Raw genomic sequence first — 57,671 nt, forward strand, 5'->3', positions numbered from 1 at the left:
CACTCGGGCGGCAGGCGCATGTGGCCGATGCGCTGATCGCACAAGGCGCACGCCCCACCACCCCGCTGACCGCGCTGCTGCTGGCGCAGATGCGCGAGCCGCTGCCAGACCTGGCCACCGCACCCTAGTCCATGCTGACAGCCTCTTTGCCTGGTGACGCCCCGCATCCCGCGGGGCTTGTCGTTTCTGGGGACCCCCTTGCTCCCGGGGGGCTGGTGGCCGTCGTCCTCACTGCGCATCCCGTTGCATGGGCCGTTCGGATCAGCGGGCGCAGACGCGGTACGCGCCCTGGTGCCGACCCTTGTGCCGCTTGGCTCATGCATGGGCCGATCGGCGCGGCGCCATGTGCATTCCGGCTCATGGTGCTCCCCATCGCGGTGTCACGCCCGCTCCGAATACTGCGCTGGCGCTGAAGGTGCTGCAGATGTGGGCAGCGTCTTCGACGACGTTCACCTTCCCGATCAACGGGAACCACCCTTTCACGGAGCAAGCACATGAAACTCAAACTGATCGCCCTGGCCGCACTGGCCCTGTCGGGTGCCGCACAGGCCTCGCTGGACTCTGGCAAAGCCCCCACCTACAACAGCTCGGTCCTGTTCGTCGCGTTCGACAACACCGGTGCGTCGAAGAGCTCGGCCTTCGTGGACCTGGGCTTCAACCTGTACGACTTCACGCCGGGCTACACCACGGCCGGTGGTCAGACGATCGCCGAAGGTGCCCTGTCGCGCACCAACGTCTCGGTGGTCTGGAACTTCAACGCCAACACCATCACCTTCAACGGCAAGACCGTTGCCGCCAAGAATGACTTCTCGGCCGTGTCGACCTTCCTGTCCAACACCCAGCAGAGCGAATCCCGCTGGGGCATCGCTGCAACCGGCATTCGCCATCAAGAAGGCGAAACCCTCATTGCACCGGACCTGGCCCTGACGTCGGGCACCCCGACTGCCACCCAGTTGCGTGGTCAGGATGCTGGCTTCAACAGCGCTGCCGCCTTTGTGGGCACCGACATGACCGTGAAGGCCCAGGAGCTGATCGGTGGCCTGCCCGTTGACAACGGCTCTTACTACGCCCCCAACGGTTCCGACGCCGGCTTTTTCCCCAACATGGGCGCGTTCGGCACCAAGTGGCAAGCCAACCTGAAGTGGGAGATGGGGACCGTCTTCGGCAAGAAGACCAACCTGTGGCTGCTGGACGGTGAAGGCGACGAATTGGCCATCGCCAACCAGGTCGATGCTGAAAACAAGGCGGATCTGCTGAACGACAAGGGCACCTTCTACTTCGACGCGGTGAACAACACCCTGAGCTGGACCACGCCGACCGTCACGGCCGCCGTGCCCGAGCCCGAAACCTATGCCCTGGCCCTGATCGGCATGCTGGCCGTCGGCGTGGCCCGTCGCCGCGCCGCCCGCTGATCGGCCTGTCTGATCGCGCTCACACAAGAACCTGAAAGCAGTCGACCGGGCGGTCTGTCCGCCCGGTCTTGTCAAGCCCGCTTCTTCCTGAAACCGAGAACCATCATGAACCTGTCCAAGCTGATGATCGCCACGCTGGCCGTGTGCGGCGTGTCCCAGGCCCTGGCGGCCGGCCCGGCCCGTCTGACCGGCGCCTCTGCTTCCTCCATCAACGTGGCGCGTGCCGCCAAGGTGCTGTGCGAGAACGCCGGCGGCACCTACACCCTCTACAAGATCGGTGAGTCCACGGGCTCGCTGGGCAACGTGTTCACCGGCAAGTGCGATGTCGACTTCGAAGGCATCAGCGAAGACGAGGTTCGGGTGAACGTGTCGGGCGGCTCCGAGAACGCCGTCATCAACGCCACCGCGGGCGGCAACGTCAAGGTCGGCTTCATCAATGCCGCCACCGCGTCGTGCACCACCATTGCCGGTGCGGGCACCGGCTCGCTGTCCTTCATGGGCGCGGGCCGCATGCGCAACTGCACCGGCACCAACGAGTCGGCCACGTCCGACGGTGGCTACCTGGACGTCGAAGGCAACCACTTCAACGCCAACTACAACGCGGGTGACTTCACGCCGGCTGGCTTCAGCCAGGTCTTTGGCGTGGCCGTGAACAAGCGCCTGTACGAAGCACTGCAGACGCACCAGAAGACGACCGGCCAGGTGCCCGCTTCGTGTGCCATCGGTGATGCCACGGCGGCTTGCCAGCCGTCGGTGAGCAAGGCCGACATCGCCACCCTCATCAACAACGGCACGTCTGCCAGCGGTGCCAAGTCGCTGGGCGGTGGCCTGCTGATCCCGGGCAACACCACGAAGATCAGCTACTGCATGCGCCCCCAAACCTCGGGCACCCAGCAGGCTGCCCAGCTCTACTTCCTGAACTATGAAGCCACGGCCGCTGTGGGTGGCAAGGTGCCCGTCGTCGCTGAAGGTGCTTCCGTCGGCTCGCGTTACTCCTCGATCCTGAACTCCGGTTCGAGCAACGTGCGCGCCTGCCTGAACGACACCGCCCCGGCCACCTCGACCGACTTCCGCTTTGGCGTGCTGTCGGCCGAGAACAACCCGCTGGGCAGCAGCACCGACACCTATCGTTTCGTGAAGCTGAACGACGTGGCCTTCGCCGAAGGCGTCGCCGGCTCGTCGCAGACCGCCAGCGCCATCGCCGGCCGCTACGACTTCGTCTACGAGACCGTGGCGTACTGCCCCGAAGGCACCTGCGCCCCGATCGTCGACGCCATGAACGGTGCCTTGCCCGCTGGCGCTTCGACCCCCGGCCTGTTCCTGACCGGTGTCGAGTCGAAGTACGGCCGCGGTGGCAACTCGGCGGTGCCTTACACCCGTCGCTGATCGACGGAGAGGCCTGACGCCTGGCGCCTGCGGGGGCCAGGCACCTTGCGTGACGACAGTCCCCTCGCCAGGGGACTGTCGCTTTCTGTTGTTGGTGGAAATGAAAAATCTGTCCTCCGCGTGGGCCCCTGTGTTGTTGAGTCTGGGCGTGATCGCCCATGTGCCTGTTGCATGGGCGCAGAGCGCGACCCAGGACGCCGGGAGCGGGCCGGTCTTCGACGTCATGGAGTACGTGGTTGAAGGCAATTCGGCGCTGTCCGACGGGGTGGTGAGCCAGATCCTGACGCCCTACCTCGGCCCGGGCCGCCGCTTCACGGACATCGAAGCCGCCCGTGAGGCGCTCGAGAAGGCTTACCAGGATGCCGGCTTCCTGTCGGTGGTGGTGAGTTTGCCGGACCAGCGTGTGGACACCGGCGAGGTCAGGCTCGAGGTGACCGAAGCCCGCGTGGAGCAGGTGCGCGTCACGGGGGCGAAGCACCACCTGCCGAGCCGCATCCGTGATGGCGTGCCCAGTCTGGCGGCGGGACAACTGCCTTACTTCCCGGCCGTGCAGGATGAGCTGGCCGAATTGCAGACCCCGGCGCGCCAGATCACGCCGGTGATCGGGGCCAGCGATCAACCCGATCGCATCGACGTCGAGCTGAAGGTCGAAGACAAGCGGCCGGCTCAGGGCTCGGTGGAGCTGAACTCCCGCCAGGCCTACAACACGGAGCGCGGGCGGCTGGAAGCCGTGGCGTCGTACAGCAACCTCTTTCAACGCGGCCACAGCCTCGGCCTGAGCTGGCAGGTGGCGCCGACCCGGCCGAGCGATGCCAACGTTGTCTCGGCGGTGTATGACCTGCCGCTGGGCCGCGCCGACAGCCTCAGCCTGGCCGTGACCAACAGCGCCAGTGACACGCGTGCCGGCACCTCGGTGGGCGGCGTCACGATCACGCGCGGTACCTTCTACAGCCTGCGTTGGCGGCATGAACTGCCGGCGTGGCAATGGCCCGTCAGCCACAGCTGGTCGCTCGGGCTGGACCGCAAGCACAACCGGGATCGCTCGGTGACCGGCTCCGGCTTCTCCACCCAGAAGCCGGCGCTGAAGTACCCGGTGCTCAACCTGGCGTACGACGTGGCCTGGGATCACGGCGGGGGCGACCAGAGCACCGTGCGCACCGCGCTGGCCGGCTCGAGCCGCAGCTGGGCCGGGCGTGAAGTCGACTGCGATGGCCGCCGGCTCGACCAGTTCGAATGCAAGCGCGCGGGCGCCAACCCGGACTTTCTGGTCTGGCGATTCGGCATGACGCACCGCCGCGCGGTGGGTGGCGGCTGGCAGGTCGATCTGAGTGCCGACGCCCAGCTGGCTTCCGGCCCGGTGGCCTCGGGTGAGCAGTTCGCGCTGGGTGGCATCGACAGTGTGCGCGGCTACTACGACTACGAACAGGCCGGTGATCAGGGCTGGAGCCTGCGGGTCGAAGGGGCCAGCCCGCCCTTGTGGCAGTCGGGCAGCTGGCGCCTGGGCTCGCTGGTCTTTGTGGACCGCGGCAGCCTGATGTTGAAGAACGCGCTGGAGGGGCAGCGCGCCCGCGTGCACATGGGCAGCTATGGCCTGGGCTGGCGGCTGAGCAACGGCGAGGGCCTGAATGCCTCGCTGGATGTCGCCATGCCCTTCTACGAAACGGTGCGTGCTGCCTCCAGCGGCGGCGATGAACGCGCCACGCGCCGTGAGCCGCGCTGGGAACTCAGCGTTCGCCAGGCTTTCTGAACGTCTCTCCACAGGTTCCTGCCATGAACAAGCACGTCCATCGTCTGGTGTTCGACCGTCGCCGCAGCATGTGTGTGCCCGCCGCCGAACACGCCCGCAGCGCAGGCAAGTCGGCCAGTGGCCAGTGTCGCGCGCGCCGCGGCGCCCCGTGTCTGGGCGGCGCGGCCGCCGTGGTGCTGGCCGCTTGCGCCTGGGACCCGTTCGGCGCGCATGCGGCGGGGGGCATGCCCCTGTCGACGCTGATCCCCCGCAGCCCCACCGTGATGGCCGACAAGGCGGCAGCGGGGCGCCCGATGGCCAACCTGCCCCAGCGGTTCAGGGACTTCAGCGGCAAGACCCCCGGCAATCCAGTGGACGTCAACCGTTTCCGCATCGACACCACCGACCCCCGCACGATGCGCATCGACCAGTTCGATGACCGCGTCATCATCAACTGGGACACCTTCGACATCGGCCCGGGCTACACCGTGCGCTTCGTTCAGCCCACGGGGGGCTCGGCGCTCAACAACATCTGGGACAACCAGGCCAGCGTGATCCTGGGCCGTATCCAGGCCAATGGCGAGGTGCTGCTGCAGAACCAGAACGGCATCCTGTTCGGCCCGACCGCCCGGGTCGACACCCAGCGCTTTGTGGCCACCGCACTCAAGCTGGCTGACGAAACCTTCCTGAAAGGCATCCGTTCGGCGCAAGGTGGCAGCACGCCCACCTTTGGCGGCACCGACCAGCAGGACCAGGGGTTTGTGTCGGTGGAGCGCGGCGCCGAGATCAAGGCGCTGGCCGGTGGCGACGTGATCCTCGTGGCCCCCCGCGTGTACAACGAGGGCCGCATCGAGACGCCGTCCGGGCAGACCGTGATGGCAGCCGGCCAGAAGGTCTATCTCTTCAGCTCGACCGATGCGGCGCAGCGTGGCCTGTGGGTCACGGTCGATGCGTTCGACCCGCTGGTGACGCCGACCCGCGCCGGCGTGAACACCGTGGAGCAGGCGGCCACGGGCACGTACACCGTGCGCGATGGCGAGACGGTGACCAACGAGACCGGCACCACCGGGCTGGAACAGCGCATCAACGAGGTGGTGGCGGACAAGGGCCGCATCAACCTGGTCGGCATGGTGGTGCGCCAGATGGGCAAGCTGTCGGCCACGACCGCGGTGAAGGGCCAGAACGGCGCCATCCTGCTGCACGCGGTGCAGTCGACCACGGCGAGTGCCGACAACGTCGTCAACGGCAACCTGGGCCAACTGGAGATCGGCGCAGGCAGCGTGACCCGCGTGACACCGAGCGAGGACAGCGCCACGCAGAAAGACGCCGAGACCTTCTACCGGTCCACGGTCGAGCTCTTCGGCAAGGACATCCGCATCGGCGCGGGTGCGCTGGTGGAAGCCGTGTCGGGCAACCTGTCCATCATGGCCGCCGCCACGCAGCAGAACCCGCTGTTCAATGGTGAAGGCACGGCCACGCAGGAAGCCAGCCTCTTCATCGACCGGGATGTGCGGCTCAGTGTGGCCGGCCTGCGGGACGTGGCGTTGCCCATGAGCCGCAACCAGCTCATGCTGAGCCTCTACCAGAACGAGCTGGCCGACACGCCCGTGCAGCGTGGTGGGGTGCTGTATCGCAACCAGGTGTACTTCGATGCCCGCAAGCCGGTCGCCGTGGCCAACGTGAAAGGCGCCTACAACCTGATCGAGCGCACCGCACGTGAGCTGTCCGTTCGCGGCGGCAACCTCCGAGTGGAGGCCGATGGCGCGTTGGTGGTGGCCGATGGCGTGAAGTTCGATGTGTCCGGGGGCAGCAAGCGTTATGACGCGGGGCAACTGTTGACCTCGGTGCTGGGCCGCGGGGCCGGCACGTCGGTGTCGCTGGATCAGGCCCGACCGGATGTGCGCTATGACCGACTCATCAGCCCGGGCCAGCTGAGTGGCGAGGCCGCCCCTTTGTCGCTGGCGTCGACGGCGATACAGCCACGCGAGACCAGCTATGTGGAAGGCGCAGATGCCGGCTGGCTCAGCCTGAAGGGCAGCACGCTTTACATCGGCGCCGAGATCCAGGCCGACGCCGTGGTGGGGCCGCTGCAACTGTGGGGCAACCCCAGCGGAACGACGGTCTCGGCCGCGGACACGACGGTGCGCCTCAACACCAAGGTGTCGACCGAGCTGGGGCGGCTCGCCACCCTGATCGACAAGCCGCACCTGTATGCCGCTGTGCGGCCGCTGGGCGGCCGCGTCGACATCGAGAACACCCAGGGATCGGTGCGCCTGCAGGCAGACACCGCGGGTGGCATGCCCAATCTGCCCGATGAAGACGCGGGTGCAGCGTCGAACTGGTTGGCCGGCTTGGCGACCGAGACCCGCGTGTCGGCCAAGATGCTGCAGAACAGCGGGGCGTCGGCCGTGGCCCTGAAGGCGACCCACACCAGCGACGCGGTGCCGCATGACGTGAACGTGGATGCCGACGTGAAACTGGATCTGGGTGCGTCGGGTTCGTTCCTGGCGGCAAGCCAGGGCGGCGGCACGGTGACGATGGCGGGGCAGGTGCGCGCTGCAGGCGGCACCATCGCGCTGGAAGCCGGTCAGGCGCGCGCCAGTGGCACTGGCGAAGGCAATGCCACTGGCGCCGGCCCGGGGGATGTCGTCGTTGCGTCGACGGCCGTGCTCGATGTGTCGGGCGGGGCGAGCGCCCGCGGCGCGGAGGGCGATGGCGGGCAGATCGCGATCAAGGCCGGCCACAGCGCCTCGGTGGCCGAGGGCGCGCTGCTTGACGTGTCGGCCGCGCTGCTGCGTGGCGCACCGTCGGGCACGGTGAAAGGCGATGCCGGCGGCATCAACCTGCAGGTCAACACCGCCGTGCCGGCAGGCGTGCCAGAAGACACCGTCTCTGGAAAGCTGATCCTGGCTGGCACCCTGCGTGGCTTCGATTTCCGCCGGGGCGGCAAGCTGGCGATTGGTGGTTTGCGGAGCCTCTGGATCGGTGAGCCGACGGCCCAGGTGCCGCAGGCACTGCAAAGCGGACTGCAGATCGCGCCGGCCTTCTTCTCCGAAGGCGGCTTCGGCACGTTCACGCTTCAGACCAAGGGCGACATCGTGGTGGCGGACCACACCCGCATCGCGCCCAGGCTCGTCAACCTGAGCGAGCCGGTGAGCTGGTCGCAGATCAATGTGGGCCGCGCCGGCCCGACGGGCGTGGCCATGGCCGCAGAAACCGAGCGCGTGGTGCTGGACGATGCGCTGCGGCAGCCGGTTTCCATCACGCTGGATGCGTCGGCGTTGAAGGCCGATGTGGCGATGTCGAATCAGCCAACCGGGTTGAACCGGGGCGGCAGCGTCACGCTGGGCGAGGGCGCGGTGATGGACGCCGGGCTTGGCGGCAGCCTCACGCTGCGCGGCAGCTACCGGGTGGACGTGCACGGTGCGCTGGTGGCGCACGGCGGCGACGTGACGGTGGGACTGGGCACCGACACGGTGTTGCACCGCGTGGGCTCGTCGCCCACCAACGCGCTCGAGCTCGACCCGGTGGGCTACCTGCCTGACCAGGCCGTGCAACTGCACGACACCAGCCTGATCGACGTATCGGGCGCGGCCCGGGTGCGCGCCGCCACGGTGGCCGGCCAGACGCGACTTGTCGGCGACGTGCTGGGCGGCGGCACGGTCAGCCTCAACCCGGACGCCCAACGCGGCTGGGTGCTGATGGACGAAGGGGCGGTCATCAACCTGAGCGGTGCACAGGCCGCGTTGCATACGGGGGTGTCGCGTCAGGCCACGACCGTGAGCGCTGCAGCGGGCACGCTCAATGTGTCCTCTCTGTATGGCTTCTACCTGGGCGGCACCTTGATCGCCCACCGCCCGGACGCCAGCGTGGCCGGCGGGCAGTTCAACGCGCGCTCGGTGGCAGGCAGCATCCGCGATTTCCAGCTGCAGCCGGACTCGGTGCCGGGCTCGGCCTTTCCGGAGCAGAGCGTGTCCGAGGTGGGCCGCATCCGGGTGGTGGGCGAAGGGCAGACGGTGTCGACGGACGCCGCCGCGCGCACCTTTGGTGAGAGCCAGGTCTCGGCCTCGGGGCTGCTGGACAGCGGCTTTGATCGCCTGTCCTTCACGGCCAGCGAGCGGGTCGTGCTGGGCCGCGATGCCAACCTGGTCGCGAGACCGGCCGACCGTGCGGGCCATGTGCCATTGCGCTCGGTGGTGCTGGACGCGCCCGTCATCGCCGCAGAGGCCAGTGCTTCCGGCACGCCGAACGCCGTGACGGTACAGGCACACCATGTCAGCATCGGCTCGGCCCGATCGGCCGACCCGGCGTTGGGCATGCAGCCGCCGGGCGCGGCCACGACGGGCACGGCCGCGCTGACGGTGAACGCAGGGCTGATCGACTGGTATGGCACACACGCCTTCCAAGGGTTCGCCAACGTCGCGTTGCGGGCCACGTTGTCTGCCAAGCACGAGGTGGGCGCGCGCCGCAATGGCGAGATCCGGCTCAACGGCCTGGGCGCTGGCACGACGCGGCCGACCGCGGCCCTGTTGTTCGATGGCCACCTCGAACTGCAGGCCGGCAACCTGTACGCCAGCACGCTGACCGATGCCCGCATCGAGGGCACGGCAACGTCCACCCTGCAGACCCTGAATCCCCAGAAGGGCGCCAGCAGCGCGTCGCCGCTGTCTGCCCTGGGGCGCCTCACCCTGGACGCCGGCACGGTGAACCACGCCGGCACGATCGACCAGCCGTTCGGCGACATCCGGATCACCGGAACCCAGGTGGCGCTGCAGGACGGCAGCCGGCTTTCCGTCAGCGGTGAGGGGCTGGTGGTGCCGGTGGGCTTCATGCTGAACGGTCAGCGCTGGCTGTATGGCACCAGCGAGGCCGGCGTTGCCTCTTCTGCGGATGCGAAGGCCGTGCTGGATCTGGTGGACCTGCACAAGGACGTCACGGTCGACTCGCCCAACCTGACGGTGGCATCGAGTTCGCGTATCCAGGCCCAGGCCGGTGGTGACCTGCTGGCGTGGGAGTTCGTCGAAGGCGTGGGCGGCACGAAGGACACCTTCAACCGCGCCGGCGTCTATGCCATTGTTCCGGGCCACACGTACGAGTTTGCCCCCTATGACACGCAGACGGCGCTGACTGCAGCAGCCAACGGGCAGCCCCTGTCTGTCGGTGCGCAGGTGCGGATCACGAGTGCCAACGGGGCCCTGCCACCGGGCACCTACACGCTGTTGCCTGCACGCTATGGGATCCTGCCGGGCGCCGTGCTGGTGTCGACCCGAACGCTGGTGTCGGACCAGCCGCTGGCGACCGGGCTGACACGGCCCGATGGCAGCGTGCTGGTCTCAGGCTTCGAGACGGCCGTGGGCACCAACATCAACGGCGCCAACCGCCGCAACCTCGCGCTGCTGTTGGAACCGGCTGCGACGGCGGCCGCACAGTCACGGGTCGACCGCGTGTCGATCAACGATTTCCTGAGCGCGCAGGAGGGCACGCGACCTGCTTCGGGCGGGCGCGTTTCCCTGCTCTCGACCCAGGCGTTCGACTGGACCGCCAGCTACCAGCTCAAGGGCGGCGAGCTCGACCTCAGCATGGGCCGTTCCCTGGTGGTCGGCCTGGCCGGCACCACCCGGCTGGAGGACGGCGAAGTGCTGGTGTCGGCAGAAGCCTTGTCCCGTACGGAAGCCGACAGCATTCTGCTGGGGGGGCAGCGCGAGGAGGTGAAGGGCGAAACCGTCGTCACCGCCAAGGCCGAGCACATCCGGTTCGATGGCGACGTGTCCACCGGCGAGTTGATCGCGGTGGCCCGGCACAGCATCGATGTGGCTCAAGGGGTGAGCCTCACCGTCGACGAAGGCCAGCACGCCGACACGGATGTGCAACGCGTGGTCCGTGTTCAGGGTGACGGGGCCACGCTGGCCGTCAGCCACAACAAGGGCCTGGACGTGCAGCGTGACCTTGCCTCGGTGGCTGCGGGGGCGCGGCTGGAAGGCCGGCTGAGCATCGCCTCGTCGGTGGCCGCACCCAGCGCGCTGAAGGCAGCGCATGTGGTGATGGACGCGGCGGGCGCGCTGTCGGTGAACCCGGGCACGGCCATCCAGGCCAGGGCCATGAGCGTCGCCGCCGGGCAGATCGCCATTGGCGACGCCACCGCAGACCCCGGTCTGGTGCTGGCCGGCGGCCTGCTTGAGAGCGTCAACGCCGCCGAACGCGCGCAGATGCGCAGCTACGGTGCCATGCAGTTCGCGGCGAATGCGAGCCTGGGCAGCGCGAAGACGGCCCGGTTGACACTCGACGCCCCGGCCCTCGTCGGCCAGGGGGGCGACATCACCGTGCGCGCCGGCGAGGTGGTGCTCCGCAACACCACCGGGCGCGCGGCGCCGGCCGACCTGACCGGCGCCGGGCGACTGCGCCTCGAGGCCACCCCGGCCTTGTCGGATGTCCGCACGGGCGGACTCATCGTCGGGGCCGGGCCGGTGCGCCTGGCGGCCGAGTCGGTCACGCTGGCGAGCCAGGGCGATCTGGTGTTCGACGGCCGCGGCAAGCAGACCAACAGCCTGTCCTCCCAGGGCGACCTGACGCTGAGCGCGGCCCGGGTGACGGCGCTCTCGGGCGGAACGCATCAGGCCCGGGCCGATGGCGTTCTGCGCGTGGAGAAGGCAGCGGGCTCGCGCACGCTGGGTGAGACCACGGGCCTGGGCGCGGCGCTCACCCTGTCCGGCACGCGGGTTGAACAGCACGGCCGCGTGGAGGTGGCTTCGGGCAAACTGGAGATCGAAGGCCGCGGCGCGACCGACAGCGCCCGGACCGTGGTGCTGGGCAAGGGCTCGGTGACCCGTGCCGCGGGGACCGTCGTCCAGGCGGGCCGCACGTGGGCGGCCAGCTCGGCCGGCGGCGATGTGCGCATCCGCGCGGCTTCGGGCGACATCGAGGTGTTGGGTCAGATCGATGTGTCCGCCGGCGGGATCCCCGTGCACGACGGCACCGGCAAGGTGGTGGGCTGGAAGACGGCCTCCGCGTCCGACAGCGCGAAGGCCGCCGGCACGATCGAACTCAGCGCACCCACCGAGACCGGTCGCGTGGTGTTCGGCGCTGACGCCGCCCTGCTGGGCCGTGCCAGCACCGACACGCTCAGTGGCCAGCTGATCGTCGACGCAGGCCGTGTTGCCGAAGCGGCCCAGGCCAGCGCCGCGGCCGGTGTGCGCGGCACGCTGGACCGCCTGGCCGAACTGAGCAACGAAGGGGGAATGCACGGTGCGGTCACGGCCCGCCTGCGCGGTACCGAGGATCAGAGCCTGCACACGGCCATGAAGGCCGTTCGCACGCGCATTTCGGTGGATCAGCGCAGCCTCACGCTGGGCGGCGACGCCCTCATCGACGCCCGGGCGCCGCAAGGCGGGATGGTGCAGTTGTCGGCGCGTGGCCTGACGCTGGAAGAGGGCGCGCGCATCCAGGCCGCGTCGAGCCGAGCCGGCGCACAAGGCGGCGACGTGCTGCTGTCGGCAACCACCGGCACGCGCGTGATCTCGACCGTCGACCCCGACACGGGTGAAACGACCCTGAGCACCGTGACGGACCCCGGTGTGCTGGATCTGCGCGCAGGCGCCACCGTGGACGCTGGGACAGGGCGCATCGTGCTGCGCGCCGAGCGGGACGACAACGAACTGGCCGCCGCAGTGGCGCTCGCCACCGACGCGGCGGCGCAGGCTGGCGAGGGCAGCGATCCGGTGCTGGATGCCGAAGCCATGGCCCGCGCGCTCCGCATGGCGCCGGTGCAAGCCACATTGAAAGCGGGCGAAGTGCTGGTCGAGTCGGCCCGCGTGTACGAACGCAACGACAGCGGCGAGGCCTACACCGGCATCCGCGCGGCAGCCAGCAGCGGCACGCTGCTGGGCCAGCGTGACCTCAGCACGCATGCGGCCGAGTTCCTGGGTTCACGCGATGTGGTGATGCGCTCGCTGGGCCTGTTGGGCCAGGCGCAACTGCGTGCAGGCGTCGAAGTGCGTGCGGCCGGCGATCTGACCGTGTCCAGCGACTGGAACATGTGGCGCGCCGACCGCGCGGACGACCCCACCCTGGCGCCCCTCATGCTGACCCTCCGCGCTGGCGGACACCTGCGCATCCATGGCAGCCTGAGTGACGGCTTCACGACCGCCGCTGCCACGGGCAGCGTCGCATCGGGCGATGCGGCGTCCTTCCGGCTCACGGCCGGCGCGGATCTGAATGCGTCCGACCTGTTGGCCGTGCAGCACGCAGCGACCGAGGCCGACCTCACTGTGGCGGCCGGCAAGGTGGTGCGCACGACGACCGGTTCCATCGAGATGGCCGCTGCGCACGACGTCGTGCTGGCGCCGGGAACCGGCACCACGCCCGTGCAGGGGCTGGTGTATGTCGCGGGGCGCCCAGTCGATCTGCCGGCCGACCAGGTGGCGGCCGCGCCAGACGTGACAGCCATGGGCTACACCCACCGCGGGGGTCGACTGGAGGTCCACGCAGGCCGGAACATCGCGTCTGCCGCCCCGGTTCAGCTGCCGAGCAACTGGCTGCTGCACGCGGGGGTGATGGCCGACGACGGCAGCGTGGGCCTGGGCGCATGGGCCAGCTACCTTCCTGCCTTCCGCCAGGGGCTGGGCTCGTTTGGCGGGGGCAACGTGCACGTCTCTGCGGGCGGCGACATCGTCAACCTCGGCGTCGTGGCGCCCACGTCGGCACGTCATGTGCAGACCTGGGGCACCAGCGCAGAGGGAGAGGCCGTGCCTGGCACCCCCACGCTCGACCTGCGCAATGGCGGTGACGTGACGGTGCAGGCCGGGGGCGACATCCGGGGCGGCATCTACCTGCTGGGCCGGGGTGAAGGCCGGCTGGAAGCAGGCGGCGCCTTCACGACCGGCACCAACGTGAAGCCCGACGTGCCCGGGCAGGGCGCCATCCTCGCCCTGATGGATGGCCACTGGTCGCTGCAGGCACGCACCGGGCTGGAAGTCGCCGCGGTCTACAACCCCACGGCCCTGTCATCGCCCTCGGCCACGCGGATGCCCACCGAAAGTGCGGCCTCCTTCTTCACGTACGGCAGCGACAGCGGCGTGCGGCTGTCCAGCGCCGCGGGTGATGTCGTGTGGAATGCGGAAGGCGCCTTCTCGTCGTTCGAGACGCTGGTGGGCACGGCCACCCGGCCCACCACGGTACAGGGCTACTTCAACTACCTGCATGGCAGTGGCCAACTCATGCCGGCCGCAGACCGCGTGACCCGGTCGCTGGCGGTGAGCAACCGCCTGGCGCAAGTGGCGCCGCCCACCGTGCAGGTCAGCGCCCTGGACGGTGCAGTCAAACTGCTGACATCGGAGCTGTACGCGCTGTGGCTCTTCCCATCCGCCACGGGCAACCTGAGCGTCTATGCGGGCCACGACCTCGCCATCACTGGCGGCAGCCGAGGCGTCATCATGCTGGACGGCGACCCGGCACGCTGGCCGAGCGTCAGCCGCCCTGCCCTGGAAACCGGTTGGACGGACGGTGCCTACGCCACCTTGCGCCCGGCTGAACTCGGCCTGGCGGGTGACAACCGCAAGCTCTCGGTCGACACCCTTTACAGCAGCACCCTGCACCAGAACGATGCCCTGCCCGCCACGCTGTACGCGGGGGGCAGCATCACCACCGACACGCGGCTGACCGTGCCCAAGGCTGCGGTGGTGGAAGCCGGTGGGGACATCGTGGACCTCAGCTTTGCCGGTCAGCATTTCCACGAGACCGACGTCACGCTGATCAAGGCGGGCGGCCGCATCGTGGGACGCGACAACACGCCCAGCGACCGCGACAGCGGCATGATCCAGCTTGCCGGGCCGGGTGAACTGCAGGTCGAAGCCGGGACCGACCTCGACCTGCGCACGGCGGGCGGCATCCAGACCATTGGCAACCTGCCGGGCAGCTACTACGGCATCTCGGCCTTCAACGTCGGCAACGCCGCCTTGCCGGACACCGGGGCCAGCGTGCGCGTCAGCGCGGGCATGAACCGGCGTGTCGACGTGGACGCCCTGATGCAACGCTACCTTGCCTCCGACCCGCAAGCACAGGTGGCGCTGGTGAACCATGTGCGTGGCGTGCTGGCCCTGCCCGCGAGCCAGCTTCCAGATCTAAGCGGCCTCGTGGGCACCGAGTTGCGGACGGCATTGGCATCGGCCTTCCCGGCGGCGCTGCAGTACTACAGGCAGTTCAGTCAGGCTCATCAACTGAGCTTCGCCGAGGCGCTGGTCGACCGCGCATTTGTGGCCCGCTACGTGGCCCCGGGCCAGGCGTACGCCGACGCGTGGGCAGTCCGTGCCAGCGCGCTCGGGCTGGACCCGGCCCGCACCGAAGGCACGGCCTTCCAGCAGTTCAAGGACGAGATCCTGATGGGCGAGGTACGCCGGCTGGGCCAGCAGGCGGTCGAACTGGCCGACTCGACCGATCCGGCCGAGAACCAGCGCCGCAAGGCACAACGTGAGGCGCTGTGGGCCCAGGTCGACGAGGCCACCAGCCTGGCCGGACTGGGTGCCGGCTTCCATTTCGACGGCGACATCAACCTGGCTTCGAGCAAGATCCACACCCTGGCGGATGGCAACCTGTTGTCGGGGGGCGCCGACCTCTTCGCGCCCGGTGGGCAGATCCTGGTGGGCTACTCTTCCTCGACGCCGACCGACCGGGACAACGCGGCCACGCGCGGCCTGGTGGCCTACAACGGCGGCAGCATCCGCGCATTGGCCGACGCCGACTTCCAGGTCAACACCCAGAAGGCCTTTGTGGTCGGTGAAGGTGACCTCGTCCTGTACAGCCGGCGCGGGGCCATCGACTCTGGCCGCGGCTCGAACACGGACGTGACGGTGCCTGCGCCGGTGCCGGTGGTCGATCCCCTCACGGGGGCGGTGGTGTTCCGCTCACCCGCCGTCACCACCGGCAGCGGCATCGGCCTGCTGAAGAAGGCGGACGGCACGTCCCGCGGCACGGTGGACCTCTTCGCGCCCATCGGCGGTGTGCTGGCGCTCGACACCTTCATCCGCAACGAGTCGGGCGGAGACATCCGCGTGGCCGGGCCGGTCAAGGGCGGCGACAACCTCAAGGGCAACGTCAAGGGCGGTGCGCCCACCGTCGCCCGTCCGTCGGTGAAGGTCGGCACCAAGCTACCCGGAGAAGCCACCTCGGGCGCCACGCAGCTGGCCGAGGCCAGCCAGGCCGCGCGCCGCAAGGAGACCAACGGGATCCTCACGGTGGAATTGCTGAGCCTCGGCGATGAAGGCGTGACCCGGGGCGGTGCCCCCCAGGCGGGCTCGGCCTCGCCCTGCCCGCCGAACGATCCCGACTGCGCCCGCTGACAACGGGCGGCGCTCGCTCCGATGGTCCGATCTGCACCACCTGTCCAGGGGGCGCTGGTCCGATCGGACCATCGGCTTTACCAAGGGGGACACACCCCCTTCTGACAATCGCTCACCTGTCCTGAACATCTGTTGCCATGAATGCCGTCCGGAAAGCTGTCTGCCTGATTGCCATGTTGTCTGCCTTCGCCAGTGCGCCTGCGCGTGCCTGGTGGGATGCCGACTACAAACAGCGCACGCGTGTGACGCTGAACACGTCCAGCGATGGCGTGACCACGCAGGAGGCGCTCGCGGGTCCGGTCATTCCGGTGCGCCTGCATTCGGGCAACTTCGATTTTGTGGGGGCGCGCGAAGATGGCAGTGACCTGCGCGTCGTCGCCGCAGACGACAAGACCCCGCTGAAGTTCTGGGTCGAGCGCTTCGATGGTGCAAATGAACTGGCCGTGCTGTGGGTGCAGCTGCCGAACGTGGCACCGGGCACGGACAAGAACGCCGTGTACGTGTATGCCGGCCACGACAAGGCGACTGCCGAGAACACATCGCCCAAGCTCTTCGACGCCGCCATGCGGGCCGTGGTCCCCTTCAGCAGCCAGGCCGGTGAAGAACTCCTCAGTGGCCTGCAGCCTGCCGGGCCGGTGGCGCAGGAAGCGAACGGTCTGATCGGTGCAGCGGCCCGGCTTCAGGGGCAGCCGCTGACCTGGAAGGGCGAGACGCTGAAGGGCGACCCGCAAGGGCCTCACAGTGTGAGCCTGTGGCTGAAGCCGGCCACGCTGGATGGCACGGTGTTCGAACAGGGGGCGCTCAAGCTGGTTGTGGCCGGCGGATCGCTCAAGGCCACGCTTGGTGCGGCGCAGGCCGCAGGCGGCACGCTGCCGGCGTCTTCCTGGGCACACCTCGCCGTCACGGTCGGCGCGGGCAAGCTGACCCTGTATGTGAACGGTGCACAGGCGGCACAAACCGACCTCGCGGGCGGGCAGGCACCCATTGCCGGCGAGATCTCGGTCGGTGCCGGCCTGACCGGTCAGGTCGATCAGCTGGAGGTGGCCAACACCGTGCGCAGCAGCGACTGGGTGAAGTTCGCCCACGCGGCGCAGGGCGCCGAAGCCAAGCTGGTTCTGTCGGTGACGCAGACGCCCGAGACCGCCGAGTCCGAAGCGCAAGCCGGTGAGGCAGGCCACTTCGCCATCCTGGTCGACAACCTCACCACCGACGCCTGGGTCGTGATCGTGATCCTGGCCATCATGTTCGTCATCGCCGTCTGGGTCATGTACGACAAGGCCGTGCTGGTGGGCCGCGCCGACAAGGACAACCGCCGCTTCCTGGCCGCGTTCCGCGACAGCAAGGACGTGATGTCCGTGGCGGCGCAAGGCATGCCGCACTCGCAGCTGGCGCGGCTGTACCAGGCTGGGTTGCGCGAGTTGCGCAAGCGGGATGTCGGCGCACCCGGCGCAGCGCCACTGAGCGGCGCCTCGATCGACGCGGTGAAGGCCGCCATCGACGCCGACCTGGTGCGCGAGGGACACACGCTCAACAGCCGCATCGTGCTGCTGACCATCGCGATCTCCGGTGGGCCCTTTCTGGGGCTGCTCGGCACGGTTGTCGGCGTCATGATCACCTTCGCGGCCATCGCTGCCGCGGGCGACGTCAACGTCAACGCCATCGCCCCGGGCATTGCGGCTGCGCTGCTGGCCACGGTGGCCGGCCTGGGCGTCGCCATCCCGGCGCTCTTTGGCTACAACTACCTGGCATCACGCATCAAGTCGATCTCGGCCGACATGAGCATCTTTGTCGACGAGTTCGTGACGCGCGTGGCCGAAAACCACGGCGCACGCTGAGCGCGAGGCAGTCATGGCCGGTGACATCAAAGGCGATCTGCAGGCGTATGACGACATCAACGTCACGCCCATGCTGGACCTGGCCTACGTGCTGCTCGTCGTCTTCATCATCATGACGACCGCTTCGGTGCAGGGCGTGAAGGTGGAGAGCCCGCAGACGCTGGCGGCCAACAACCTGGCCAAGCCGCAAACCAAGGGCATCACGATCACCGCCGACGGGCAGGTGTACCTCGATGCCTACCCGGTGAGCCTGGAGGAGCTGCAGTCCACGCTGGCGCAGTACAAGGCCGCCAATCCGGCCCTGCCCGTGATCCTGAAGGCCGATGCCGCGGCGCAGTACGACAAGGTGATGGCGGTGCTCGAGATCGCCAAGCGCCTGGACATCACCGAAATCGGTCTGGCGACCAAACGGGCGCAGTGAGGGCGACATGCAGGTTCAGGACGACACCCGGCCCTACGACAGCATCAACGTCACGCCCATGCTCGATCTGGCGTACGTGCTGCTCGTCGTGTTCATCCTCATGACGACGGCGTCGGTGCAGGGCCTCACGGTCAACATGCCCAAGCCCAGCAACAAGCCGAGCACCGAGAAGCACGAGTTGAAGGTCGTGCAGGTGATGGCCGATGGCGCGTTGCTCCTCAACGGCGCGGCCATCAGCATGGCGGATCTGGAGCGCCAGCTCGCGGACGCCCGAGCACGCGACCCGAAGATGAGCGTCGCCATCAAGGGCGATGCACGCACGCACTACGCCAAGGTGGTGGCCGTGATCGACCTGTGCAACAAGCTCGAGGTGGGCATGGGCCTCGTCACCTCGCGCATCGGGACCTGAGGAAACGACATGGCCGAGCTGGCACTGAATCCGACTCCGGACGGTGGCGCTGCCGAGGGTGGCAAGCTGCGCTGGCTGGCGCCTGCAGTCATCACCGTGTTGCTGGTCTGCGGTGCGGGTTGGTTGTTTTCCACCCTGGGGGACGGCCCTGCCCCGCCCCGGCGCCAGACGGTGAAGATCGCGGTGCTGCCCGACACGCCGCCGCCTCCGCCTCCGCCCAAGGAAGAGAAGAAGCCCGAGCCCGACAAGCAGCCGCAGCAGGCTCAGCCCGTGCCCATGCAGCAGCCCAAGCCGATGGAAGCCCCGCCTGAGCCGCAGCAGCTGAAGATGGACGGCCCGGCGGGCGATGGGCCCAGTGCCTTTGCCGCTGGCACTGTCTCGCAGGACTACAAGGGTGGCGCGATCGGAACCGGCCCGGGCGGCGGCAACCGCATGCAGTTTGCGTTCTTCACCAACCGCCTGCTGCGCCACATCCAGACCGAGCTGGCCCGTCGCGCCGAACTCAAAGGCAGCGATTACCGCGTCAACGTGCGTGTCTGGCTGGCGGACGACGGCCAACTTCACCGCATCGAGCTGGCCTCGTCTTCCGGTGACCCGCAGACCGACCGCCTGCTGCAGGAGGCGCTGACCCGCCTGCCCGCCATTGACCAGGTCCCATCCAATCTGCCGCAACCCCTGTCCATGCGCATCACCAACCGCGTGACGGGCTGACCGTCCTCCATCCCATGAAGTTCACATCTGTTCCTGTCCGGCCCACCCTGATGGCGCTGTCCGTGCTGGCTGTCCTCGCTGCCCCCGCGGCCCGGGCCGACCAGGCATCCGCCATCGAAGCGGCACACCAGACGACGCTGAGCCTGATTGAAGTGCTGGTGGAATCCGGCGTGCTGACACGGGACAAGGCCGATGCCATCCTGAAGCAGGCCCAGCAGCGGGCGGCACAGGCCGTTGCAGCGAAACCGGCTGGCGCGGGCACCTTGCAGGCGAACCAGGAGCCCGGCGGAACCGGCACCGGCGCACGCCCCGTGATCCGTGTGCCCTACCTCAGCGAGGCAGCGCGCACCCAACTGCGCAACGAGGTGCGGGAAGAGGTGCTGGCCCAGGCCCGACAGGAACGCTGGGGGGTGCCGAACGCGCCGTCCTGGATCGACCGAGTGCGCATCGAGGGCGACATCCGCTACCGCTATCAGAAGGACCGCCCTTCCAGCGACAACACCCCGGCCGACGACTACGTGGCCGCGCTGTTCAGCGGAACTGGCGGCCTGACCCGTGCGGCCGATTTCATGGGCTACGAAGCCGTGACCATCGATGGTGCGGACTACGCGCTGGCGTCGGGTAACACGCAGAAGGCCCGCAGCCGCGAGCGACTCCGTGCGCGCCTGGCGATCTCGGCCAAGGTCAGCGACGAAGTCGGAGCCGGGTTCCGGCTGACCACCGGCAGCGCGACGGACCGCGTCTCCACCAACCAGACGCTGGGCCAGGACTTCAACAAGTACCAGGTGTTTCTCGACCGGGCTTTCCTGCGCCTGGATCCGAACGAGTACGTGACCCTGCAGGCGGGGCGCATTCCCAACCCGTGGTTCGGCACCGAAATGGTCTGGTCGGAAAACCTCAACTTCGAAGGCGTGGCTGCCAGCGCGCGGTGGTTCAACGAAGACCGCACCGCCGTTCCGTTCGCCACGGTCGGCTGGTTCCCGATCCGCGAGCAACGGCCGGGCGAGCGCGGCGGGCGATCCCTGATCGGCGCGCAGGTTGGCGCGCAGCTCGAGCCGACCTCTCGCACCAAGGTGAAACTTGGTCTGGCTTACTACCGCTACCAGAATCTGGAAGGCCGCGAAGACAACGGCTACTACGTCGAGTCCAGCGGCGGGAGTGTGGCCGACCCCATCGTGTACGGACGCCACGAGTACGGCCGCAACCTGCGCCAGAAGGGCAACACGCTGTTTCAGACCAACCCGGCCGACCTGACGCCGGTCTGGGGCCTGGCCTACAAGTTCGAGCCGATGGTGTTGACCGCGTCGGCAGAGTTCATGCACTTTGCGCCCTTCAGCCTGATGGTGTCGGCCGAGTACGCGAAGAACCTGGGCTTCGATGTCGCTGACTTCCGCCGACGTGCGGGCAGCGCCTTTGCCCGCGTGAACCCGGGTGGCAAGGACGACGGCTACATCATGAAGGCCGCGTTCGGCTGGCCCGAGGTGACCGACCTAGGCCACTGGCAGCTCACGACCTCGTACCGCCACATCGGCTCGGACGCGGTGCTCGACGCCTTCAACGACAGCGACCTCGGCCTCGGGGGCACCAACCTCGAGGGCTACACGCTCGGCTTCAACCTCGGGCTGGCCCGCCAGACGATGCTGGGCGTGCGCTACCTGGCCGGCCGCACGATCGACTCTCCGCTCAACAACCTGACCAACGCCCAGAGCAAGGCGAAGTACCAGGTCAACACGCTGCAGGTGGATCTCAATGTGCGCTTCTGACCTTCGGCCTCGCGCAACGACGCGCATGACCTGGGCGAAAGGCTGCGTGTGGATGGCCGTCGCGCTGGCGGCTGTGCTGCCGGCCCACGCCCAGTCCGACCGGGAACGCGAGCAGATCCGCCGCCTGCGAGAGCAACTACGCCAGCAACAGCAGGTGCAGTCGGAACTGCAGGCCAGTCAACAGGCCGCCCAGGCCGCAGTGGCACGCCAGAAAGGCGAGTTCGACAGCGCACTGGCGGCGGCACGGGCGGGCCAGGGTGCGGCGGCACGCAAGCTTCAGGCCTTGCAGGAGGAAACCAGCGGCTTGCGCGCCGACCGGACCCGTCTGGAGGCCGAGTTGCAGCAGGCGCGTGAAGAAGTGGCGCGCCTGAACGATGCCAGCCGCCAGGCCCGTTCTGCCGCCCAACAGGCCGAGCAACGCGCCCAACAACAGCTCACCGCCCAAGGGCAGAGCCTGGCTTCCTGCCGCGCAGACAACGCCACCCTGACGGCACTGGGCCAGGAACTGCTGGCCCGCTACGAGAACAAGGGCTTGCTCGACGTCTTCCAGGAAAACGAGCCCTTTGTCCAGGCAGGCCGCGTGACGCTGGAAAACGCCCAGGCCACCTACGCCGAGCGCCTGGCCAAGGCCCGCCAGCGCGCCGCACCCGACGCCCGCTAACCAGCCGCGCCGCCGTCACAGCACGTGAAAGCCGGCGTCCACGAACAGCGTGTTGCCAGTGATGGACTTGGCCGCATCGCTGACCAGGAAGGTGCACAGGGCCCCGACATCGTCCAGGTCCACCAGCCGCCGCAACGGTGCCCGCGCAATGGCATCGGCCATCAGCGCGTCGAAATCAGGAATGCCGGAGGCTGCACGCGTGGCCAGCGGCCCAGGTGACACCGCGTTGACGCGGATGCCTTTCGGGCCCAGTTCGCACGCCATGTAGCGCGTGCTGGCCTCCAGCGCGGCCTTCACCGGCCCCATCACGCCATAGCCGGGGATCACCTCTTCCGCGCCGACGTAGCTCATGGTGAGCAGGCTGCCTCCGTGTGCCATCAACGGCTCGGCCAGGTGCGCCATGCGGGCAAACGAATGACACGAGATGTCCATCGCACGAGCAAAGCCTTCTCTGGATGCGTCGGTGACGCGGCCATGCAGGTCGGAGCGCGGCGCAAAGGCAATGGAGTGCAGCACGAAATCCAGGCGGCCCCACTGCGTCGTGATCGCCTGGAACACGGCTTCCATCTGCCCGGGGACCTCCACGTCGAGCGGCATCAGAATCTGTGCGTCCACCGAACGGGCCAGCGGTTCGACGTACGGCCTGGCCTTGTCGTTGAACCAGGTCAGGGCCAGATCGGCGCCCGCTTCGCGAAAGGACCGTGCGGCACCCCACGCGATGCTGTGCTCGTTGGCCACGCCCACGACGAGGCCCTTCTTGCCTTGCAAAGAAAACATCTCACGCCCTTGCGATGCTGCGGTGCCGCAAATCCTCTCAGGTGTCGCGTCGCTCTGCAATGGGCATGTGAGGGGGTGTGGCGTCGCGGTCGGGCTCGACCGTCGCGGGCATCGGGTCGTGCAGCACTTCCTGCACATAAAGCTTCTGCACCAGGATCATCGTCACCACCATCAACGGCGTGGCGAAGACCACGCCAGCCACGCCGAACAGCAGCCCGAACACGACCACAGACAGCAGGCCCAGCACCGGAGGCAGCTCGACCGCGCGTCGCTGCACCACAGGCATCAACACATTGCCCTCGAACTGCTGGATCGCGATGGCGAGCAGGCCCACGTACAGCGCTTTCTCGGGGCCTTCGGTAAAGGCAAACAGCACCGCCAGCAGGCCGGATGCAATGGGGCCGAAGTAGGGAACGAAGTCCATGAGCCCGGCGATCACGCCAATGGACAGGGCCATGGGCATGCCGAGCACGGCCAGACCGATGGCAGTGGCGCAGCCCACGAAGAGCATCGAGATGCCCTGCCCCAGAAGCCAGCGTTGCAGGCCCTCCGAGCTCGCCTCGAACGCGGCGGCCATGCGGGGGCGCAGCGTCTGTGGCACCAGTCTCAGCACGCCACGTCGGTACAGCTCCGGGTCCAGCGCCAGGTAGATGGCCAGGACCACCATCAGCGCTGCACTGCCCAGTGCGCCGAACGTCAGGCCGGCTGCGTTCACCACCGGCGCCCACGACACCGCATCGCCCTTCATGCCATTGCGCCACCATTGCAGCACGCTCTGCCCGAAGGTTTGTTGCCGCAACCAGGTGGTGGCCGCCTCGATGGCCGCGGGCAGGCGCTCGCGCAACCGCTCCATCTGCTCTGCAAACCGATCGCCCACCAGCCAGCCGCCAAACGCGAGCGCCATCGTGACCAGCAGCAAGGTGACGATCACGGCGGTTCTTGGCGGCAGGCCAAACAAGCGCTCGAGCCGCGTCGATCCCGCAAGCAGCGCGGTGGCCAGCACGGTGGCACCGAAGGCGAGCACCAGCACATCGCTGAGCCGCCAGGCGAGCAGGATGACGCCGAGCGCCCCGATGACAAAGCCCACTTGCCGGGCGAACGTGCCCGTCACCATGGACGGAAAAGGAAGGAGGAAAGGCGTGTCATGCCCGGCCTAGAGCAGCCAGGATGCCCGCCCCCCGGAGACAGGGGGTGGCTGGACAGGCTCGGCGCTTGCTGCGCCGGCCGATACGGCAAATTGCCGCAATTGAACAAACTGCGGCAGTCGTTGCCGGCAATTTAGGAGGCGCAATGCAATGCGCCCGGGCCCGGTGCAGATGACCGGGCCGAAACTCAGACCTTCAGGTCGTCCAGCGATTTGCCGGCGGCCAGCGCGGCCTGCACCCACTTCGGCTTCAGACCGCGACCGCTCCAGGTGGCGCCGCTGTTCGGATCCTGGTATTTCGGGGCCACTTTCGAGCCCGCGCCAGCGCCGGTCTTGCCAGTTTTCACGGAAGCCAGGTCCGCCACGGTCAGGCCGTTGTCAGCCAGCATTTGGCGAATCTTGACGATGACGGCAGAGCGCTCGGCCTTTTTCGCTTCCTCGATCTGTTTCTCGAGTTCCTGTGCCTGACGCAGCAGATCGGCCTTCTTGGCGGACAGTTCTTGGTAATTCATACTCGTCTCCGGTGATGCAAAAGATATTCGCACGGATGATACACGGAACGCTGGTTTTGCGATGCGTTGCTCGCCTGCGCCCTGTGTCGACAACCGGCAGCCATAAAGAAATGTTCACGCTGCGCAATATTCGTTAGATTTCGCATCTCGAATTGGCTGTGCGGGTGTCATCTTCATGTGTGGCCTGTGTCCTTTCTTCTATGGACTGCACCACCATGTTCAGCGCAGCTACTGAATCCTCGAGATAGCGCTGCACCGACTCCAGCCGATGCAGTCCGAGCTGCGCCTGCAGCAGATGGGGCGACACGCCCTCGGAGAGCGCCATCTGAATGTGGGCCTTCCGCAGGGATTGGATGCCTCCGGTGAAAAGCCAGTGCACTGGATCGGGCGATGCCGCGCCGAGGCGCTCCAGTATCCGGTAGGCCGTCGAGGCAGTAAGCGAACCGCCCTTCGCCGTGGACGGGAAAAGGACGTTGTCAGCGCCTTGCAGCGCGGCTGGCATGGTCGCCAGCCACCACTTCAGAAGAACCTGCGCACGCCACAGGCCGAGTTGCCGCGGCCCACCGTCGTTTCGTGGCGACGCGATCGTGCGGTGTTTTGCCGTGCGGGCGGTTTCGTCCCGGTGCACCACGAGTTGTGCGCGTACGCGGTCGATCTGGACCGAACCTTGCCTGAGCAGGCGGATTTCCTGAAATCGCACGCCAATATCGAGCCCCATGGAGAGCATCACCAGGTCGCGCGCAAGTTTCCACGAGGCCGCCGGCGTTTGCGGCACTTCGATGGCCGGACCAGTGACAGGCAGCCGGGAAAGCACCTGCAAGAGATCTAAGGGCAGTTGCGCCATCAGCGGCGCAATCAATCGGTCGACCTCACCGCGCGATATCCAGGCCGTCGCACCTCCCATCCATTCATGATCAACATCGTTGCGAACGGCCGCTGCGGCAGGTCTTTCCGCTTGTCCTTCGATCACCACGAGCGCCCCGCCACCGTGCGCCCAGTGCAAGCGGGTCAGCAAGCGCGCATATCTCCGATGGGTGGCCGCTGACCACGGCCGGGGCCCTGTACAGCGCTCGGCCAGAAACCCGTTGATGGCCGTCTGGGGTTCGGCGAACACGTCGATACCAGCTGCGTGCGCCCACTGTGCATAGGCTGACACCATCGTGCGGTAGACCGCCACAGCCTCGGCGGACAAGGTGTCGGGGCCTCGGGTGCGGGCGCGGCTGGTGGCCGCATAGGCCTGGGTGTGCAGCGCCGCCAGGAGCGTTTCGACGGTGTACTGGACGGGCTGCACTATCGGGACCGCGCCGGAGGCGTCGAAGACGGGGATGGGCATCGACGGATTTCAACTAACCGCAAAGAGATTACCGAACTCTAACGCCCACCGAGCTCATGGGAACAGTTCCGACTAACTGTCCTCCTTTTGCGGTTAGTTGAATTCAGTCACCGACCCCGGTACACGGACGGACTTTGCCCAGCCCACCTCTGGAAGGCATGGATGAACGCAGCAGACTCCGCATAACCCAGCTGGTGCGCGATGTCCTCCACCGACAGGCTGCTGTGCTTCAACAGATGACGGGCCTTTGCGTAGCGCGCCTCAGCAAGCAGGTCGCGAAAGCTGCGCCCTTCTTCACTGAGCGCGCGGCGCAGGCTGCGCTCGCTGAGGTCGAACGTGCGGGCCACGGCTTCCACCGTCGGGAACGCCCCGCTGAACAGCCCTAGATGGGCCAACACCTTCTCCGACAGCGTGTCGTCGGTGCGCTCCTGCGCCTGCAGTTGCTGGTCGCACATCGCTCGGTACATCGCATGGCCTGACGCATCGGCCGTCGGAAAGCGCACCTGCAGGTGCTCGTTGCGCAGCCAGAACCGCGCCTCGTGCTCGCCAAAGCGCACGGGGCAACCGAAGTAGGTCTCGTACGCCGCGGCCTCCGCAGGCCGTGGATAGGGCATGTCGATGCGCTCGGCGTGAATGTCCATGCCCAGCGTGGCCTGCATGTCGCGCACCATTTTGTAGGTGCCTGACACCTCGCCGTCCACCCGGAAGCGGAAGGCCTGGGGTGGCATGGGCATGGGTTGCAGCACCAGGGCGCTCAGGCGCTCGCCGGGCTCCATGCGCAGTGTGCCGAACAGATAGGTCAGCTTCTGATAGCGGATGCCCATCTGGAACGCCTCGTACGCATTGGCGCAGGTCATCAGCAGCATCACCAGGGGGCCGTAACCGGCCAGCCCATAGAAGCCACCCAGCCGCAGGCCCACCAGCGGATCGTGCAACCCCTCAGCCAGGTCGGCGTAGATGCGTAATTCGCGCGAGCGCTCGATGCGCGTGCTCGGATCGAGCTGCTCCAGTGTCAGGCCGTGCCGCTGCAGCACCGGCTCGGGGTCTTCTCCGAGCTGCTTGAGGCCCTGAACCATGTAAATCAGGCCCAGGATCGATCGGGTGCTCATGTTGATTCAGATCAATTTGGCGGGCGGGGTTAACCCGGGAAACGGCCTGTTCTGGCCGAAACGATCAATTTGTCGGTCGAATCTAGCATGGCCCCTCGGGATGCGGGCGGCCACCATCGCGCCATGTTCGGAGACACGCCCCTGAATTGCACGGCGCGCACAGGTGGCCTTCACAACCCAGATCCCGAGGGACAAGACATGAACACCGCACACGCTGCTCGCCCCGTCGTTCATCAGGTCGAAGTGGCCATTGCCGGCGCCGGCTTCGGCGGCCTGGCCATGGCCATTCAGCTGCAGAAGCACGGCATCCACGACTTCCTGATCCTCGAGAAGGCGGGCGAAGTCGGTGGGGCCTGGCGCGACAACCATTACCCCGGCGCAGCATGCGACGTGCAGTCGCACATGTACTCGTACTCGTTCGAGAAGAAATCGGACTGGACCAAGCGCTATGCCCCCTGGCACGAGATCCAGCAGTACATCCTCGACACCGTCAAGAAGCACAACCTGCGTCCCAAGATCCACTTCAACCAGGAGGTGGTGAGCGCCGTGTTCAACGAAGGCACGGGCCGTTGGGTGATCAAGACCGCCGGCGGCGAAACCATCATGGCGCGCCACTGGGTGCTCGCCTCGGGCCCGCTGCATGTGCCGGCCTTCCCCGACATCAAGGGCCTGGACACCTTCCAGGGCAAGGTGATGCACTCGGCGCAGTGGGACCACGGCTACGACCTCAAGGGCAAGCGCGTGGCCTCGCTCGGCACCGGCGGCTCGGCCATCCAGTACGTGCCCGAGATTGCGCCCAAGGTGGGCAAGCTGCACGTCTTCCAGCGCACGCCGGCGTGGGTCATCCCGCGTGACGAACGCAGCTACTCGGGCCTGCGCAAGGCGATGTTCAAGGCCCTGCCCTTCACGCAGACGCTGCACCGCTGGCGTTGCTACTGGACGAACGAATCGCGCCTGTGGCCCATCCTGAATCCGTGGATGGCGCGCATCGGCGAAGGCCTGCTCAAGAAGTTCATCGCCTACCAGGTGAAGGACCCGGCGCTGGTCAAGAAGCTCACGCCCGACTACACGCTGGGCTGCAAGCGCATCCTGATTTCGAACAAGTGGTATCCGGCCTTCAACCGGCCCAACGTCGAGTTGGTGACCGACGCGATCTCGCACTTCACCGAAACCGGCATCGTCACGAAGGACGGCCGGGAGCGCAAGCTCGACTGCGTGATCCTGGGCACCGGCTTCGTGGTCGACCCGCGCATCTACATGAAGAGCTTCGAACTGCGCGGCCTGAACGGCCACACCGTGCAGGAGGACTGGAAGGTCAGCCCCACCAGCTACTACGGCATCACCACGGCCAACTACCCGAACATGTACCAGTTGGTCGGGCCGCACACGGGCCTGGGGCACAACTCCATCATCTTCATGATCGAGGCGCAGGTGAACTACATCATCGAGTGCATCAAGCTGGTCAAGCGCAAGAACGCCGATTGGATCGACGTGAAGCCCCAGGCGATGCAGCGCTTCCTGGGCGAGATGACACAGAGCCTCAAGGGCACGGTGTGGAGCTCGGGCTGCAAGAGCTGGTACCAGACGGCCGACGGCATCAACTTCGCGATCTGGCCGAAGTCGACGTGGCGCTACTGGCTGGAAACCCGCTCGGTGAAGGAGGCGGATTACGTCTTCGGCAAATGCAAGGCGCACGCGGTGACCGGCGCCATGGGCACACCGGCGGGCCTGGCCGGCCAGGCGATGGCGCGCATGGGCCAGCCGCGCTGAACGCAGCTCTGTCAGCCCGTCGCGTCGCCCTGCAGGGCCGCCAGGCGGGCACACAGGTCGGCGGGCACATCGGCCTCGGTACGTGCCACCCCGCGGTAGATGCGGCCGGCGTGGCCATCGAGGGTGAGGGTCTCGCCCTCCTGAAAGGTCTGCCCGCCCAGTTCCACACGGCGGGCCGCCAGGTCGATGCGCAGGGCGTCGCAGCCCACCAGGCAGACCTTGCCCAACTGCCGAGCCACCACGGCGGCATGCGACGTCCGTGCGCCGCGCTGGGTCAGCAGGCCCTCGGCGCGCTCCAGCGCGGCGATGTCGCTGGTTTCGGCGTCGACCCGCAGCAGCACGGTCGACACGCCTTGCGCCTGACGCGCCTGCACGCGGGCTTCATCCAGTGCGATCTCTCCGCTGGCCACGCCATCACAGGCCGGCACGGCTTCGGCCAACGGGGCCAGGGGCGCGCCATCCTCTCCCACGACGCGCCGGGAAGTCAGGTGAGCCGGCTTCAGGTGGCGCACGCGCGCCTGCGCTTCAGCCCGGGAAAGGAGGCCTTCATCCAGCAGGTCCAGCGCGATGCGGGCCGTCGCGCGCGGGGTGCGTTTGCCGCTGCGCGTCTGCAGCATCCACAGCGTCCCGTCCTGCACGGTGAACTCGAAGTCCTGCATGTCGCCCAGTTCACGCTCGAGGTGCCGGGCCGCGTCCTGCAAGGCGTGCCAGGTCAGCGGCAGCACGCTGGCGAGCAAGGTGTGTCCGTGCGCGCTGTGGCGGCCCGAGACCACGTCTTCGCCCTGCGCATTGAACAGGAAGTCGACCCAGAGGCCGGGCTCGCCGGTGGCGGGGTTGCGCGTGAAGCCCACGCCCGCGCCCGAGCGCCCGCCCGCATTGCCGAACACCATGGTCTGCACGGTCACGGCGGTGCCGATGTCATCGGCGATGCCGTGCGAGGCACGGTAAGCCTGCGCGCGCTCGGACTGCCAGGACGCGAGCACGGCCGTGATGGCCCCAGACAGCTGCACACGCGGGTCCTGCGGGAACGCGTGTCCGGCCTGTTGCTGGTACACCATCAGGTGTCGGTGCGTGAGGTCCCTCAGTTCGGCGAAATCCAGTTCTCGCTCATTGCGTCCGCCCGCCAGCGCCTGCGTGGCGTCTTCGAAGTGGCGGGCGTCGATGCCAGCCACCACCTCGCCATACGTCGCGACCAGGCGGCGGTAAGCATCCCAGACGAGGCGCGGGTGCCCGGTCTGCCGCAGCAGCCCCGGCACGGTGGCATCGCACAGGCCGATGTTGAGCAGCGTTTCCATCATGCCGGGCATCGACACCGGCGCACCCGATCGCACCGACAGCAACAGCGGACGGCCCCCATGGCCCAGCCTCAGCCCGGTGCGCGACTCCAGCGCGGCCAGCCCGGCCTGCCAGGTGGCCGGCTGCGCTGCGGCCGCACGGGATGCCGCATCGTGGCACCAGCCCGTTCCCAGCACAAAGGCCGGCGGCACCGGCAGACCCATGTCGGCCATTTTCAACAGGTTCCAGGCCTTGAACCCCATGGTATCGGGAGCGGGCTGAAACACCGGCAGCCTCGCCGTCGCCGTCCTGGGCAGGCACCCGATGAAGTAGGTGTCGTGCAGATCGGCCGCCATCTCAGGCTCCCTTGGCAGACTGATCGAGCACGAGCGCGCGCAGGGCATAGCCGGCGGCCAGGAGGCGGTCGGATGCAAGCTCGAGGCTCAGGGCCAGGTCGTTGGCCAGCATCAGTGCGGGCGCATCGTGCACGCTGCGCAGGATCTCGCGTCGCGCATGGCGCAGCAGCTCGTCGCACTGCTTCTCGGCGCGCACCACATTCCAGGTGGCGGCAAGAAACGCGTCGGTGTCGTTGGTCTCGCTGGCGTGATCCAGTGTGCGCGCAATGGCGAGCGCCTTGACGTGTTCCTGCACCGCCTGCAACACCGTCTGCGCCAGCCGGGACAAGGCCTGCCGCACCTCGGCGTTCCAGCCCTGCTGATGGTGGTCGGCCACCAGTCCCATCAGGAAGGAGGCCTCTTCCAGCGCATCCGCCACGTCGTCAGACAGGCTCAACAGTTGAACCACCGGCGCCAGGCGCGGCCGGCGCTCGGCCTCCTGCCGCGCCTGCATCACCAGATGGTCGGCGCGACGCTCCCAGGCCTTGGCCCGCGCGGCCAGGTCGGCAGCGGCATCACGCAGGCCGTCATGGCCCAGCAGCAGCACATCGCTCACACCCTGAGCCAGGGCGTGGCACCAGGCGGCGTGTTCTTCCAGCAGGTCGAAGCCGGCGCCGCGCTGGTGCACCATGCGCGACAGCAGCATGCGGGCCTCATCGGCCAGCAGGGCCGCCGGCTCACCGCGTCGCAAGGCTTCGCTGGACCGGACCAGCACGTCCACCAGGAAATGGCGGGCCCCCTCAGCGCCCAGCACCTCGTCCAGGCGGTCGCCGATGCGGAAGGCGCCCTGATCCACGTCCTGCATGGCCTGCCAGATCAGGTGCTCGCCACCCGCCTTCAGCCAGCCCATGTGGCCCGCTTCCGCCTCGGCCGCCGCGGTCAGCACCGCCACGGCGCCCACCTTGTCCACGAAGTGCAGCAGGCGCTTGCGCGCGCGGTTCCAGTCGATCAGGTAGACGATGCGGGCGCCGATGCCCTCCAGCGTGGCCTCCAGGGCCGCATCGGTCTCGGGCTCGAAACGCACGGTGCCGACCGTGTAGGCCTTGCCCTCGTTCAGCTCGGCAGTCTGCCGCGATTCGACGCCCGACCAGATGCCGCCCAGTGGCCCGAGCATGGCCTGGAAGAACGCGAACCGGCTGCGGTGAAGATCGGAGTAGGTCAGACTGATGTGACGGTCCTCGACCTGGATGACGAGCACATGGGCATCGTTGGTGCCGATGTCGTTCTGCAGCAGCAGCCGGGCGCCATCGCGCGTCGCTGCCGTGTCCAGGCCGGGGTGATCGAACTTCAAGGGCGCGGTACGGTTGAGGCCGCGCATGAAGGCGCGAATGCAGGCACGGTCGGCCTCGTCGATCTGCCAGACATGCGCACCGTCGATCACCTCGCTGGCCAGCTCCGCAGACAGGCGGTTGATGGCCTTGTGCAGGTCCATGACGAGCAGGTGCAGGCTGTCGTCACCATGCCGCTGACCATGGGTCAGGCTGCGCAGTTGCGCCCGGTCGAGCTGCTCGCCTTTCAGACCCGCAAGCCAGTCCTGCCAATGGCCGACACGGGCGTGGGGCTCGACGTCATCGGTGCAGGCCTCGAGCACGGGGCGCGCCATCACGGCGAGGTCTTCGCTCAGCGCGGAAACGAGCGCAGGCAACTCGGGCAGCAGCAGGGTGCCATCGACCTCGCTGGCGGCCGCCGGCATGTCGTGCAGCCAGCCGGCCGCCTCGAGCCCGGCCGCACGCAGTTCGTTCGACAGGTCAGGCGGCTCCCGGTCCGGGTGAGCCGCGCGCAGGGCAGAGGCCTGCAGCACGGTGAGGTAGACCTTCAGCCGGTCGTTGGCGGCCAGCGCGGCCTTCACCCAGACCGGCATCAGCAGCCCCCGATGTCCCAGCGATGCCACTGCCTGCTTTTTCAACATGCCGCCCTCCTGACGTGGTTGCACGTCGGGAGTCTGGACACGAAGTGTGACGCGGCCGTGGCACCCCCCAGTCAGGGTGCAAGCGTCTTGCCCACATCAATTGAATATAATATTTATACTATTTCATCAAGCAGTCACAAGAGAGGATTTCATGGCCACGCTCACCCCCAACACCCCGTCCGGATCGCCCGATCAGAAGCCCACCGAGGCGGCCGTGCTGCCCGTAGCACCCGCCGTCGCACCGACCCCGGCGAAGAAGGCTTCGTCCGCCAAGGCACCGGCCCGCACGCCGGCGAAGGTGGCGAAGAAGTCGACGGGCACGCCGGTGAGCGCCCGGAAAACGGCGCCGAAGGCTTCGGCCGCGCCCGTTCCTGCGCCGAGTGCCACGAAGGCCGAGAAGCCGTCCAAGCCCGGCAAGAGCGTCAAGGCCGACAAGCCGGCCAAGCCGCCCAAGGCCGCCAAGATCAAGATGGTCCGGGATTCGTTCACCATGCCCAGCGACGAATGGGCGCTGATCGATCAGGTGAAGTTGCGCGCGCTCGAATGGCGCATGCCGGTCAAGAAGAGCGAGGTGCTGCGCGCCGCCCTGCACGCGCTGATGGGCCTGAGTGACGCCCGCCTGAAGGAGACGCTGGCCGGACTCGCGCCCATCAAGAAGGGCCGCCCCAGCAAGGCCTGAAAGAGCCGGGGGGCCGCGATGGCCCCCCTCGTTGGATCACACGGTCGTCGCGCGGGATGACTCCACGCGGAACACCGACACCAGCTCCGCCAGCCGCGCTGCCTGGTCTTTCATGCTGGCCGCCGCCGCGGCCGACTCCTCGACCAGCGCCGCGTTCTGCTGCGTCATGCTGTCAAGTTCGCCCACGGTGCGGTTGACCTGCGAGATGCCGGCCGACTGCTCCTTGGTCGCCTCGGTGATCTCGTTGATGATGTGGTTGACCTGCTCCACCGCGGTCACGATGTCGCCCATCGAAGTGCCGGCCTCTTCCACCAGGCGTGCGCCGGCCTCGACCGACTCGACCGAAGCCCCGATCAGCGACTTGATTTCCTTCGCGGCCTCGGCCGAGCGTTGCGCCAGCAGACGCACTTCACCGGCCACCACGGCAAAGCCGCGACCCTGCTCACCCGCTCGCGCGGCTTCCACGGCGGCATTCAGCGCCAGGATGTTGGTCTGGAACGCGATGCCGTCGATCACCGAGATGATGTCGACGATCTTCTGCGAGCGCTGGTTGATCTCGCCCATGGTCGTGACCACCTGCGACACCACGGTGCCCCCGCGCTGGGCGGCACCCGCCGCCTGACGGGCCAGATCGGCCGCGGTGCTGGCCGACTCGGCGGTCTGCAGCACGCCGGTCGCCACCTGCTCCATGGACGAGGCGGCGCCCTGCAGGCTGGAAGCTGTCTGCTCGGTGCGGTTCGACAGGTCCATGCCACCGGAGGCGACCTCGCTGCTGGCCACGCGGATGGAGTCGGTGGAGTAACGCACCTCCTGCACGATGCCCCCCAGCGACTGGCGCATGGCCTGCAGAGAACGCAGCACCTCGGACACTTCGTCCTGCCCTTCGATGCGCGACGAGCGGGTCAGGTCCCCGTCGGCAATTGCCTTGGTCACCTTCACCACATGGGCCAACGGGCCCGTGACGGACACGGTGATGGCGCGCGCCACCAGCACGCCGATGAGCAGACAGGCGCCGCCCAACGCGAGGATAAAGCCCTGCGCCGCGCTCACTTCGTCGTCCACCGTCTTCTGTATGGCCTGCGCGTGGGCCTGCGTCTTCGTGCCCACCTCGGCAATGGCGCTCAGGTAGCGTTCGGCGAGCGGCATCATCTCGCGGTCAATGAAGGCCGCCGCGTCGGGTTCACCGGCCTTCAGCCGCTTGAACGCCTCGTCCCGGGACGCCACGTAGGCCTTGCGGTGTTCCGCAATCGCCTTGAACGTGGCCCGCTCCTCGTCGGTGTCCGCCCCCTCTTCCAGGGTCTTCTGGAGCTTGGAGATCTCGGCCGATGTCTGCTTGATCTGGCCGCCGAACTGCGCCTGCACCGCTTCGTCGTTCCCCGACTTGGCGATGGCCAGTGTGCGGGTCACGTTCAAGGTGGTGAGGCTGTGCCAGTGCTCGGCCATCTCCGCCACGCTGCTGACCTCGGCGACATGCTCCACGCCTTCACGGGTGGATTGCAGCTTGAACCAGCCGAGGGCACAGATCCACACAACGAGCGTCAGCACCACGGCAAAGCCGAGCCCCAGCCGTCGGCCCATCTTCAAGTTGTTCAGCGCCTTCATGACCCTCGTCTCCTGGTAATTTCCCAGGTATTTCGGACGGGCGCGGCCGTTCTTGAGGGGCCGGGCGCCGCCGTACCGAGAAGTAAGCACGGCGGCGAAGGCTGCGTGGCCTCGCTCAGTTCAAGGCACTGGTCGGCACCACGGGCAGCACCACGCTGGAAGGCCGGGCCGGGTCGCTGTAGATCGTGGTGACGTTGCCCAGCGCACCGGCCTGCTGGGGCGCGGGCCACACGCCCATGGCCTGGTTGCTCGCGCTGATGGCGATGCGCAGCTTGTGGCCCTTGCGCACCAGGGCCGCAGCCGGGAACACCTCCACCGGCACCAGCATCGGCTGGCCCGGGATCACGGCCAGCCGCGAAGCCTCGGTGAACGGATGCCAGGGCTGGATCATGACACCGTTGACATGCCGCGAGCGCATCGGGTCGACCGCCCGGAAGGCGGCCGACTGCAGGCCCGTGCTGATGGGCGTGGCCTTGCCGAACACATCCACGTCGTCCACCCGCACGGCCAGGGCGGCGTCGGGCCGGGTGGTCGACATCCAGACATCAGCCTGGATGGGGCCGTTGAGATAGAGATCGCTCTGCAGCGGCTCGGTCTCGTAGATCACCGCGCCCTGAGTGCGCTCGACCACCGCACTGTTCGTGTAGCAGGCCTTGGGCAGCAGGCCCGGCAAGCCCAGCGACCATTGCACGAAGCTGCTCGAGCAGTCGCTGCCATCGTTGATCTGGACCTTGGCCTTCACCGTCGTGCCGTCCTCGCTCTTCTCGTAGGTGATGACGGGGGCAGCCGGCTCTCTCACCGTGCGGGCGGCCTCCATCGTGGTGGGCTTCAGTGCGCTCAGCTTCGCGTTGCCGCGCAGGTACATGCGCTGCGGACTCATCTGCGGATGCGGCCAGTCGGTGGCCCGTGCGTACCGGGTGCTGCCCAGTACACCGTAGCCTTCCACGAACTGCGTGACGTTGGGCATTGTGGCGGCGCCTGTGTCCATGCCGCGCAGGTACTGATCGAACCACTGCAGCATCAGCGAGGCCGAGCCCGGCGCGCCACGGGCGGTGAGGTTGTCGGCCCCGCCAGAGGCGGCCAGCACGGCCTGGATGTGGGCGCCCTTCAGGATCACCAGCTTGGTCGTGGCGCTCTGCTTGATCTGCTCGTACAGCAGGGGCTCGTCGCGCTGGAAGATGTCGTTCGAGCTGCCCACCAGGAAGGTCGGCACCTTGATGCGGCTGGCGCCTTCGATGGGTGAGCGCACCGACCAGAAGGTGCCGTCGTCCGTTGCATAGCCCGGCTTGCCCGCCAGCGCGTTGCCCACCGTGGGCAGGTACCAGCTGTCGATCGACGCGATGTGCTGCTGGTTGGCCGCCTCGATCTGCGCCGCGTAGGCCGGGTTGCTCTTGATTGCCAGGTCGTTGGCCACGCTCAGCGAATGCGTCAGTGGCAGCCAGATGCTGATGAAATTGGCGTTGAGCAGGCCGCCCGGGCCCACCGTGCCGCGGAAGGCATCGCCCATCGGCACTTGCGCAAACACGGCCTTCACCGCCGGATGCTGCTGCTTGGCGGTCTGCAGGCTGGTGATGCCCAGGAACGAGGTGCCCGCCAGACCCAGGTTGCCGTTGAACCAGGGCTGCTTCGTGATCCAGTCGACGGCGTCGGCATACGCCGCCTGCTCGGCCTCACCCAGCAGGGCCGCCTCGCCGCTCGACATGCCCGATCCCAGCACGTCGACCGCCACCGAGATGTAGCCACGCCGGTTCATGAAGCGGTCCTGCCCGCCCACCAGCAAGGTGTTGCCTGTGCCCGAGACCGAGCCCAGCAGCTGGCCCACGTCGATGCGGTAAGCCGTCTGGGTCAGGATGGCCGGAAAGGCGCCTGGTACCGGCTTGCCTTGCGCATCGGCCGGCACCGACACCAGCACCGCCAACTTGTGGCCGCTGCGGGTGGTGATGAACTGCAACGGCAGCGTGATGGAGCCGGGGTGCTCTTCAGCCCGCGCGTACGCCTTCCACACCGCGCCTGCGTTGCTGGTCACCGGTGTGAGGGCCTGGGCCGTGGTGCCCCGTGTGCCCAGCGTCGTGCTTTGCGCGGTCGCGGTGCCAGCCAGGCACAGCACTGTCGCAGCCAGGCTGAGTGCACGCAAGGTGGCCGGCACCGAGGCGGGGCGGTCAAGGGTTGCAGATGGGTTCATGGCTCCTCCAGGGGGTTTGAAATGGGCGGGTCAAAAATCGCGCAGCAGGATGTGCTCGATGTTGCGTTCGGCCAGGGCGGCGACGGTCAGGGCCGGGTTGGCCACCAGGGCGCCCGGGATGAGGGCGCCGTCCATCACGTACAGGCGTTCGTAGCCAGCCACGCGGCCGAACAGATCGGTGGCCTTGCCCAGTGGGCAGCCGCCCACCGGGTGGTAGGTGGTGCTGTCGGCAAAGGTCTTGCCACTGAACAGGTCGGTGCGGTAGTGGGTGCCGGCCGCCTGGTTCACGCGGTCGAACACGTGCCGGGCGCTGCGCACGGCCGGCGCGTTCTGGCCATTCCAGTTCAGCACGGCGCGGCCCGTGGTCGGGTCATACGCAAACGTCCCGAGCTCGGGGTTCTGCGTCATGACAATGTTCATGTTGGTCCACGATTCCACGCCCAGCGGGAGCGGAATGTTCATCGAGAACACCGGCAGCCCATCCTGATCCCGGGCATGGAATCCGGTGGCCGGTACCAGCGACTGCTTCGTGCCCGTGGGGCTCCAGACCGGGTTGCCCCGCACCACGAAGATGTCGCTGTTGGCGCTCCACTGTGTGCCGATGGCCCGGTTGAGGTTGGGCAGGGTGCCCGTCTCGCGTGCGCGCACCAGCATCTCCGACGTGCCCATGCTGCCGCCGGCGAGGAACAGGTGGTCGCAGCTCAATGCATAGCGGCGCTGCAGGTTGCCCAGCGTGTCGATCTCTTCGACCGTGACGACGTAGCGCCCATCGGGGGCCTGCTCGATGCGCTTGACGGACGACAGGGCGCGGATGCTCACCCGGCCCGTGCCCAGCGCATCGGCCAGGTAGTTCTTCGTGAGGTCGCGCTTGCCATGGTTGTTGCCATAGCCGCCCTCCATGCCGAGCGCCGACTTCGGCACCAGACCGGCTTCCTCCTGCTCCATGTACTGGAAGTCGTAGCCGCAATCGAGGAACTCGGTGCTGTAGCCCGCCCTGGACAGGGCCGCCCGGTTCACTCGCGCGTAGCGGTGGTAGGGGCTCGCTTCGAAGTAAGCCGGTCGAATCCGATTCTGGTTCAGCTGCGTCAGCGCCCGGGGGCAGAGGCGGCGCAGGAAGTCGTCGACATCGAAGCCGGCCGGCATCAAGGTTCGCAGCACCTCGCGTTGCGGCGTGATGAGGATGGCCATGTTGACGAGCGAGCCCCCGCCCACGCCGCGGCCGCAGTAGACGTCCATCGCCCCGTTGGGCGCCCGCAGCACGTCCAGCACACCGGCCCCGTACGGCACCTTGATGTTGATGGGGATATTGAACAGGCTGGTCGTCACCGCGGCCGCGCGGGTCGAGAACCACATGGCCCGCTCGTCGGGTTTGAGGCTGTTGCAGAACACCTTGCCGTCGGCGCCCGGCTTGTTCCACAACTGGCCCATCTCCAGCATCGTGACCGGCACGCCGGCCTGGGCAAGCCGCATCGCCGTGACCGCGCCGCCATAGCCGGTGCCCACCACCAGCGCCCGCACATGGTCCACCCCGGCGGCGGCCTGGGCCGCCCGCGCCGCGACCGCCGCCGCCCCCCCCAGGGCCACCGTGCGCCCCAGGTGGCCGGTGGCACCGACGGTCTGCAGGCCCCATGCCGCAGCGGCATCAAGGAGCTGTTGTCCGAACTGACGACGGGTGCTGGCCATGGGTCGCTTTCTGGTGTGCGGTTCAGTGAGGGGCCATGCTAGGAAGCGCTCTCGCCGTCGGCATTAGCCGCAGCGGCCAACTTGTGGCTGCGCGGGTGCAGACAATCCCGCATGCGACGTCACACCGGGCATCGGCCCGCCCGATCGCCATGTGGCCGGGGTCTGGCCCGACCACCGCCGGAAGGCGCGATGAAAGCTGTGCACCGAGGCGAAGCCCAACGCGTCGGCAATCTGCTTGAGCGGCATCCGGCCTTCCGCGAGCAGGCGCTCGGCCGTCAGCCGCTGGCACTCCTGCACCAGGTCGGCGTACGAGGTGCCGAGCGCGGCCAGCTGTCGCCTCACCGTGCGGTCGTTCGCGCCCAGCCGGGCCGCCAGCACGGGCAGCGGCGGCACATCTGGAAAGGCCAGCAAGAGCGCGGAGCGAACCTGCTCGGCGAGGTCGTTGCCGGCACGCAGCGCGGCCAGTAAGGCCTCGGCCCGCGTGCGCGCCGAGAGGTAGGCGACCGGATCATGGCCAGGCAAGGCCGCATCCAGCAGGCGCGCATCGAAGTGCACCGCGCACGCCTTGCTCGAAAAGGACAGGTGCGGCCCGAACGTGGCGACATAGCGCGACAACTGGTCGGCGGGCGCTGCGTGGGGAAAGTGCACCGCCTGGATGTCGGCAGGCGTGGCGCCGGCAAGCCGCAGCATCTGGACGGCACTGGTGGCCACCAGCTCGGTGCGGAAGCGGCCGCTGGCACCGCCCTGCACCACCGGGTGGATCTGCAGCTGCGCCCGAGCCCCCTCTTCCACCAGTTCGATCTCTGCCCGGGGCACCACCAGCGGCGCGAAATGCCCCACATCGCCCAGCAGGGCGCGCAGCGACGGCGTGGAAAGCACCACCGGCGTGATGGCGCCGTACTTCATCAACGCCAGGCTCTTGCCCGCAATCAGGCCGAAGCTCGGGTCGCCGGTGATCTCGATCGCCGCGGCCATCATGTGGTCGAACTGCGCCAGCGGCACCCACTCGCCGTCCTCGGGCAACTCCTCCATCGCGCACAGGCCGCAGCGGCGCAGCAGTTCGCGTGAGTCATGGCCTTCCACTTCCAGCGTGTAGGCAAGGATTTTCAGGTTGACGGGGGCGACGCGCAGCATGGCAAGGCAGGAGGTTTCACGCGCTGAGCATGGGCCGCATAGCCCCTCACCGCTGTCCGTGAAATCCATGCCGTCACCGCGTTTCGGGGTGTGGAAACCTTTCCCGACGCCGGGTCCGGCCGGCGTATGCTCTCGCGCAAATTCGCACCCCGCGCCCTGCGCTCTTCCCCATGCACGCTGCTCCTGCCTCGCACCGCCCGCCCGCATCCCGCCCGCGGCGGCCCATCCTCGCCCTGGCCTTGGTGATGTGGGCCGGCATCGCGCACAGCGCCGCCGCCGAACCGGGGCCCTCGGCCTTGCCAGAGTTGCTGTGCGCGCTGCGCGTGGCTGGGCACACCCAGCTGGTGCGATCGGCCCTCACGGCCGACCCGTACGCTCCCCGGGCCGCGGACGTGCGCGGACGCTTCCGTTTCAAGGCCGTGCTGCTGGGCGACGGCGTGCAGGCTGCGCATGCGACGGTGACTGTCACGGACACCGAAGCCGAGGAAGGCCCTGCGGTGCTGCAGCAAGTGAGCTGGCCGGCGGCGGCCACCGGCACCGGGGGGCTCCTCACCGAGGTCGATGCGTGGGCCCCCCGGCTCAGCGGCTGGCAGCGCGTGTACTCGCCTTACCTGGGGCGCGAGCTCACCTGGGGCTGCGCCCTGGTGCGTTCAGGCGCCACGCCGCGCGGGGCGGCCGATGTGGACGGCACGGTCCCATCCGTGGTGGCCGCGCCCTCGCCTGCGCCACAGGCCAGCGTGACCGACGCCGGGCCCACCGTGCGGCTGGCCTGGATGGGCGACGTGATGCTGGCCGATGGGCCGGGGCATGTCATCCGCCGCGGGGGTGACCCGTTCGCGGCGGTCGCCAGCCGGCTGGCCTCCGCCGACCTGCGCATCGCCAACCTCGAATGCGTGATCGCCCGCAGCGGCAAGGCCCTGGCCAAGCCGTGGACCTTCCGGGCCCACCCGCGCGTGCTGCCGGTGCTGCAGAAGCACGTCGATGTGGTGTCCCTGGCCAACAACCACTCGGGCGATTACGGGGCTGAGGCCTTCGAGGAGATGCTGGCGCGCCTCGACCGTGCCGGCCTGCCCTATGTGGGCGGCGGCCGCAATCTGCGCGAAGCGCACCGGGTCCGGGTGATCGAGCGTAAGGGCGTTCGCATTGCGCTGATCGCCTACAACGAGATGTTCCCCCGGCGCTTCGAAGCCGGCGACGACCACGCCGGCATCGCCTGGAGCGACGACGAACAGGTGCTGCACGACATCCGCCTGGCGCGCGCCCGGGCCGATGTGGTCATCCCCTTCATGCACTGGGGCCAGGAAGACAATGAGCAGGCGCATGCGCGGCAACGTGCGCTGGCACGCCGCATGATCGAAGCGGGTGCGGCGGCCGTGGTCGGCACGCATCCCCACCTGGTGCAGGACACGGAGGTGATCGACGGCAAGCCCGTGGTCTACAGCCTGGGCAACTTCGTGTTCGATGGCTTCACCAAGCCGCTCAACAACACGGGCGCCCTGCTCTGGATGGAGGTGAACCGCCAGGGCGTGGCGTCATGGCGCATGGAGACCGTGCGCATCGATGCACGCGGCGTGCCGCACCCGGTGTCGAAGTAAGGAAGGGGCCGCCGGGCGGCCACCGCTTCACCGGTCGCGCCAGGGATCGGGCAGGCTGCCGCCCTGCACGGCGGCCCGGCGCACCGAGCGGGCCTCGCGCTCGCTTTCGTCGCGCATGCGCACCAGGGTGCGGTCCACAAAGTCAATGTGGGCTTCAGCCGCCGCCTGCGCCGCGGGCGGGTCGTGCGCCTCGATCGCATGGAAGATCGCCAGGTGCTGCGCCAGCAGGTCGCTGGACACGGTGCCGACGGCAAACAGGTTCGCAATGTTGTCGTGCACGTGGGTGCGCATCATCGTGAACAGACTGGCCAGCAGGTGGCTGAACATCGCGTTGTGCGCCGCATCGGCAATGGCCTGGTGGAAGGCCGCATCGGCCTTGGACAGGGCTCCGAGGTCCTTGGCCGCGTGCGCCGTCTGCAGCGTCGTCACCACGGCGCGCAGGCGGGTGAGATCGGCCTCGGTGGCGCGTTCGGCGGCATAGCGCGCCGTGCTGCCTTCCAGCATCCGTCGAAACTCCAGCACGTCACGGCGCAGTTCGGGGTGGCTGGCCACCATGCTCTGCCAGGGGCTGGAAAAGCTGGCTTCCAGCTGGTCGGACACGTAGGTGCCGCCGCCCTGGCGGCTGATGAGGAGGCCGCGAGCGGCGAGCTTCTGGATCGCCTCGCGCAGTGAAGGCCGCGACACGCCGAGTTGCTCGGCCAGGGACCGCTCGGGGGGCAGCGCATCGCCCGCCTTCAGGCTGCCCTCCAGAATCATCGATTCGATCTGCTGGACGATGGCATCGGAGAGCCGGGGCACGTTCACCCGTTTCAAGGGCTTGGGGAGGGCGTCGTTCATGGTCTGACCAAAATGCCGAGCCGCAACGATAGCAGGTCTGTCACCAGCCCCCCCGGCACGTGTGGCGCCATGCCGCATCACAGCTGGCGGAACAGCGCGGCCACCACCACGCCCGCGGCGATGGCAGGCAGGGGCTTCTTGATCACCAGCATGACGACAGCGGTCGACAGCAAGGCGAGCCGGCCGCCACCATCCCCCCTCATCGCCAAGGGCGCGAGGACCGCCACCAGGACCGAGCCCGACATGGCGGCAATGAAGCGCCTCGTGCGCTCGCCCAGCGGCACGAAGGACATGATGAAGACGCCGCCCCACCGGGTGGCCAGGGTCACGGCCGCCATGACGAGGACCACCGGGAAGGGGCCCCAAGCAGCAAGGTCAATCGCCATGAGGTGCTTCCTTCCACGCGGCGCCCAGCAGGCCCCCGGCCAGCGCACCCACCACCACATGGCTGTTCTCTGGCAGATGGCGATAGGCAGCCAGCGACGCACAGGCCGCCACCCCCCAGATGGCGAAGGTGCGCCCGTTCTTCTCGCCCCCCACCGCCATCGCCAGCATGAAGCAGCCCATCACCATGTCGAGCCCCCACCGGCGGGCGTCGGCAATCAGGTCGCCCACTTGCGTGCCCAACCACGTGCCCAGCACCCAGAACACCCACAGCGCGGCGCCGCCACCGAGCAGCATGCCCAGGCCTGGCTGTCCGCGGGCCAGCGCCTGCATCGACATGGCCCAGTTGGCGTCGGAGGCCAGCGTCATCAGCCCGTAGCGGCGACCGGGTGGCAGGTCGCGAAGCCAGGGATAGAGCGACGCCCCCATCAGAAGGTGCCGTGCATTGATGGCAAACACCGTCAGGGCCATGGCCAGCATCGGCATCGCGGGCCCCCACAGATCCAGCACCGCGAACTGCGCCGTGCCCGCAAAAACCAGGGCGCTCATGCAGACCACGGAGAGGGCATCCAGACCGCGCTGGGTGGCGGCCAGACCGAAGGCGGCACCGAAGACCATCACGAACAAGGCCATGGGCACCATCTGCCGAAAGCCGGTCCACACCAGGTGACGGTTCAGCTCACTTTGAGAGACGGTAGCGGGATCGGTCGAAGTCATGAGGGCAGCGGCACAAGGGCAGGTGAGGATCTTCGTGCTTGGGCCTCACACTGTGATGAATTCGGGGCCTTCCGAAAAGCGCAAAATTCACATCGCTTGCATTCGATCATCGAATAGAAAGGAGCCGGCAATGCTGCAGAACCTCCAGATCGACTGGCTGAAGTGCTTTGTCGCCGTGGTGGACACGGGCTCGCTGTCGAGCGCCACCGGAGAGGTGCACCGGTCGCAGTCGGCCATCAGCATGCAACTCAAGAAGCTGGAGGAAGCCGTGGGCCGTCGGTTGCTCGACCGGGGGCCACGCAAGCTGCTGCTGACTCAGGATGGCCAGATGCTCCTGGGGTACGCGCGACGCATCCTGGATCTGCAGGCCGAGGCCTTGAGCGCCCTGCATGGCGACGAGCTGACGGGTCGCGTGCGACTGGGCGTGCCGGATGACTATGCCACCCGCTACCTCACGCCGGTGCTCAAGCGCTTTGCGCCGAAGCACAGCGGGGTCGAGATCGAACTCAACTGCGAACAGTCGCCCGCCCTCATCCCTCGTGTGGCGCGGGGTGAACTCGATCTGGCGCTCGTCTCGCGCGACCACGCGCGGCGCGGGACCCTGCTGTTTCATGAGCCCATGGTCTGGGTGGGCTCGCCTCAGTTCGAGCTCTGGCGACGCGACCCGCTGCCGATCGCGGTGTACGAAGAGGCCAGCCTGGCCCGGCGCGGGGCCATTCAGTCCCTGGCGCAGCAGGGGCGGCGCTACAAGGTTGTCTACAACAGCTCGAGCCTGGCAGGCCAGATTGCCGCGGTGGACAGCGGGCTGGCCGTGGCCGCGCTGACGCAGTGCAGTGCCCCGCCTCACCTGCAGGTCCTCGGGGCCGCGCACGGGCTGGGCCCGCTGGCCCCCATGGAGGTGGCGGTCTATCGGAGCCGCGAATCGCGCGGCAACAAGGCCGTGGACAGCCTTCACGGCCTGCTGATCCGGACGCTGAGGCAGTCCACCTGATCGGATCGGCAGACCACAAATTGGTCTGACCAATCATCATTTTATCTATCGCCAGGGTTAACCCTGAATTCGGGGCGTTGACGCCCCTTTTGCGCCTCTTCTACAGTCACGCCCTGTCGATGCCAAAATTGGTTTGACCAATTACCCGAGGCCAGCCAGCGTCCCGGCTTCCGGCCTCACGCCCACAGAGCTCATGACTGCCCCCACCGACGTCTACTTCTTCGCCACCTGCCTGGTGGACCTTTTCCTGCCTGACGCGGGCATGGACGCAATCACCCTGCTGGAACGCGAGGGGGTGCGCGTGCATGTGCCCAAGGGACAAAGCTGCTGCGGTCAACCGGCCTATACCAGCGGCCAACGCGAAGAGGCAATGACCGTCGCCCGCGCCCAGCTCGGCCTGTTCCCGCAGGCCGACTGGCCTATCGTCGTGCCCTCGGGCTCGTGCGCAGGGATGATGAAACACCACTGGCCGCAGTTGTTTGCGGGCACGCCCGATGAGGCCCGTGCCGTGGCCATTGCGGCCCGCGTGGTCGAGCTCACCGACTTCCTGCTCAACACGCTGGACCTCACCCACCGGCCCAGCTGGCCGCAACACGGCGAGCCCACGCGCGTGGCGGTGCACACCTCCTGCTCGGCCCGGCGCGAGATGGGCACCCACCAGCACGGCTGGGCCCTCGTCGACGCGCTGCCGGGTGTCGAGCGCGTGGTGCACGACCACGAATCGGAATGCTGCGGCTTCGGCGGCACGTTCTCCATCCGCCACCCCGACATCTCCGGCGCCATGGTGGCCGACAAGGCCGCAGCGCTGCACGGCACGGGCGCCACCACCTTCATCACGGCCGATGGCGGCTGCCTGCTCAACATCAACGGCAAGCTCGCCAAGTCAGAGTGCGGCAGCTTCTGTGGTCAGCACATGGCCACCTTCCTGCTGAAGCGCCTGGAAGGCGCCAAGGAGGTCAAGGCATGAGCCACACGCACGCCCACGACGCCACGCCGCGTGGCCGCATCCTCGCCCGGCTGCGCGGTGCCCTGGCCGATGCGCCCGCCGCGCACACGCCCCCTGCGGCCACGGCCGTGGCCAGCCACTACGCGGGCAACACGCCGAGCTGGCCCCTGGCCGAGCGCCTGACCCGGCTCGTGAACATGATGCAGTCGGTGCAGACCGAAGTGCACCTCGTGCGCGAAGGCGACTGGACGGCGCGCCTCGCCTGGGTCGTGGCCGACAAGGGTGTGCGCCAGATCCTGCTGCCCACGCAGACCGCCCACGGCACACGGGCTGCTGCCGGCCTGCAGAACGCAAGCAGCACCGCCCGCATCCGCGCCTTTGACCGCGACATCGAGCACTGGAAGGCCGAGCTCTTCACCGACATCGACGCCGGCTTCACCACCGTGCGCTCGGCCATCGCGGCCACCGGCAGCCTCATCCTCTGGCCCGATGCCGACGAGCCTCGCACCGTGAGCCTGGTGCCGCCACTGCACATCGCCCTGCTGGACGGCCGCAAGGTGCACACCCACTTCCATGAAGCCATGACGGCCGAAGGCTGGGCCGCGGGCGGCATGCCGACAAATGCGTTGCTCGTGTCCGGCCCCTCCAAGACGTCCGACATCCAGCAAACACTCGCCTATGGTGCCCACGGCCCCCGCGCCCTGGTGCTGCTGCTCATCGTGCCCGACGAGGTCGACCTGACCGCCCTGGCCACCGCCACCGGAGCCTGCGCATGAAGCCGATCGTTCACAAACTCGAGTTCATGCCCTCGCGCGAGTTCAAGGCCCGCGCGCACGAGGCCCTGGGCAACACCGGCCAGCGTCGCAGCTTCCGCGGTGCCATGGACTTCCTGCAAGCCAAGCGCGCCGCGCAGTTCCCCGACACCGCCGAGCTCGAGGCGCTGCGCACGCTGGGCGAAGGCATCCGCCAGCGCTGCCTGAGCAAGCTGCCCGAGCTGCTGGAAACGCTCGAAGCGCGCCTGACCGCCAAGGGCGTGCAGGTGCATTGGGCGGAAACGCCCGAGCAGGCCAACGCCATCATCCGCGGCCTGGTCGTGGCCGCGGGCGGCGACCTTGTGCTCAAGGGCAAGTCGATGGTGAGCGAGGAGATCGAGCTCAACCACCACCTGGCCGAACACGGCATCACCGCGATCGAATCGGACATGGGCGAGTACATCGTCCAACTGGCTGGCGAAAAACCCAGCCACATCGTCATGCCAGCCGTCCACAAGACGCGCGCGCAGATCGCCCGGCTCTTCCACGAGAAGGTGCCGGGCGCTCCTCTTACGGAGGACGTCGACGCCCTCATCCGCATCGGCCGCCACGCCATCCGTGACCTCTACCCTCAGGCCAAGGTCGGCCTGTCGGGTGTCAACTTCGCCGTGGCCGAAACCGGCACGCTGTGCCTGGTCGAGAACGAGGGCAACGGCCGCATGTGCACCACGGTGCCCGACGTGCACATCGCCATCACCGGCATCGAGAAGGTCGTCGAATTCCTGAGCGATGTGCCGCCGCTCTACAGCCTGCTGACGCGCTCGGCCACCGGCCAGCCTGTCACCACCTACTTCAACATGATCAGCGGCCCACGCCGCGACGGTGAGCGCGATGGCCCGAAGCAGGTGCACCTCGTGCTGCTGGACAACGGCCGCAGCCAGGCCTTTGCCGACGAGCAGCTGCGCGCCACCCTGCAGTGCATCCGATGCGGCGCCTGCATGAACCACTGCCCGGTGTACGCCCGCGTGGGCGGCCACGCCTATGGCACGACCTACCCAGGCCCCATCGGCGCCATCATCTCGCCGCACCTGCTGGGCCTGCAGAACACCAAGGACCTGCCCACCGCGTCCAGCCTGTGCGGCGCCTGCGGCGAGGTCTGCCCGGTCCGCATCCCGATTCCCGACCTGCTGCTGCGCCTGCGCGAAGAGGCCGTTCGCGCGCCGGATCAATCGGTGAGCCACCCGCTCAAGGGCCAGGGCGCTGCGCACGACCCGCACCTGGCCGGCGTCTGGCGCCTGTGGGCCTGGCTGCACGCCAACCCGCTGCGCTACCGCGCCTACACCTGGCTGGCCACCCGCCTCCGCGGCCTCATGCCGCGCAAGCAGCTGGGCTGGACCCTGCACCGCATCGCCCTGAAGCCTGCCCCGAAGACGCTGCAAGAGCGCCTTGCCGAACGCCAACGATGATGACCCCGCAACACCAGGCCTTTCTGGCCGACCTGTCCCGCCACCTGCCGGCCGAACGCCTGCTGACCGACCCGCTGCGCACGCTGGCCTATGGGACGGACGCGAGCTTCTACCGCCTCGTGCCGCAGATCGTCGTGCTGGCGCGCAACGAAGCCGAAGTCGCCACGCTGCTGCGCCTGGCGCACCACCACCAGGTGGCGCTCACGCTGCGTGCCGCCGGCACCAGCCTGTCGGGCCAGGCGGTCAGTGATTCGGTGCTGGTGCTCGTCAACGAGGGGTGGACGCAGCAGGAGGTGTTGGACGAAGGCGCCCGCATCCGCCTGCAGCCCGGCGTGATTGGCCAGCATGCCAACGACACGCTGCGTCCCTATGGCCGCAAGATCGGCCCGGACCCGGCCTCGATCGCCACCGCCCGCATCGGCGGCATGGCAGCCAACAACAGCTCGGGCATGTGCTGCGGCACCCGGCAGAACAGCTACCACACGCTGCACGCGCTGCGCGTGATGCTGGCCGATGGCACCGTGCTGGACACCAGCGATCCGGCCAATGTGGCGGCCTTCCGCATCAGCCACGCCGAATTGCTGAAGGAGTTGAGCTGGCTGGCCACGCAGGCCCGCGAGAACAGCGCCCTGCACGCCAAGATCCGCCACAAGTACCGCCTGAAGAACACCACCGGCTACGGCCTGAACGCGCTCATCGACTTCGATGACCCGGTGGACATCCTCACGCACCTGATGATCGGCTCGGAAGGGACGCTCGGTTTCATCGCCAGCATCACCTACGACACCGTGCCGGATCTCGCCCACAAGGCCTCGACCCTCGTCCTGTTCGACGAGCTGGACGTGTGCTGCCGCGCCGTCACGGCGCTGAAGGAGCAGGGCCGCGTCGCCGCCGTGGAACTGGTCGACCGCCGCAGCATCGCCGCCGTGCAAGGCAAGGCCGGCATGCCGGCCTTCATGTACGGCAACCTGCCTTCGGATGCCGCCGCCCTGCTGATCGAAGTGCACGCCGGTGACGCGCAAGCGCTGCAAGGTCACATCGCGGCCGTCGACACGCTGCTGCACACCTTCTCGCCCGCCGCCCTGAGCGGCTTCTCCACCGACCCCAAGGTGTGCGACACCTACTGGGCGCTGCGCAAGGGCCTGTTCCCCGCGGTCGGTGCCGTGCGCCCCGTGGGCAGCACCTGCGTGATAGAGGACGTCGCCTTCCCCGTGGAACGGCTGGCCGAGGGCGTGCGCGGCCTGACCGCCCTGTTCGACCGCTTCCACTACGACGAGGCCCTGGTGTTCGGCCACGCGCTCGAAGGCAACCTGCACTTCGTGTTCGCACCGGCCTTCGACAGCGACGCCGAAGTGCGCCGCTACAGCGACTTCATGGACGCCGTCAGCCAGCTGGTGGCCGTCGACTTCGGCGGCTCGCTCAAGGCGGAACACGGCACAGGCCGCAATGTGGCGCCGTATGTGAAGCTGGAATGGGGCGAGGACGGTTATGCGCTGATGCGGTCCATCAAGCGCCTGTTCGACCCGGCCGGCCTGCTGAACCCCGACGTCATCATCAGCGACCGGGACGACGTGCATCTGGCGGATCTCAAGCGCCTGCCCGCGGCCGACCCCATCGTCGACACCTGCATCGAATGCGGCTTCTGCGAGCCCGCCTGCCCGTCCAACGGCCTGTCGCTCACACCCCGCCAGCGCATCGTGCTGTGGCGCCGCATCCAGCAACTGCGCCGTGACGGCAGCGACCCCACGCTGCTGGCCGAACTCGAAGCCGAGTACGGCTGGGCCGGCGTCGACACGTGCGCCGCCACCGGCATGTGCGCCACCCGCTGCCCGGTCGGCATCAACACCGGCGCGCTGATGAAGCAGCTCAAGGGCCCGAGCCCGCACGCTGCCATGGCCAGCCGCATCGAGCGCAACCTCGGCACGGTGGTGGGCACCGCCCGCATGGGCCTGGGCGCACTGCAGCTGGCCCGCAGCATGGTCGGCGAGCGCGCCACCCACAAGCTCAACACCCTGGCTCACAAGGTGATCCCGGTGTTGCCCATCGCACCGGCCGCCACCCCGGGCCCGGCCGCACCGCTGCCCCCCGCCCCCACGCCGGCCGCCACCGAAGACAACCAGGTCGTCTATTTCGCCAGCTGCGTGAACCGCTGCTTCGCGGAAAGCCCGCAAGGCGGCGACAACCTCGCCACCCGCACCTTCAACCTGTTTGCCAAGGCGGGCCTCACCCCGGTCTACCCGCCCAACCCCGCCACGCTGTGCTGCGGTCAACCGTTCGAGTCGGCCAACGCCACCGAAGCAGCGCAAAGCGCCCTGGCCCGCACCAACGCCGCGCTGCTCGTCGCCAGCCAGCAAGGCCGACTGCCGGTCTACCTCGACAACGCGCCCTGCTCGCTGCGCCTCATCGAAGCGCAACGTGCGGGCCAGCTCGACGCCCGGCTGCAGCTGTTCGACGCCACCCGCTTCCTGGCCGAACGTGTGCTGCCCCGCGTGGCCGTCGTGCGCCAGCTTGACCACCTCGCGGTGCACGTGCCCTGCGCCACCAGCAAGGCCGGCCAGCGCGACGCGCTGCTGCGCGTGGCCCGCGCCTGTGCCCGCCAGGTCACTGCGCCCGACATTGCCTGCTGTGGCTTTGCCGGCAGCAAGGGCTTCACCCTGCCCGAGCTGAACGCCAACGGCCTGCGCCACCTGCGCGCCGCCCTGCCCGATGCCTGCGAGCACGGTGTCTCCACCAGTCGCACCTGCCAGATCGGTCTGAGCACGCACAGCGGCCGCCCCTACGCCAGCCTCGAAGCCCTGCTCGATGACTGCACGGCGGCCCGCCCCGGTGCGGCCTTCCATTCCCCGCATACCCATTCATCCACCGCGACACCGAGGAGACCCATGACAGAACACGCGACCACCTCTGCACCGCTGACCCAAGACTGATCCCGGCGCCCTCCGCGCCGCACCCCTTCCCTTCAACCTGAGCGCCAGGGCTGGCCACAAGCCCGCCTGCGCGCGAAAGCGCTTTCCATGACCACCTGGATCCAGAACTACGCCCCCTTGGGCAGCCTGGGCCTGTCGGCCGCCGTCGCCGTCCTGCCCGTGGTGTTCTTCTTCGTTGCACTCGCGGTGTTCCGCCTCAAGGGCCACGTGGCCGGCACCATCACAGTCGCCATCAGCCTGGCCGTGGCCATCCTCGGCTATGGCATGCCGGCCGACATGGCCTTTGCCGCCGCGGGCTACGGCTTCCTCTACGGCCTGTGGCCCATCGCGTGGATCATCATCACCGCGGTGTTCCTCTACAAGATCACCGTCAAGACCGGGCAGTTCGACGTCATCCGCGCGTCGGTGCTGTCCATCACCGATGACCAGCGCCTGCAGATGCTGCTCGTGGGCTTTGCCTTCGGTGCCTTCCTGGAAGGCGCGGCCGGCTTCGGCGCCCCGGTGGCCATCACCGCCGCGCTACTCGTGGGCCTCGGCTTCAACCCGCTGTACGCCGCCGGCCTGTGCCTGATCGCCAACACCGCCCCGGTGGCCTTCGGTGCCATGGGCATCCCCATCCTCGTGGCCGGCAAGGTCACCGGCATCGACCCGTTTGCCATCGGCCAGATGACGGGTCGCCAGCTCCCGCTGCTGTCGGTGTTCGTGCCGTTCTGGCTGGTGTTCATGATGAACGGCATGAAGGGCATCCGTGACACGTGGCCGGCCATCCTGGTCGCCGGTGGCTCGTTCGCCGTCACCCAGTTCATCACCGCCAACTACGTCGGCCCCGAACTGCCCGACATCACCTCGGCCCTCGTGAGCCTGGTCTCGCTGACGCTGTTCCTGAAGGTCTGGCAGCCGCGTGAAAGCTTCCGCTTTGCCAACGCCGGTGACGGCGTGGGTGCGTCGGCCGTCGGCGGCGCCGTGCTGACCGGCGGCCCGGCCCGCGGCCGCGCTTCGGGCTATACCGCCGGCCAGATCCTCAAGGCCTGGTCGCCCTTCATCATCCTCACGGTCATCGTCACCATCTGGTCGATCAAGCCCTTCAAGGCCCTGTTCGACAAGGCCGGCCCGCTGGCCAGCTGGGTCTTCAAATTCGAAGTGCCGCACCTGCACAACCTGGTGATCAAGTCGGCGCCCATCGTGGCCGAAGCCAAGCCCTACGAAGCCATCTACAAGCTCGACCTGTTCTCGGCCACCGGCACCGCGATCCTGATCTCGGCCCTGCTGACCGCCGTGGTGCTGCGCTTCAAGCCGCGTGACTGCGTCGAGACCTTTGTCGAGGTGCTCAACGAACTGAAGCGCCCCATCCTGTCGATCGGCATGGTGCTGGCCTTCGCGTTCGTCGCCAACTACTCGGGCCTGTCCAGCACGCTGGCCCTGGTGCTGGCCGGTACCGGCGCCGCCTTCCCGTTCTTCTCGCCCTTCCTGGGCTGGCTGGGCGTGTTCCTCACCGGCTCCGACACCTCGTCGAACGCGCTGTTCTGCTCGCTGCAAGCCACCACGGCCCACCAGGTCGGCGTGTCCGACACCCTGCTGGTCGCGGCCAACACCACGGGCGGTGTGACAGGCAAGATGATCTCGCCGCAGTCCATCGCCGTGGCCTGCGCGGCCGTGGGCCTGGTCGGCAAGGAATCGGACCTGTTCCGCTTCACGCTGAAGCACAGCCTGTTCTTCGCCTTCCTGGTGGGCCTGATCACCATGGCGCAGGCCTACTGGCTGACCTGGATGATCCCTTGATCACGCCCTAAGGAAAACCCGCAGCAAGGGAAATTTGCCCGCGCCCGGCGCGGGTTTTCCCTTGAACCAACGGCCTGGCGAGGCGCTCACCGCACTGCTTCGCTCCCTCGTGCCACCCGCCACCGAACCATTGCTTCATGCTGGAGCAGTGTTCAGCGTGTCGGGTGGCACAGTCTTTTGGGTAAACCCTGCGCTCCGCGCAGGCCAAAGCCGCGTCAACTGCCGCCACTGTGTCAGCGATGCGCGATTGGGGCCCGAATCAAACTGGCACGGGCTTTGCCCTCTGCAGACCTCGTCCTTCCCCCAACACTGAGGAGACTCGAATGAAGTTGAAGACCCTTTCCCTCCTGATGGCCGCCGGCCTGGCCTCGTTCAGCGGCCAAGCCAAGGTCACAGACGCCATGCTGGCCAACGACGCCAAGACGACCGGCGACGTCCTCTCGTGGGGCATCGGCACCGAGGGTCAGCGCTTCTCGCCGCTCAAGAGCATCAACACCAAGACCGTCGCCAAGCTGGTTCCGGCCTGGTCGTTCTCGTTCGGTGGTGAAAAGCAGCGCGGTCAGGAGTCGCAGCCGCTGGTTCACAACGGCAAGATGTTCGTCACCGGCTCCTACTCGCGCATCTACGCGCTCGACGTGAAGACCGGCAAGAAGCTGTGGAAGTACGAGCACCGTCTGCCCGAAGGCATCATGCCCTGCTGCGACGTGATCAACCGCGGCGCCGCCCTGTATGACAACCTCGTGATCTTCGCCACGCTGGACGCCCAGCTGGTTGCCCTGAACCAGGACACCGGTGAAATCGTCTGGAAGGAAAAGATCGACGACTACGCTGCCGGCTACTCCGCCTCGGCCGCTCCGCTGATCGCCGAAGGCCTGCTGCTGACCGGCGTGTCGGGCGGCGAGTTCGGCATCGTGGGCCGCGTGGAAGCACGCAACCCCAAGACCGGCGACCTGGTCTGGGTGCGCCCGACGGTGGAAGGCCACATGGGCTACACCTACGACAAGGACGGCAACAAGAAGGAAAACGGCATCTCCGGCACCCGGAACGCCACCTGGTCGGGTGACCTGTGGAAGACCGGCGGCGCTGCCACCTGGCTCGGCGGCACCTACGACGCCAAGACCGGCCTGGCCTACTTCGGCACCGGCAACCCGGCTCCGTGGAACAGCCACACCCGCAAGGGCGACAACCTGTTCTCGGCCTCGACCGTCGCCATCGATATCAAGACGGGCCAGATCAAGTGGCACTACCAGACCACGCCGCATGACGGCTGGGACTTCGACGGTGTGAACGAGTTCGTCACCTTCGACATGAACGGCAAGCGCATGGGCGCCAAGGCCGACCGTAACGGCTTCTTCTACGTGCTGGACGCGACCAACGGCAAGCTGGAAAACGCCTTCCCCTTCGTCAAGAAGATCACCTGGGCCAAGGGCATCGACCTGAAGACCGGCCGTCCGATCGAGAACCCGGAAAGCCGTCCGGGTGACCCGGCTGCTGGCGACGGCAAGAAGGGCAAGACCGTGTTCAACGCCCCGTCCTTCCTGGGCGGCAAGAACCAGATGCCGATGGCCTACAGCCCGAACACCGGCCTGTTCTACGTGCCGGCCAACGAATGGGGCATGGACATCTGGAACGAGCCGATCGGCTACAAGAAGGGTGCTGCGTTCCTGGGCGCCGGCTTCACCATTAAGACCGTCTTTGACGACTACATCGGTGCGATGCGCGCCATCGACCCGAAGACCGGCAAGATCGTCTGGGAAGTCAAGAACAACGCCCCGCTGTGGGGTGGTGTGCTGACCACCTCCGACCTGGTGTTCTGGGGCACCCCGGAAGGCTACCTGAAGGCAGCTGACGCCAAGACCGGCAAGATCGTGTGGGAGTTCCAGACGGGCTCCGGCGTGGTTGCGCCTCCGATCACCTGGGAAGACAAGGGCGAGCAGTATGTGGCCGTCGTGTCGGGCTGGGGCGGCGCGGTTCCCCTGTGGGGCGGCGAAGTGGCCAAGAAGGTCAACTTCCTCGAGCAAGGTGGCTCGGTGTGGGTCTTCAAGCTCGCAAAGTGATTCTGTGATCTTCCTGTGATTTCTGCAGAGGCCCTGTGACCCAGGGCTCTTTCAAGAGGCTCCGGCGCTACTCCACCGCCGGGGCCTTTTTTTCGTTTGTGTGCGGGCGAGGGGTGCTTGCGCGCCTAACTGGTCGGTCAAGCGGACGCCAACACTGGCCATGCATTAGGCATTTTTATGGCCAGGCGTATGTGATGGCTGAATCGCCCCGGCTTCCCTAGACATGAACCGCCCCGGCTTTGAAGGAGGCTCCCTCGTTTGAGATGATGGAGCCAAGATGAGAAGTTCGAAGTATTCCCCCGAGGTTCGCGAGCGCGCGGTGCGCATGGTGCTGGAGCACCGAGATGAGCACCCGTCACAGTGGGCGGCCATCGAGTCCATCGCCGGCAAGATCGGTTGCACGGCGCAGACGCTGGACAATTGGATCAAGCAGCACGAGCGCGACCACGGCCTGCGCGGTGGGCCGACGACGGCGGAAGCGCAGCGCATCAAAGATCTCGAGCGCGAGGTGCGCGAACTGCGCAAGGCCAACGAGATTCTGAAGCTGGCCAGCGCGTTTTTCGCCCAGGCGGAGCTCGACCGCCGCATCAAGTCCTGAAGGCGTTCGTCGACCGGCATCGCCAAGAATTCGGGGTCGAGTCGATCTGCCGCGTGCTGCAGATCGCCCCGTCGGCGTACTGGCGGCACGCGGCCTGTCAACGCGACCCGGCGCTGCTGTGCCGACGCAGCTTGCGCGACGCTGAACTGGCGCCGCAGATTCGTCGCGTGTGGCAGGCGAACTTCGGGGTCTACGGTGCCGACAAGGTCTGGCACCAACTGCGTCGAGAAGGCATCGACATCGCGCGCTGCACCGTGGAGCGCTTGATGCGCCAGCACGGCCTGCAGGGAGTTCGCCGAGGCAAGCGACAGCGCACGACGGTGCCTGACCCGAAGGCGCCATGCCCGTTGGATCGTGTGAATCGGCAGTTCAAGGCCGACCATCCGAACCAGCTGTGGGTCACCGACTTCACCTACGTCTCGACGTGGCAAGGCTGGGTCTACGTGGCCTTCGTGATCGACGTGTTCAGCCGTCGGATCGTCGGTTGGCGCCAGAGCAGCTCGATGCACACGGAGTTCGTCCTCGACGCTCTGGAACAAGCGTTGTACGCCCGGCGGCCGACCGAGAAGGACGGGCTCATCTGTCATTCCGACAGGGGGTCGCAATACCTGTCGATTCGCTACAGCGAGCGCTTGGCCGAGGCTGGCATCGAACCCTCCGTCGGCAGCCGCGGTGACAGTTACGACAACGCGCTGGCCGAGACGATCAACGGGCTCTACAAGGCCGAGGTGATTCACCGCCGCGGGCCGTGGAAGACGAAGCAGGCGGTCGAGCTGGCGACGCTGGAATGGGTCGCCTGGTTCAACCACCATCGGCTGATGGCACCCCTGGGCTACAGGCCACCTGCCGAGTTCGAAGACCGATACCATTCCCAACGCGCTAGTCAGGCCGCGATCAACGTCTGACTCAAAGCAACTGGCCTCCGCAGAAGCCGGGGCGGTTCAGTCGCGCTCCTCGGTCACGCGCTTGAGTTCGGCCTTCAGACGGCGCAACTCTTCGGCCTGAGACAGCTGGCTGTGGCGCGCATCGGCCGGCTGCCTGGCCTCATTGATCCACTTGTACAGGCTGTGCGCGCTGACGCCCAAACGACTCGACACATCGGCCACCGTGTGGCCGCGTTCGGTCACTTGCTTGACCGCCTCGATCTTGAATTCTTCAGGGTAACGCTTGGTGCTCATCTCGGCTCCTTCTGGGCCAGTAGTTTGAGGCTCACAAGCGTCTAGGAGCTCCGGGGCGATTCATAGCACGATCCCGATGTGGATCTATGCCGGGACGGAACACTAGGGAAATGCGCCGCGCTTCCGGCGCTTCACCGCTTCTCGACGCGTTCGTTACCGGCGGTTAGCATTCACCGACGCGGTGGCTGCCTACACTGGCCGTTCCGCAACCTTCCGCTGTCACGCCTCATGAAGCTTCTGACTGCCTCCGCCATCGCGCTCATCCTCTCCAGTGGCTCCGTCCACGCGGCCGAAGTGCCTGATAGCCTGATCGAGAAAACACTCGGCATCACCGGGGTCAAGCACGAGAAGGTGACCCACACCAAGTACGGCATGACCTACTCCGATGTTTCGTACAAGACGCAGAGCGGCGAACTGCTGCTGATCCTGCGTCTCGGAACAGCCGAGCAATACGCCTTCTGGAAGCAGGCAGCCGGCCCAGCCGTGGCGCCGGTGTCGGGCGTCGGCGCAGAAGGGTTCCAGATCAAGAAGCCAAAAAGCCTGTGCGCGAAAAGCCAGTCCACCGCCGTGTGCGCCACGCCCGACTACTTTCTGAAGAACCCGAAGATCACCGACGAGCACCTGCAGGCCATTGTCAAGGCCGCCCTGTAAAGAGCGGGTTTTTCTTCTATGGTGTCAACCATGGAAGAAGAACCGATCCTTGACATCGAGCCCGCAGCACCGCCCTCCACCGCCGCGCGGGACGCCTTGTTCGTGCTCTGCGCCGTGCTTGTGTACTTCGCCCTGGCCGCGCATTTTGAAGCGTTCGAGTACGTACTCGGCATGACACGAGGCCAAGAGCACTGGCAGATCGACGAGCTGCCCATGACCGCTCTGGTTCTCGCCATCGGAATGAGCTGGTACTCGTGGAAGCGCACCACGGAGTCTCGTGCCGCACTGCGGGGGCGCATCGCGGCACAACGTCATGCGCAAGCGCTGCTTCAGGACAACCGCCGCCTCTCCCAAGCCCTGCTGCGCATTCAGGACGAGGAACGGCGTGCCCTTGCACGCGAGCTGCACGACGAGTTCGGACAGAGCTGCACCGCCATTCGAGCCGACGCCAGCTACATCCAGCAGCGAAGCACAGATGAGCCCATCGTCGAGAGCGCGCACCGGATCACCGAATCGGCCACCCGGTTGAACCTGCTTGTGCGCGACATGCTTGGCAGGCTCCGCCCGCCCGATCTCGACTCGCTGGGCCTGGAGGCCGCGCTGCAAACGCTGTGCGAGCGTTGGGAACAGCAAAGCGGCGTGTCATGCAGCCTGATACCCAGAGGGCTGCAGGCCAGCATCCCCGATGAAGTGGCCGTGGCGCTGTATCGGTTGGTGCAGGAGGCGCTCACCAACGTGGCCCGACATGCAGGTGCATCGTACGTGCATGTCAGCACGCAGGTGGAGACACGGCCCGATGGCACAGCCCGCCTCGTGAACCTCCGCATCGAAGACGATGGCTGCGGCCTACCCAGCGAGCTCGCTCCAGGACAACAGGGTCATGGCCTGGTCGGCATGCGTGAACGCGTGTGCTCATTGAACGGATCGATTGCGTTCCGGCATGTACTGCCAGGCCAGGGCTTGCGCATCGAGGTACAGATCCCGGTGGCCCACATCGAGCACCAGGCCTAGCACGACAGACATCAGGGCTTCTGCTCGGCAGGAGGCGGCGCCTCCAGAAATGTTCGCACCGCCCATACCGCCTCGGACGACAGAACGTCCCGCCAGGCTGGCATGTGTGTCACACCGAGCTTCACCTTGCCTTCCATCACCGACTTGTAAAAGTAATGGTCTGCGTCTGCAACGCAGCGCGATTTCAGCGAGGTCTCGGTGATCCTTAGGCAGAAGCGCCCCACGGCGCGCAACGAAGGGGCAGGCCCCATCCGGGTGGCATCCGCACCATGACACACCGCGCAAGATTGGTTGTACACGGTGCGCCCCACTTCCACGATCCGGGCGCGCGCCTCATGGTTGCGGTAAGGGTTGGGCTCGCTGCCCGCGGCCACAGCGGGCAATGTCGTCGCGTCGAAGAAAGGAAGCACGGGGCCTGGCGCCGCACAGACAAGGCCACTCATGATGGCCGTCATCAACAGGGCCCCGCACCGGCTCAAGGGATGGCTGGCGTTGACGCTCATTTCCAGTTCTCCTTGTCGGGGCACCCTTCGCACCCCTCAAAGTCGGAATCCGGGAAGATGGTGTAACGGAGGAAGTTGCCTTCGAACGTCGCTCCACGCAAGTTGGTCGTGACGAACTTCG

The 57,671-nt window shown here is 67.7% G+C and carries 40 protein-coding genes, 1 pseudogene and 1 other annotated feature (2 of these 42 cut by a window edge); of the genes and pseudogenes, 24 read left to right on the forward strand and 17 right to left on the reverse strand.

Translation table 11 applies throughout. The features are described 5' to 3' along the window. The 11 genes from DEH84_RS17915 to DEH84_RS17965 form a co-directional block, all read left to right on the forward strand. Positions 1-128, forward strand: the 3' end of a protein-coding gene (locus tag DEH84_RS17915) for an ankyrin repeat domain-containing protein (RefSeq protein WP_109038577.1). Its footprint begins 769 nt before the window's first position; 128 of the gene's 897 nt are visible here — the last part of the coding sequence; its start codon lies off the left edge, out of view; it ends in the stop codon at positions 126-128. Between the two features lie 366 nt (positions 129-494). Continuing rightward, positions 495-1,412 carry a PEP-CTERM sorting domain-containing protein gene (locus DEH84_RS19570; RefSeq protein WP_245932825.1) on the forward strand — a complete coding sequence of 306 codons (918 nt, stop codon included), beginning with the start codon at positions 495-497 and terminating at the stop codon, positions 1,410-1,412. A gap of 105 nt (positions 1,413-1,517) precedes the next feature. After that, a complete protein-coding gene (locus tag DEH84_RS17925) occupies positions 1,518-2,798 on the forward strand; it encodes a hypothetical protein (RefSeq protein ID WP_109038578.1) in 1,281 nt (426 codons plus the stop codon). A 130-nt stretch (positions 2,799-2,928) separates the two neighbouring features. Next, a complete protein-coding gene (locus DEH84_RS17930) occupies positions 2,929-4,545 on the forward strand; it encodes a ShlB/FhaC/HecB family hemolysin secretion/activation protein (RefSeq protein WP_159099060.1) in 1,617 nt (538 codons plus the stop codon). 23 nt (positions 4,546-4,568) lie between these two features. Continuing rightward, positions 4,569-15,854 carry a two-partner secretion domain-containing protein gene (locus DEH84_RS17935; protein ID WP_109038580.1) on the forward strand — a complete coding sequence of 3,762 codons (11,286 nt, stop codon included), beginning with the start codon at positions 4,569-4,571 and terminating at the stop codon, positions 15,852-15,854. A gap of 173 nt (positions 15,855-16,027) precedes the next feature. Further along, a complete protein-coding gene (locus tag DEH84_RS17940; RefSeq protein WP_109038581.1) occupies positions 16,028-17,689 on the forward strand; it encodes a DUF2341 domain-containing protein in 1,662 nt (553 codons plus the stop codon). 13 nt (positions 17,690-17,702) lie between these two features. Continuing rightward, positions 17,703-18,110: an ExbD/TolR family protein gene (locus tag DEH84_RS17945; protein ID WP_109038582.1), complete on the forward strand. Its 408-nt coding sequence runs from the start codon at positions 17,703-17,705 to the stop codon at positions 18,108-18,110. A gap of 7 nt (positions 18,111-18,117) precedes the next feature. Then, on the forward strand, positions 18,118-18,519 hold the full coding sequence (locus DEH84_RS17950; protein WP_109038583.1) for an ExbD/TolR family protein: 402 nt from the start codon (positions 18,118-18,120) through the stop codon (positions 18,517-18,519). Positions 18,520-18,528: 9 nt separating this feature from the next. Then, complete coding sequence (locus tag DEH84_RS17955) at positions 18,529-19,230, forward strand: energy transducer TonB family protein (RefSeq protein ID WP_109038584.1); 702 nt, start codon at positions 18,529-18,531, stop codon at positions 19,228-19,230. 14 nt (positions 19,231-19,244) lie between these two features. Beyond that, positions 19,245-20,993 (forward strand): putative porin, encoded by a 1,749-nt coding sequence (locus tag DEH84_RS17960; protein WP_109038585.1) that lies wholly within the window; start codon positions 19,245-19,247, stop codon positions 20,991-20,993. Between the two features lie 25 nt (positions 20,994-21,018). Further along, a complete protein-coding gene (locus DEH84_RS17965; RefSeq protein ID WP_109038586.1) occupies positions 21,019-21,654 on the forward strand; it encodes a hypothetical protein in 636 nt (211 codons plus the stop codon). 15 nt (positions 21,655-21,669) lie between these two features. On the opposite strand, the gene fabI is transcribed toward DEH84_RS17965, so the two are convergent. The 5 genes from fabI to DEH84_RS17990 form a co-directional block, all read right to left on the reverse strand. After that, positions 21,670-22,431, reverse strand: a complete 762-nt coding sequence (gene fabI / locus DEH84_RS17970; protein ID WP_109038587.1) for an enoyl-ACP reductase FabI — start codon at positions 22,429-22,431, stop codon at positions 21,670-21,672. Positions 22,432-22,468: 37 nt separating this feature from the next. After that, the gene (locus DEH84_RS17975; protein WP_109038588.1) at positions 22,469-23,545 is read right to left on the reverse strand and encodes an AI-2E family transporter; all 1,077 of its coding nucleotides are present in this window, start codon (positions 23,543-23,545) and stop codon (positions 22,469-22,471) included. Positions 23,546-23,763: 218 nt separating this feature from the next. Further along, entirely contained in the window at positions 23,764-24,087 is a 324-nt protein-coding gene (locus DEH84_RS17980) for an H-NS histone family protein (protein WP_179950644.1), read from the reverse strand. A 133-nt stretch (positions 24,088-24,220) separates the two neighbouring features. Then, positions 24,221-25,420, reverse strand: a complete 1,200-nt coding sequence (locus DEH84_RS17985; RefSeq protein ID WP_109038589.1) for a site-specific integrase — start codon at positions 25,418-25,420, stop codon at positions 24,221-24,223. A gap of 107 nt (positions 25,421-25,527) precedes the next feature. After that, a complete protein-coding gene (locus DEH84_RS17990) occupies positions 25,528-26,529 on the reverse strand; it encodes an AraC family transcriptional regulator (RefSeq protein WP_109038590.1) in 1,002 nt (333 codons plus the stop codon). Between the two features lie 198 nt (positions 26,530-26,727). Here DEH84_RS17990 and DEH84_RS17995 point away from each other — a divergent pair, with 198 nt between their 5' ends. Further along, the gene (locus DEH84_RS17995) at positions 26,728-28,299 is read left to right on the forward strand and encodes a flavin-containing monooxygenase (protein ID WP_109038591.1); all 1,572 of its coding nucleotides are present in this window, start codon (positions 26,728-26,730) and stop codon (positions 28,297-28,299) included. Positions 28,300-28,310: 11 nt separating this feature from the next. Here the strand turns inward: DEH84_RS17995 and DEH84_RS18000 are convergent, their stop codons facing one another. Further along, a complete protein-coding gene (locus DEH84_RS18000; RefSeq protein WP_109038592.1) occupies positions 28,311-29,930 on the reverse strand; it encodes a PEP/pyruvate-binding domain-containing protein in 1,620 nt (539 codons plus the stop codon). Between the two features lies 1 nt (position 29,931). Beyond that, on the reverse strand, positions 29,932-31,878 hold the full coding sequence (locus DEH84_RS18005; RefSeq protein WP_109038593.1) for a phosphate transport regulator: 1,947 nt from the start codon (positions 31,876-31,878) through the stop codon (positions 29,932-29,934). Between the two features lie 151 nt (positions 31,879-32,029). On the opposite strand from DEH84_RS18005, the gene DEH84_RS18010 reads away from it, so the two are divergent. Further along, the gene (locus DEH84_RS18010) at positions 32,030-32,557 is read left to right on the forward strand and encodes a hypothetical protein (protein ID WP_109038594.1); all 528 of its coding nucleotides are present in this window, start codon (positions 32,030-32,032) and stop codon (positions 32,555-32,557) included. A 36-nt stretch (positions 32,558-32,593) separates the two neighbouring features. Here DEH84_RS18010 and DEH84_RS18015 read toward each other — a convergent pair whose 3' ends face one another. From DEH84_RS18015 to DEH84_RS18030, 4 genes are all read right to left on the reverse strand, one after another. Continuing rightward, on the reverse strand, positions 32,594-34,159 hold the full coding sequence (locus DEH84_RS18015; protein WP_109038595.1) for a methyl-accepting chemotaxis protein: 1,566 nt from the start codon (positions 34,157-34,159) through the stop codon (positions 32,594-32,596). 115 nt (positions 34,160-34,274) lie between these two features. Then, entirely contained in the window at positions 34,275-36,341 is a 2,067-nt protein-coding gene (locus DEH84_RS18020; RefSeq protein WP_109038596.1) for a CocE/NonD family hydrolase, read from the reverse strand. A 30-nt stretch (positions 36,342-36,371) separates the two neighbouring features. Then, on the reverse strand, positions 36,372-38,024 hold the full coding sequence (locus DEH84_RS18025) for a GMC oxidoreductase (RefSeq protein WP_109038597.1): 1,653 nt from the start codon (positions 38,022-38,024) through the stop codon (positions 36,372-36,374). Positions 38,025-38,087: 63 nt separating this feature from the next. Further along, complete coding sequence (locus DEH84_RS18030; RefSeq protein ID WP_159099061.1) at positions 38,088-39,158, reverse strand: AraC family transcriptional regulator; 1,071 nt, start codon at positions 39,156-39,158, stop codon at positions 38,088-38,090. A 170-nt stretch (positions 39,159-39,328) separates the two neighbouring features. Here DEH84_RS18030 and DEH84_RS19575 point away from each other — a divergent pair, with 170 nt between their 5' ends. Then, positions 39,329-40,753, forward strand: a complete 1,425-nt coding sequence (locus DEH84_RS19575) for a CapA family protein (RefSeq protein ID WP_245932826.1) — start codon at positions 39,329-39,331, stop codon at positions 40,751-40,753. Positions 40,754-40,780: 27 nt separating this feature from the next. Here DEH84_RS19575 and DEH84_RS18040 read toward each other — a convergent pair whose 3' ends face one another. From DEH84_RS18040 to DEH84_RS18050, 3 genes are all read right to left on the reverse strand, one after another. Continuing rightward, entirely contained in the window at positions 40,781-41,590 is an 810-nt protein-coding gene (locus tag DEH84_RS18040) for an FCD domain-containing protein (RefSeq protein WP_109038599.1), read from the reverse strand. Between the two features lie 77 nt (positions 41,591-41,667). After that, positions 41,668-41,976 carry an AzlD family protein gene (locus tag DEH84_RS18045; protein WP_109038600.1) on the reverse strand — a complete coding sequence of 103 codons (309 nt, stop codon included), beginning with the start codon at positions 41,974-41,976 and terminating at the stop codon, positions 41,668-41,670. Further along, complete coding sequence (locus DEH84_RS18050; RefSeq protein WP_245932827.1) at positions 41,966-42,691, reverse strand: AzlC family ABC transporter permease; 726 nt, start codon at positions 42,689-42,691, stop codon at positions 41,966-41,968. The genes DEH84_RS18045 and DEH84_RS18050 overlap by 11 nt, the downstream gene beginning before the upstream one ends. A gap of 130 nt (positions 42,692-42,821) precedes the next feature. Between DEH84_RS18050 and DEH84_RS18055 the strand changes: the two genes are divergently transcribed. The 8 genes from DEH84_RS18055 (at position 42,822) to DEH84_RS18090 (ending at position 55,112) form a co-directional block, all read left to right on the forward strand. Then, entirely contained in the window at positions 42,822-43,682 is an 861-nt protein-coding gene (locus DEH84_RS18055; protein WP_109038602.1) for a LysR substrate-binding domain-containing protein, read from the forward strand. Between the two features lie 193 nt (positions 43,683-43,875). Then, complete coding sequence (locus DEH84_RS18060; protein WP_109038603.1) at positions 43,876-44,649, forward strand: (Fe-S)-binding protein; 774 nt, start codon at positions 43,876-43,878, stop codon at positions 44,647-44,649. Next, positions 44,646-45,404, forward strand: a complete 759-nt coding sequence (locus tag DEH84_RS18065; RefSeq protein ID WP_109038604.1) for a LutC/YkgG family protein — start codon at positions 44,646-44,648, stop codon at positions 45,402-45,404. Before DEH84_RS18060 ends, DEH84_RS18065 begins: the two co-directional genes overlap by 4 nt. Beyond that, a complete protein-coding gene (locus tag DEH84_RS18070) occupies positions 45,401-46,846 on the forward strand; it encodes a LutB/LldF family L-lactate oxidation iron-sulfur protein (RefSeq protein WP_109038605.1) in 1,446 nt (481 codons plus the stop codon). Before DEH84_RS18065 ends, DEH84_RS18070 begins: the two co-directional genes overlap by 4 nt. Next, positions 46,843-49,773: an FAD-binding and (Fe-S)-binding domain-containing protein gene (locus DEH84_RS18075; RefSeq protein ID WP_109038606.1), complete on the forward strand. Its 2,931-nt coding sequence runs from the start codon at positions 46,843-46,845 to the stop codon at positions 49,771-49,773. The genes DEH84_RS18070 and DEH84_RS18075 overlap by 4 nt, the downstream gene beginning before the upstream one ends. Positions 49,774-49,860: 87 nt before the next feature. After that, entirely contained in the window at positions 49,861-51,552 is a 1,692-nt protein-coding gene (locus tag DEH84_RS18080; protein ID WP_109038607.1) for a lactate permease LctP family transporter, read from the forward strand. Positions 51,553-51,875: 323 nt separating this feature from the next. Next, on the forward strand, positions 51,876-53,609 hold the full coding sequence (locus DEH84_RS18085) for a PQQ-dependent methanol/ethanol family dehydrogenase (RefSeq protein WP_109038608.1): 1,734 nt from the start codon (positions 51,876-51,878) through the stop codon (positions 53,607-53,609). A gap of 277 nt (positions 53,610-53,886) precedes the next feature. Beyond that, positions 53,887-55,112, forward strand: a protein-coding gene (locus DEH84_RS18090; protein WP_109034349.1) for an IS3 family transposase whose coding sequence is annotated in 2 segments (ribosomal slippage) — positions 53,887-54,172 and positions 54,172-55,112 — 1,227 coding nt in all. Because the reading frame shifts where the segments join, the coding sequence is not laid out codon by codon here. Beyond that, positions 54,162-54,278 (forward strand) — a sequence feature (AL1L pseudoknot). (Overlaps the previous gene by 117 nt.) Before the next feature lie 39 nt (positions 55,113-55,151). Here the strand turns inward: DEH84_RS18090 and DEH84_RS18095 are convergent. Further along, a pseudogene (locus DEH84_RS18095) lies at positions 55,152-55,385 on the reverse strand (transposase); the annotation flags it as partial. A 228-nt stretch (positions 55,386-55,613) separates the two neighbouring features. Here DEH84_RS18095 and DEH84_RS18100 point away from each other — a divergent pair. Both DEH84_RS18100 and DEH84_RS18105 read left to right on the forward strand, forming a co-directional pair. After that, positions 55,614-56,036: a hypothetical protein gene (locus DEH84_RS18100; protein WP_109038609.1), complete on the forward strand. Its 423-nt coding sequence runs from the start codon at positions 55,614-55,616 to the stop codon at positions 56,034-56,036. 30 nt (positions 56,037-56,066) lie between these two features. Next, on the forward strand, positions 56,067-57,047 hold the full coding sequence (locus tag DEH84_RS18105; RefSeq protein ID WP_159099062.1) for a histidine kinase: 981 nt from the start codon (positions 56,067-56,069) through the stop codon (positions 57,045-57,047). Positions 57,048-57,058: 11 nt separating this feature from the next. Here DEH84_RS18105 and DEH84_RS18110 read toward each other — a convergent pair whose 3' ends face one another. Continuing rightward, positions 57,059-57,550, reverse strand: a complete 492-nt coding sequence (locus DEH84_RS18110) for a c-type cytochrome (protein WP_109038611.1) — start codon at positions 57,548-57,550, stop codon at positions 57,059-57,061. After that, positions 57,547-57,671, reverse strand: partial view of a pentapeptide repeat-containing protein gene (locus DEH84_RS18115; protein ID WP_109038612.1) — the 3' portion only. It continues 481 nt past the right edge of the window; the window shows 125 of its 606 coding nt (coding positions 482-606); the start codon falls outside the window, past its right edge — the gene reads right to left on this strand; the stop codon is at positions 57,547-57,549. The genes DEH84_RS18110 and DEH84_RS18115 overlap by 4 nt, the downstream gene beginning before the upstream one ends.

Origin of the sequence: Aquabacterium olei, assembly GCF_003100395.1 — a bacterium.
Taxonomy (GTDB): Bacteria; Pseudomonadota; Gammaproteobacteria; order Burkholderiales; family Burkholderiaceae_C; genus Aquabacterium; species Aquabacterium olei.

Bases quoted from the DNA above. Each gene is read 5' to 3' on its own strand.
- DEH84_RS17965 (WP_109038586.1), top strand. From the start codon at position 21,019: ATGACCTGGGCGAAAGGCTGCGTGTGGATGGCCGTCGCGCTGGCGGCT.
- DEH84_RS18040 (WP_109038599.1), bottom strand. From the start codon at position 41,590: ATGAACGACGCCCTCCCCAAGCCCTTGAAACGGGTGAACGTGCCCCGG.
- DEH84_RS18030 (WP_159099061.1), bottom strand. From the start codon at position 39,158: ATGCTGCGCGTCGCCCCCGTCAACCTGAAAATCCTTGCCTACACGCTG.
- DEH84_RS19570 (WP_245932825.1), top strand. From the start codon at position 495: ATGAAACTCAAACTGATCGCCCTGGCCGCACTGGCCCTGTCGGGTGCC.
- DEH84_RS17940 (WP_109038581.1), top strand. From the start codon at position 16,028: ATGTTGTCTGCCTTCGCCAGTGCGCCTGCGCGTGCCTGGTGGGATGCC.
- DEH84_RS17995 (WP_109038591.1), top strand. From the start codon at position 26,728: ATGAACACCGCACACGCTGCTCGCCCCGTCGTTCATCAGGTCGAAGTG.
- DEH84_RS18010 (WP_109038594.1), top strand. From the start codon at position 32,030: ATGGCCACGCTCACCCCCAACACCCCGTCCGGATCGCCCGATCAGAAG.
- DEH84_RS18075 (WP_109038606.1), top strand. From the start codon at position 46,843: ATGATGACCCCGCAACACCAGGCCTTTCTGGCCGACCTGTCCCGCCAC.
- DEH84_RS18000 (WP_109038592.1), bottom strand. From the start codon at position 29,930: ATGGCGGCCGATCTGCACGACACCTACTTCATCGGGTGCCTGCCCAGG.
- DEH84_RS18105 (WP_159099062.1), top strand. From the start codon at position 56,067: ATGGAAGAAGAACCGATCCTTGACATCGAGCCCGCAGCACCGCCCTCC.
- DEH84_RS18025 (WP_109038597.1), bottom strand. From the start codon at position 38,024: ATGGCCAGCACCCGTCGTCAGTTCGGACAACAGCTCCTTGATGCCGCT.
- DEH84_RS18015 (WP_109038595.1), bottom strand. From the start codon at position 34,159: ATGAAGGCGCTGAACAACTTGAAGATGGGCCGACGGCTGGGGCTCGGC.
- DEH84_RS17990 (WP_109038590.1), bottom strand. From the start codon at position 26,529: ATGAGCACCCGATCGATCCTGGGCCTGATTTACATGGTTCAGGGCCTC.
- DEH84_RS17935 (WP_109038580.1), top strand. From the start codon at position 4,569: ATGAACAAGCACGTCCATCGTCTGGTGTTCGACCGTCGCCGCAGCATG.
- DEH84_RS17980 (WP_179950644.1), bottom strand. From the start codon at position 24,087: ATGAATTACCAAGAACTGTCCGCCAAGAAGGCCGATCTGCTGCGTCAG.
- DEH84_RS17985 (WP_109038589.1), bottom strand. From the start codon at position 25,420: ATGCCCATCCCCGTCTTCGACGCCTCCGGCGCGGTCCCGATAGTGCAG.
- DEH84_RS17955 (WP_109038584.1), top strand. From the start codon at position 18,529: ATGGCCGAGCTGGCACTGAATCCGACTCCGGACGGTGGCGCTGCCGAG.
- DEH84_RS18050 (WP_245932827.1), bottom strand. From the start codon at position 42,691: ATGACTTCGACCGATCCCGCTACCGTCTCTCAAAGTGAGCTGAACCGT.
- DEH84_RS18100 (WP_109038609.1), top strand. From the start codon at position 55,614: ATGAAGCTTCTGACTGCCTCCGCCATCGCGCTCATCCTCTCCAGTGGC.
- DEH84_RS17960 (WP_109038585.1), top strand. From the start codon at position 19,245: ATGAAGTTCACATCTGTTCCTGTCCGGCCCACCCTGATGGCGCTGTCC.
- DEH84_RS18060 (WP_109038603.1), top strand. From the start codon at position 43,876: ATGACTGCCCCCACCGACGTCTACTTCTTCGCCACCTGCCTGGTGGAC.
- DEH84_RS18080 (WP_109038607.1), top strand. From the start codon at position 49,861: ATGACCACCTGGATCCAGAACTACGCCCCCTTGGGCAGCCTGGGCCTG.
- DEH84_RS18110 (WP_109038611.1), bottom strand. From the start codon at position 57,550: ATGAGCGTCAACGCCAGCCATCCCTTGAGCCGGTGCGGGGCCCTGTTG.
- DEH84_RS17945 (WP_109038582.1), top strand. From the start codon at position 17,703: ATGGCCGGTGACATCAAAGGCGATCTGCAGGCGTATGACGACATCAAC.
- DEH84_RS19575 (WP_245932826.1), top strand. From the start codon at position 39,329: ATGCACGCTGCTCCTGCCTCGCACCGCCCGCCCGCATCCCGCCCGCGG.
- DEH84_RS18020 (WP_109038596.1), bottom strand. From the start codon at position 36,341: ATGAACCCATCTGCAACCCTTGACCGCCCCGCCTCGGTGCCGGCCACC.
- DEH84_RS18070 (WP_109038605.1), top strand. From the start codon at position 45,401: ATGAAGCCGATCGTTCACAAACTCGAGTTCATGCCCTCGCGCGAGTTC.
- DEH84_RS18055 (WP_109038602.1), top strand. From the start codon at position 42,822: ATGCTGCAGAACCTCCAGATCGACTGGCTGAAGTGCTTTGTCGCCGTG.
- DEH84_RS17975 (WP_109038588.1), bottom strand. From the start codon at position 23,545: ATGGTGACGGGCACGTTCGCCCGGCAAGTGGGCTTTGTCATCGGGGCG.
- DEH84_RS17950 (WP_109038583.1), top strand. From the start codon at position 18,118: ATGCAGGTTCAGGACGACACCCGGCCCTACGACAGCATCAACGTCACG.
- DEH84_RS18005 (WP_109038593.1), bottom strand. From the start codon at position 31,878: ATGTTGAAAAAGCAGGCAGTGGCATCGCTGGGACATCGGGGGCTGCTG.
- DEH84_RS18085 (WP_109038608.1), top strand. From the start codon at position 51,876: ATGAAGTTGAAGACCCTTTCCCTCCTGATGGCCGCCGGCCTGGCCTCG.
- DEH84_RS18065 (WP_109038604.1), top strand. From the start codon at position 44,646: ATGAGCCACACGCACGCCCACGACGCCACGCCGCGTGGCCGCATCCTC.
- DEH84_RS17925 (WP_109038578.1), top strand. From the start codon at position 1,518: ATGAACCTGTCCAAGCTGATGATCGCCACGCTGGCCGTGTGCGGCGTG.
- DEH84_RS18045 (WP_109038600.1), bottom strand. From the start codon at position 41,976: ATGGCGATTGACCTTGCTGCTTGGGGCCCCTTCCCGGTGGTCCTCGTC.
- fabI (WP_109038587.1), bottom strand. From the start codon at position 22,431: ATGTTTTCTTTGCAAGGCAAGAAGGGCCTCGTCGTGGGCGTGGCCAAC.